Source organism: Flavobacterium cheongpyeongense (assembly GCF_003202435.1).
GTDB classification, from domain to species: domain Bacteria; phylum Bacteroidota; class Bacteroidia; order Flavobacteriales; family Flavobacteriaceae; genus Flavobacterium; species Flavobacterium cheongpyeongense.
The window spans coordinates 115,344-173,014 of the sequence record NZ_QJHK01000001.1 but is presented as its reverse complement, the minus strand read 5'-3'; the positions used below and the strand labels follow the sequence as shown (position 1 = coordinate 173,014).

General features: G+C 33.4%; 51 protein-coding genes (2 of these 51 cut by a window edge). 11 read left to right on the top strand and 40 right to left on the bottom strand.

Annotated features, from left to right (window positions below; translation table 11 throughout):
* Positions 1-498, top strand: the 3' portion of a protein-coding gene (locus DMB65_RS00780) for a glycoside hydrolase 5 family protein (protein ID WP_110304770.1). 801 nt of this gene lie to the left of the window's left edge; 498 of the gene's 1,299 nt are visible here — the last part of the coding sequence; its start codon lies beyond the left edge, outside the window; the stop codon is at positions 496-498.
* A 94-nt stretch (positions 499-592) separates the two neighbouring features.
* Positions 593-2,572, top strand: coding sequence for a glycoside hydrolase family 97 protein (locus DMB65_RS00775; RefSeq protein ID WP_110304769.1), 1,980 nt, complete (start codon positions 593-595; stop codon positions 2,570-2,572).
* A gap of 92 nt (positions 2,573-2,664) precedes the next feature.
* Here DMB65_RS00775 and DMB65_RS00770 read toward each other — a convergent pair whose 3' ends face one another.
* From DMB65_RS00770 to DMB65_RS00755, 4 genes are all read right to left on the bottom strand, one after another.
* Positions 2,665-3,621: an aldo/keto reductase gene (locus tag DMB65_RS00770; protein WP_110304768.1), complete on the bottom strand. Its 957-nt coding sequence runs from the start codon at positions 3,619-3,621 to the stop codon at positions 2,665-2,667.
* A gap of 132 nt (positions 3,622-3,753) precedes the next feature.
* Complete coding sequence (gene bglX / locus DMB65_RS00765) at positions 3,754-6,048, bottom strand: beta-glucosidase BglX (RefSeq protein ID WP_110305042.1); 2,295 nt, start codon at positions 6,046-6,048, stop codon at positions 3,754-3,756.
* Positions 6,049-6,337: 289 nt separating this feature from the next.
* Positions 6,338-7,714, bottom strand: a complete 1,377-nt coding sequence (locus tag DMB65_RS00760) for a sialate O-acetylesterase (RefSeq protein ID WP_110304767.1) — start codon at positions 7,712-7,714, stop codon at positions 6,338-6,340.
* On the bottom strand, positions 7,704-8,798 hold the full coding sequence (locus DMB65_RS00755; protein WP_110304766.1) for an SGNH/GDSL hydrolase family protein: 1,095 nt from the start codon (positions 8,796-8,798) through the stop codon (positions 7,704-7,706). Before DMB65_RS00755 ends, DMB65_RS00760 begins: the two co-directional genes overlap by 11 nt.
* 181 nt (positions 8,799-8,979) lie before the next feature.
* Between DMB65_RS00755 and DMB65_RS00750 the strand changes: the two genes are divergently transcribed.
* On the top strand, positions 8,980-9,492 hold the full coding sequence (locus tag DMB65_RS00750; protein ID WP_110304765.1) for a C40 family peptidase: 513 nt from the start codon (positions 8,980-8,982) through the stop codon (positions 9,490-9,492).
* A 69-nt stretch (positions 9,493-9,561) separates the two neighbouring features.
* Here DMB65_RS00750 and DMB65_RS00745 read toward each other — a convergent pair whose 3' ends face one another.
* Together DMB65_RS00745 and DMB65_RS00740 are read right to left on the bottom strand one after the other, a co-directional pair.
* Positions 9,562-11,139: a L,D-transpeptidase family protein gene (locus DMB65_RS00745; protein ID WP_110304764.1), complete on the bottom strand. Its 1,578-nt coding sequence runs from the start codon at positions 11,137-11,139 to the stop codon at positions 9,562-9,564.
* A gap of 131 nt (positions 11,140-11,270) precedes the next feature.
* Positions 11,271-11,684, bottom strand: a complete 414-nt coding sequence (locus DMB65_RS00740) for a DUF1573 domain-containing protein (protein ID WP_110304763.1) — start codon at positions 11,682-11,684, stop codon at positions 11,271-11,273.
* Between the two features lie 163 nt (positions 11,685-11,847).
* Between DMB65_RS00740 and DMB65_RS00735 the strand changes: the two genes are divergently transcribed.
* The 3 genes from DMB65_RS00735 to DMB65_RS00725 all read left to right on the top strand — a co-directional run bounded on the left by DMB65_RS00735 (position 11,848) and on the right by DMB65_RS00725 (position 14,829).
* A complete protein-coding gene (locus tag DMB65_RS00735; RefSeq protein ID WP_110304762.1) occupies positions 11,848-13,113 on the top strand; it encodes a sensor histidine kinase in 1,266 nt (421 codons plus the stop codon).
* Positions 13,106-13,792 carry a response regulator transcription factor gene (locus tag DMB65_RS00730; protein WP_110304761.1) on the top strand — a complete coding sequence of 229 codons (687 nt, stop codon included), beginning with the start codon at positions 13,106-13,108 and terminating at the stop codon, positions 13,790-13,792. Before DMB65_RS00735 ends, DMB65_RS00730 begins: the two co-directional genes overlap by 8 nt.
* Before the next feature lie 272 nt (positions 13,793-14,064).
* A complete protein-coding gene (locus DMB65_RS00725; RefSeq protein ID WP_110304760.1) occupies positions 14,065-14,829 on the top strand; it encodes an MBL fold metallo-hydrolase in 765 nt (254 codons plus the stop codon).
* Here DMB65_RS00725 and DMB65_RS00720 read toward each other — a convergent pair whose 3' ends face one another.
* On the bottom strand, positions 14,830-17,034 hold the full coding sequence (locus DMB65_RS00720; RefSeq protein WP_110304759.1) for a B12-binding domain-containing radical SAM protein: 2,205 nt from the start codon (positions 17,032-17,034) through the stop codon (positions 14,830-14,832).
* Between the two features lie 123 nt (positions 17,035-17,157).
* On the opposite strand from DMB65_RS00720, the gene DMB65_RS00715 reads away from it, so the two are divergent.
* Complete coding sequence (locus tag DMB65_RS00715; protein ID WP_110304758.1) at positions 17,158-21,225, top strand: DUF7948 domain-containing protein; 4,068 nt, start codon at positions 17,158-17,160, stop codon at positions 21,223-21,225.
* A gap of 43 nt (positions 21,226-21,268) precedes the next feature.
* Here the strand turns inward: DMB65_RS00715 and DMB65_RS00710 are convergent, their stop codons facing one another.
* The 4 genes from DMB65_RS00710 to DMB65_RS00695 form a co-directional block, all read right to left on the bottom strand.
* Entirely contained in the window at positions 21,269-21,793 is a 525-nt protein-coding gene (locus DMB65_RS00710; RefSeq protein ID WP_110304757.1) for a hypothetical protein, read from the bottom strand.
* Between the two features lie 34 nt (positions 21,794-21,827).
* Positions 21,828-22,517 carry a peptide chain release factor H gene (gene prfH / locus DMB65_RS00705; RefSeq protein WP_110304756.1) on the bottom strand — a complete coding sequence of 230 codons (690 nt, stop codon included), beginning with the start codon at positions 22,515-22,517 and terminating at the stop codon, positions 21,828-21,830.
* Between the two features lie 14 nt (positions 22,518-22,531).
* The gene (locus DMB65_RS00700; RefSeq protein WP_110304755.1) at positions 22,532-23,923 is read right to left on the bottom strand and encodes an RtcB family protein; all 1,392 of its coding nucleotides are present in this window, start codon (positions 23,921-23,923) and stop codon (positions 22,532-22,534) included.
* A 585-nt stretch (positions 23,924-24,508) separates the two neighbouring features.
* A complete protein-coding gene (locus DMB65_RS00695) occupies positions 24,509-25,786 on the bottom strand; it encodes an MFS transporter (RefSeq protein ID WP_110304754.1) in 1,278 nt (425 codons plus the stop codon).
* A 262-nt stretch (positions 25,787-26,048) separates the two neighbouring features.
* Between DMB65_RS00695 and bshC the strand changes: the two genes are divergently transcribed.
* Together bshC and DMB65_RS00680 are read left to right on the top strand one after the other, a co-directional pair.
* Positions 26,049-27,638 carry a bacillithiol biosynthesis cysteine-adding enzyme BshC gene (gene bshC / locus DMB65_RS00685; RefSeq protein ID WP_110304752.1) on the top strand — a complete coding sequence of 530 codons (1,590 nt, stop codon included), beginning with the start codon at positions 26,049-26,051 and terminating at the stop codon, positions 27,636-27,638.
* 311 nt (positions 27,639-27,949) lie between these two features.
* Entirely contained in the window at positions 27,950-28,369 is a 420-nt protein-coding gene (locus tag DMB65_RS00680) for a nucleoside-diphosphate kinase (RefSeq protein WP_110304751.1), read from the top strand.
* 116 nt (positions 28,370-28,485) lie between these two features.
* Here the strand turns inward: DMB65_RS00680 and DMB65_RS00675 are convergent, their stop codons facing one another.
* Together DMB65_RS00675 and DMB65_RS00670 are read right to left on the bottom strand one after the other, a co-directional pair.
* Entirely contained in the window at positions 28,486-28,782 is a 297-nt protein-coding gene (locus tag DMB65_RS00675; protein WP_110304750.1) for a DUF721 domain-containing protein, read from the bottom strand.
* Positions 28,763-29,203, bottom strand: coding sequence for a hypothetical protein (locus tag DMB65_RS00670; RefSeq protein WP_110304749.1), 441 nt, complete (start codon positions 29,201-29,203; stop codon positions 28,763-28,765). The genes DMB65_RS00675 and DMB65_RS00670 overlap by 20 nt, the downstream gene beginning before the upstream one ends.
* Positions 29,204-29,434: 231 nt before the next feature.
* Between DMB65_RS00670 and DMB65_RS00665 the strand changes: the two genes are divergently transcribed.
* Positions 29,435-30,505: a serine hydrolase domain-containing protein gene (locus DMB65_RS00665; RefSeq protein ID WP_110304748.1), complete on the top strand. Its 1,071-nt coding sequence runs from the start codon at positions 29,435-29,437 to the stop codon at positions 30,503-30,505.
* Between the two features lie 33 nt (positions 30,506-30,538).
* On the opposite strand, the gene DMB65_RS00660 is transcribed toward DMB65_RS00665, so the two are convergent.
* From DMB65_RS00660 to DMB65_RS00605, 11 genes are all read right to left on the bottom strand, one after another.
* Positions 30,539-31,150 carry a Zn-dependent protease gene (locus tag DMB65_RS00660; RefSeq protein WP_110304747.1) on the bottom strand — a complete coding sequence of 204 codons (612 nt, stop codon included), beginning with the start codon at positions 31,148-31,150 and terminating at the stop codon, positions 30,539-30,541.
* A 228-nt stretch (positions 31,151-31,378) separates the two neighbouring features.
* Positions 31,379-32,332, bottom strand: a complete 954-nt coding sequence (gene ftsY, locus DMB65_RS00650; RefSeq protein ID WP_110304745.1) for a signal recognition particle-docking protein FtsY — start codon at positions 32,330-32,332, stop codon at positions 31,379-31,381.
* Between the two features lie 250 nt (positions 32,333-32,582).
* Positions 32,583-32,735 carry a DUF4295 domain-containing protein gene (locus tag DMB65_RS00645; protein WP_110304744.1) on the bottom strand — a complete coding sequence of 51 codons (153 nt, stop codon included), beginning with the start codon at positions 32,733-32,735 and terminating at the stop codon, positions 32,583-32,585.
* Positions 32,736-32,804: 69 nt separating this feature from the next.
* The gene (rpmG, locus tag DMB65_RS00640) at positions 32,805-32,987 is read right to left on the bottom strand and encodes a 50S ribosomal protein L33 (RefSeq protein ID WP_017495179.1); all 183 of its coding nucleotides are present in this window, start codon (positions 32,985-32,987) and stop codon (positions 32,805-32,807) included.
* A 27-nt stretch (positions 32,988-33,014) separates the two neighbouring features.
* Entirely contained in the window at positions 33,015-33,251 is a 237-nt protein-coding gene (rpmB, locus tag DMB65_RS00635; protein WP_007805815.1) for a 50S ribosomal protein L28, read from the bottom strand.
* Between the two features lie 74 nt (positions 33,252-33,325).
* On the bottom strand, positions 33,326-34,576 hold the full coding sequence (locus DMB65_RS00630; RefSeq protein ID WP_110304743.1) for a competence/damage-inducible protein A: 1,251 nt from the start codon (positions 34,574-34,576) through the stop codon (positions 33,326-33,328).
* Positions 34,577-34,780: 204 nt separating this feature from the next.
* Positions 34,781-35,128, bottom strand: coding sequence for an Hpt domain-containing protein (locus DMB65_RS00625; RefSeq protein WP_110304742.1), 348 nt, complete (start codon positions 35,126-35,128; stop codon positions 34,781-34,783).
* On the bottom strand, positions 35,128-35,739 hold the full coding sequence (locus tag DMB65_RS00620) for a fumarylacetoacetate hydrolase family protein (RefSeq protein WP_110304741.1): 612 nt from the start codon (positions 35,737-35,739) through the stop codon (positions 35,128-35,130). The genes DMB65_RS00625 and DMB65_RS00620 overlap by 1 nt, the downstream gene beginning before the upstream one ends.
* Before the next feature lie 76 nt (positions 35,740-35,815).
* Positions 35,816-36,586: a 3'-5' exonuclease gene (locus tag DMB65_RS00615; RefSeq protein WP_110304740.1), complete on the bottom strand. Its 771-nt coding sequence runs from the start codon at positions 36,584-36,586 to the stop codon at positions 35,816-35,818.
* A gap of 167 nt (positions 36,587-36,753) precedes the next feature.
* Positions 36,754-38,079, bottom strand: a complete 1,326-nt coding sequence (locus tag DMB65_RS00610) for a dihydrolipoamide acetyltransferase family protein (protein WP_110304739.1) — start codon at positions 38,077-38,079, stop codon at positions 36,754-36,756.
* A gap of 83 nt (positions 38,080-38,162) precedes the next feature.
* Positions 38,163-39,326 (bottom strand): glycosyltransferase family 2 protein, encoded by a 1,164-nt coding sequence (locus tag DMB65_RS00605; RefSeq protein ID WP_110304738.1) that lies wholly within the window; start codon positions 39,324-39,326, stop codon positions 38,163-38,165.
* Between the two features lie 282 nt (positions 39,327-39,608).
* Between DMB65_RS00605 and DMB65_RS00600 the strand changes: the two genes are divergently transcribed.
* A complete protein-coding gene (locus DMB65_RS00600; RefSeq protein WP_110305041.1) occupies positions 39,609-40,346 on the top strand; it encodes a tyrosine-protein phosphatase in 738 nt (245 codons plus the stop codon).
* 123 nt (positions 40,347-40,469) lie between these two features.
* On the opposite strand, the gene DMB65_RS00595 is transcribed toward DMB65_RS00600, so the two are convergent.
* The 16 genes from DMB65_RS00595 to DMB65_RS00520 all read right to left on the bottom strand — a co-directional run.
* The gene (locus DMB65_RS00595) at positions 40,470-42,866 is read right to left on the bottom strand and encodes a GumC family protein (protein ID WP_110304737.1); all 2,397 of its coding nucleotides are present in this window, start codon (positions 42,864-42,866) and stop codon (positions 40,470-40,472) included.
* Positions 42,867-42,885: 19 nt separating this feature from the next.
* Positions 42,886-43,587, bottom strand: coding sequence for a polysaccharide biosynthesis/export family protein (locus DMB65_RS00590; RefSeq protein WP_230470567.1), 702 nt, complete (start codon positions 43,585-43,587; stop codon positions 42,886-42,888).
* A gap of 206 nt (positions 43,588-43,793) precedes the next feature.
* Complete coding sequence (locus DMB65_RS00585) at positions 43,794-45,212, bottom strand: undecaprenyl-phosphate glucose phosphotransferase (RefSeq protein ID WP_110304735.1); 1,419 nt, start codon at positions 45,210-45,212, stop codon at positions 43,794-43,796.
* Positions 45,213-45,252: 40 nt separating this feature from the next.
* Positions 45,253-45,999, bottom strand: a complete 747-nt coding sequence (locus DMB65_RS00580) for a glycosyltransferase family 2 protein (RefSeq protein WP_110304734.1) — start codon at positions 45,997-45,999, stop codon at positions 45,253-45,255.
* A 21-nt stretch (positions 46,000-46,020) separates the two neighbouring features.
* Positions 46,021-46,845, bottom strand: a complete 825-nt coding sequence (locus tag DMB65_RS00575; RefSeq protein ID WP_110304733.1) for a glycosyltransferase family 2 protein — start codon at positions 46,843-46,845, stop codon at positions 46,021-46,023.
* A gap of 1 nt (position 46,846) precedes the next feature.
* Positions 46,847-47,461 (bottom strand): LbetaH domain-containing protein, encoded by a 615-nt coding sequence (locus DMB65_RS00570; protein ID WP_110304732.1) that lies wholly within the window; start codon positions 47,459-47,461, stop codon positions 46,847-46,849.
* A complete protein-coding gene (locus tag DMB65_RS00565) occupies positions 47,394-47,942 on the bottom strand; it encodes an LbetaH domain-containing protein (protein ID WP_110305040.1) in 549 nt (182 codons plus the stop codon). Before DMB65_RS00565 ends, DMB65_RS00570 begins: the two co-directional genes overlap by 68 nt.
* A gap of 32 nt (positions 47,943-47,974) precedes the next feature.
* On the bottom strand, positions 47,975-48,547 hold the full coding sequence (locus tag DMB65_RS00560) for a CatB-related O-acetyltransferase (protein WP_110304731.1): 573 nt from the start codon (positions 48,545-48,547) through the stop codon (positions 47,975-47,977).
* Positions 48,544-49,719, bottom strand: coding sequence for a glycosyltransferase family 4 protein (locus tag DMB65_RS00555; protein WP_110304730.1), 1,176 nt, complete (start codon positions 49,717-49,719; stop codon positions 48,544-48,546). Before DMB65_RS00555 ends, DMB65_RS00560 begins: the two co-directional genes overlap by 4 nt.
* An 89-nt stretch (positions 49,720-49,808) precedes the next feature.
* Positions 49,809-51,038: a hypothetical protein gene (locus DMB65_RS00550; RefSeq protein WP_110304729.1), complete on the bottom strand. Its 1,230-nt coding sequence runs from the start codon at positions 51,036-51,038 to the stop codon at positions 49,809-49,811.
* A 135-nt stretch (positions 51,039-51,173) separates the two neighbouring features.
* Positions 51,174-52,184 carry a glycosyltransferase family 4 protein gene (locus tag DMB65_RS00545; protein ID WP_110304728.1) on the bottom strand — a complete coding sequence of 337 codons (1,011 nt, stop codon included), beginning with the start codon at positions 52,182-52,184 and terminating at the stop codon, positions 51,174-51,176.
* 4 nt (positions 52,185-52,188) lie between these two features.
* Positions 52,189-54,069, bottom strand: coding sequence for an acyltransferase family protein (locus tag DMB65_RS00540; protein ID WP_110304727.1), 1,881 nt, complete (start codon positions 54,067-54,069; stop codon positions 52,189-52,191).
* A gap of 53 nt (positions 54,070-54,122) precedes the next feature.
* Positions 54,123-55,040, bottom strand: coding sequence for a glycosyltransferase (locus tag DMB65_RS00535; protein WP_165834813.1), 918 nt, complete (start codon positions 55,038-55,040; stop codon positions 54,123-54,125).
* The gene (locus tag DMB65_RS00530) at positions 55,018-56,175 is read right to left on the bottom strand and encodes a polysaccharide pyruvyl transferase family protein (RefSeq protein WP_110304725.1); all 1,158 of its coding nucleotides are present in this window, start codon (positions 56,173-56,175) and stop codon (positions 55,018-55,020) included. The genes DMB65_RS00535 and DMB65_RS00530 overlap by 23 nt, the downstream gene beginning before the upstream one ends.
* Before the next feature lie 2 nt (positions 56,176-56,177).
* The gene (locus DMB65_RS00525; protein ID WP_110304724.1) at positions 56,178-57,212 is read right to left on the bottom strand and encodes a nitroreductase family protein; all 1,035 of its coding nucleotides are present in this window, start codon (positions 57,210-57,212) and stop codon (positions 56,178-56,180) included.
* A gap of 5 nt (positions 57,213-57,217) precedes the next feature.
* A protein-coding gene (locus DMB65_RS00520) for an MATE family efflux transporter (protein ID WP_110304723.1) crosses the window boundary here: on the bottom strand, positions 57,218-57,671 show its 3' end. It continues 1,082 nt past the right edge of the window; only the last 454 of its 1,536 coding nucleotides appear in the window; its start codon lies off the right edge, out of view — the gene reads right to left on this strand; the stop codon is at positions 57,218-57,220.

Genomic DNA, 57,671 nt, shown 5'->3' with positions numbered 1-57,671 from the left:
TTCGAAAGAACACATCAAAACCCTAATATTGATTATCTGACGATGCACATCTGGCCTAAAAACTGGAACTGGTTTAAAGCGGATAATGCTCAAGCTACTATTTCTGCAACTATTGAAAATGCAGGGAAATATATTGATGCGCACGTCAAAGTCGCCAATAAACTGAAACGACCTATTATCATTGAAGAATTTGGGTTACCACGAGAAAATGAAAATCTAAATGCAGGAGCGCCTTCAAATTATAGAGATCAATTTTATAATTATATTTTTGGAAGGGTTGAAGAAAGCTGTAAAAATAATGGTCCGTTGCAGGCAGCAAATTTCTGGGGTTATGGCGGAGAAGGAAAAGCAGTAAATGCAACCGGAAAATGGAATCCGGGTGAACCGTTGACAACCGACCCACCGCAAGAACCACAAGGACTGAATTCGGTTTTTAATGGTGACAAATCCACTTTGGAAATTGTAAAAAAATACAATAAACGTTTTAAGAAAAACTAATTCTTTATCTTAAACCATATCAGCTATATAAGTTCATTTAAGCAAATCTTTATAGGTTCTTACAACTTATAGTATTAAAAACATACAGCACATTATGAAAAAAATACTTTTTCTTTTTTTCTTATTATTGATCAATCTGACTTTTTCCCAGCAGAAAAAAGACTTTACTTTGGCATCGCCAAACGATAAAATAAAAATAAACATTGAAATTAGCGAAAAAATAACCTGGTCTGTATTGCATGGAAAAGATTTGATTTTGGCACCATCTTCAGTTTCAATGACACTGGATCAAAATGAAGTGTTAGGAAAAAATGATTTGCTTTTGAATTCAAAAAGAGAAAAAGTAAAGCAGACTTTTGAGTCTCCGTTTTACAAAAAAAGTACGGTCAAAAACCAGTACAATCTTTTGGTATTAAATTTCAAAAATGATTTCAGTATTGAATACCGTGCTTTTGATGACGGTGTTGCGTATCGGTTTATAACCAAAAAGAAAAAAAACATTACGGTTAAAGCTGAAGAAGTATCTTTGAATTTCGATCAGGATTACAAAACTTTAATGCCTTATGTCCGTGATTTAAGAAATCCAAAAGATCCCTATATTTCTTCTTTTGAAGCACAATACGAAAACAAAAAAATAAGTGAATTTGCTAAAGATACCTTAGCTTTTTTACCGTTTTTAATAGATTTCAAAAATCATAAAAAAGCGGTTTTCTTAGAAGCCAATCTGCAAGATTACCCAGGATTATTTGTTACGAATAATAAATCGAAGTCCGGTTTTGAAAGTCGTTTTTCTAAATATCCGTTGCAGGAAACCAACGGCGGATTCAACAATATCAACAGACTGATTACGGAGAGAGCTGATTATTTGGTGAAAACCAAAGGAACAAGGACTTTTCCGTGGAGGGCGATTGTTATCTCCGAAAATGATGCCGAATTGACCAACAACGATATGGTCCAAAAATTATCTGACCCAACCAAAATCAAAGACCTTAGCTGGATAAAGCCCGGAAAAGTTGCCTGGGACTGGTGGAACGACTGGAATATTTACAACATCGATTTTAAGGCTGGGATTAACACACAGACGTATAAATACTACATTGATTTTGCTTCTAAAAACAAAGTCGAATACGTCGTCCTGGATGAAGGCTGGAGTCTGGAAGATGATATCATGAAACACAATCCGAATGTCGATCTGGAAGCTTTGATCGCTTACGGAAAAGAGCGCAATGTAAGCATTATTTTATGGAGTTCGTGGATGGCTCTGACCAAAAACACAGCAGGCATTTTTCAGAATTATGCTGACCTGGGAATCAAAGGTTTTAAAGTTGATTTTCTGGATCGCGATGATGCCAAAATGGTAAATTCAGTTTATGATATTGCCCAAAAAGCTACTGAACATAAATTGCTTTTGGATTTCCACGGAATGTACAAACCAACCGGAATTCAGCGTACTTTCCCGAATATTTTAAATTTTGAAGGTGTAAAAGGACTGGAAAACAATAAATGGACACCAAACGATGATGTTCCGTTATATGATTGCTCGATTCCGTTTATCAGAATGATCGCAGGCCCTATGGATTATACGCCTGGTGCAATGCGTAACACTACGAAAAGCGAATTCAAACCTAGTCATTCCAATCCGGTAAGTCAGGGAACGAGATGTCACCAACTGGCACTTTACACGATTTTTGAAGCACCATTGCAAATGATGGCTGATAGTCCGACAGCTTATATGAAGGAGCAGGAAAGCACCAGTTTTATTGCTAAAATTCCAACTACGTTTGATGAAACTCTAGCTTTGGATGGTGAAGTAGGTCAATTTGTTTCTATTGCACGTAAAAAAGCTAACATTTGGTATTTAGGTGCCATTACAAACTGGAATTCCAGAGATATTACAATTGATTTCTCCTTTCTGGAAAAAGGTAAAAAATATGAAGCTGAAATTTTCTCGGATGGATTGAATGCTGATAAAGCGGCTAATGATTATAAAAGAGAAGTTATTACCGTTGATTCAACTACCAAATCAAAATACAGATTGGCTAGCGGTGGTGGAATCGCGATGATTATAAAATAAAAAATGGGACAAATTGTCCCATTTTTTTTATCTACACAAATAAAAGACACACTACTGTGCACCTCTACATTTTACATTTTACAAAATACATTTCACGATAAGATCTTCTCAATCGCATTCAGTTCATCTGGAGTAAATTCCAGATACTGCAGACACTCAATATTATTATTTAATTGTCTTACCGAACTTGCACCAATCAAAACCGATGTAATTCGTTTATCTTTCTGCAACCAGGCCAAAGCCATTTGCGCCAAAGACTGATTACGGTTTTGAGCAATTTCATTTAGCTGAATCAACTTCTGGATTCTTTCAACTGTAACCTCATCTTCTTTTAAATGCCCGTTTGGATTGTGGGCACGTGAATTTTCGGGAATTCCGTTTAGGTATTTATCCGTTAAAAGACCTTGTGCCAAAGGTGAAAAGGCAATACATCCTACTCCTTTCTCTTCCAAAACATCCAGTAATCCTTCTTCTACCCAACGTACCAGCATGGAATATTTAGCCTGATGGATTAAACACGGAGTCCCTAATTGTTTCAAGACATCAACGGCAACTCTGGTCTGCTCTGCAGAGTAATTACTGATTCCAACATATAGTGCTTTTCCACTTCTAACAGCGTAATCGAGTGCCATCATAGTTTCTTCAATTGGCGTTTCAGGATCCGGACGGTGTGAATAAAAAATATCTACATAATCAACTTTCATTCTTTTTAAACTCTGATCTAAACTCGACAGCAAATATTTACGTGAACCCCAATCTCCATAAGGGCCGTCCCACATCGTGTAACCCGCTTTGGTCGAAATGATGATCTCATCACGCAGGTTTCCCTGAAAGTTATGCCATAATATTTTTCCGAAATTAGTCTCCGCAGACCCGGGAACTGGTCCGTAATTGTTTGCCAGATCAAAATGGGTGATTCCTTTATCAAAAGCTTCCACAGCTATACTTTCTGCATTTTCAAAATTATCCACCGATCCGAAATTATGCCATAATCCTAAAGAAATTTCAGGTAACAATAACCCGCTTTTTCCACATCTGTTATATTTCATTATATTAGTTTAATAGTTGAAAGTTTAAATAGGTTTTAAAAATACAAAAAAACTCACGCAGATTTAGCCGATTTAGGAGATAAAAAATCTGCCAAATCTGCTAAATCTGCGTGAAATTATCTTTTAGTATTTCTACTTCAACTCAAAACTGCCTTCCAAACCTTTATCAGAACCTCCTCCTACTTTTAGTTTAAAAGTTCCCGGTTCTACCAGATAATTGCCGTTGTTATCATAAAAACCAAGTTCAGCATCAGTTAAAGTAAAAGTTACTGTTTTAGTTTCTCCTTTTTTTAGATTCACCAATTCAAAACCTTTTAGCTCTTCAACCGGTCTGGCGATACTGGCAAAATCATCATGAATATACAATTGAACCACTTCTTTTCCGTCGTAATTTCCGGAGTTGGTAACGGCAACACTCACCTGTACGGGCTCGCCTTTAGTAAAAGTTGTCTTATTTAGTTTTAAATTTTTATATTCGAAAGAAGTATAACTCAATCCGAAGCCAAAAGAAAACTGAGGCGTTTTTTCTACATCTGAAAAATGCGACCAAAACACGTTTTTATCGACATTTACAGGTCTTCCTGTACTGTAATTGTTGTAATAAATTGGAACCTGACCTACATTTCTAGGGAAAGAGATTGGTAATTTCCCGCTCGGGTTATAATCTCCGTATAAAACCTGTGCTACCGCGTTTCCTGTCTGAGTTCCTAACTGCCAGGCTTCTACAATTGCCGGAACATGTTCTGCTGCCCACGGAATCGTCAGCGGACGTCCATTATTGAGAACTAAAACAATATTTGGATTTACTTTGTAAATTTCTTCCAGTAATTCCTGCTGCAATCCCGGAAGATCCAAATTCGTTCTGCTGCGTCCCTCCCCACTCTGAAAACCATGCTCTCCTAAAACCATTACCACTACATCTGCGTTTTTGGCTGCCGTTTTTGCTGCTTCAAATCCGCTTTTGTCTGTAGTATTAAAAACGACTTCGTCCAAAAAAGTTGCTTTGCCAATAATCAAATCGGCACCTTTTTCAAAAACCAGCTGATTGTCTTTGTATTGCTGCATCCCTTCTAAAACCGAAACCGCCGTATTGTCTTCTGCGGCAATTCTCCAGCTTCCCAACGGACTGTTTTTATCATTTGCTAATGCTCCTATCAAAGCAATCTTTTGTCCGGATTTCTTTAGCGGAAGCAGGTTTTTGTCATTCTTTAATAAAACGATAGCCTTTTTCGCCATATCCAGAACACCATCATTATTGGCTTTATTTCCGATAGTTGCTTTTTCACGTTTTTCATCACAGTATTTGTAGGGATCATCAAACAATCCTAACTCAAATTTCACACGTAAAATCCTTCTCACGGCATCGTCTACTAAAGCTTCTTTTATTTTGCCTTCCTTTACTAATTTCGCTAATTCAGCAACATATAAATGTGATTCCATATCCATATCAGAACCTGCCGTAACCGCTTTTAGTATAGCCTCTTCACCATCTTTTGCAAAACCATGTGAAATCATTTCACGAACCGAAGCCCAGTCTGAAACCACGAAACCGTCAAATTTCCATTTACCTTTTAAAATATCCCGTTGCAAAAAAACATTTCCCGTTGCAGGGATTCCGTTAACCAGATTAAAAGAATTCATGAAGGTTCTCACACCTGCTTTTGTTGCTGCTTCAAAAGGAGGCAAAACGGTATTAAATAATTTAGAGTTGCTAATATCAACCAAATTATAATCACGCCCGGATTCCACATAACCATACGCCGCAAAGTGTTTTGCACAGGCAGCAATGGTGTTTACTTTTGCCAGATCAGCAGTTGTTTCTCCCTGAAATCCTTTTACTCTGGCAACTGCAATTTTACTACCCAGATACGGATCTTCTCCTGCACCTTCCATCACACGTCCCCAGCGGGCATCATTTGTAATATCCACATTTGGCCCAAAAGTCCAGTTAATTCCAGATGCCGAAGCTTCATCTGCCGCAATCGCAGCTGACTTTTTAATGGCCTCCAAATCCCAGCTTGCCGCTTCTGCCAACGGAATCGGACTCAGCGTTTTGTAACCGTGAATGACATCAAAACCAATAATCAGCGGAATCCCAAGTCGGGTTTCTTCCACCGCAATTTTCTGTACCGCACGAACTTCTTTCACACCGCGCACGGTGAGCATACTTCCTACCCATCCCTTTCGTAAATGTTCGTATTTCAACTCGGCATTTCCACCTTTTGGAGCAGGACCTGTCACATCCCAAAACCCGTTATATTGGTTCATCTGACCTACTTTTTCCTCTAAAGTCATTAGTGGCAGAAGCAAATCAATTCGTTGTTCAATAGTTTTATTTTTATCCAGATACGGTTTCTTCTGTGCATTCATATTTCCAGCAGTAAACAGGGCAAAAAACCCAATAATTAGTATTTTTTTATTTTTCATAGTCGTTAATAGTTTCATAATCTGGGCGTGTCCTTTGCCCGAAAAAAGGCAAGTGTCGGGCTTTCGGCTATATCTTTTGTTCCGTTTCTCTTCACAAAAGGATACCGCCTCAAATGCATTCACTGAACTCCGCTTTAAAATATAATCTAGTGAAGTAATCCCTCACGCGATTTATGGTAAACGAGAAATTTTTTATTTATAAAGTCAAAAACTTCCACAATCTTGCGTCAAAATGACAAAAAAACTACAGTTCAAAATCTTTCTTCTATGTTCTATGTTCTATGTTCCCTCATTCCGAAATAAAACAGGAAGCCGGCAAATTCGCTTTATTAAACAAATCAGACTGAATCGTATTTCCCCATGCAAATCTCACTTTGACAGGGTTCTCTACTTTTTTACTTTTTACAATTACCTGATTCTTTTTTATCGAAGCCTCTGCCGGATAAAAAGTTCCGTCGGCACCGGCTATTTCAAACTGATTTGAAGTTTTATTTTTAAAATACAATCCGTCAGCATAATCAAAAGAAATGACTGCCTGATTTTTATCAATCTTTAAATTACTAAAAAGCGGACCGTTAACCAAATTAGTATTGGTTTTATACGTATTTGTCAAAGCTAAATTTGCAAGCCGGATTCCAACTGATTTTTTATCTTTTGGATGAATATCAATCGTATCTGAAACGTCGCTAATGACAACCATCCCGGTATTGTTGACTTCTTTAAGTAATTTTCTCTGGGAATCCCTTACAATAACATTTGAAAAATTATTGCTGCCGTTTTTAAAAGGTGCAATCTGTACAAAATAAAACGGAAAATCATCCTGCCAGACTTTTCGCCATGAAGTAATCAAAGCTCCTAACGTCTTATCGTAAACCAATGAACCAACATTTGATTCGCCCTGATACCAGAGAGTTCCTGCGATTTTAAATCCGGCAAAAGGAGAAATCATAGCGTTATACGCGCGCCCCGGTTGTCTTGGTCCATATTCCTGTTCGTTTAGTTTTTTAGCATTTTCTAATAAAACAGGATCGTTTTGCACGACTTCTTCCGGCATCCAGATTTCAGCTGGTGTTCCGCCCCAATTGGATGAAATTAATCCGATGGGAACATTTTTTAAATCTTCGCGTAAACGTTTGGCAAAGAAGTATCCAACGGCACTAAAATATTTCATGGTTTCCGGAGTCGATTCAGTCCAGTTGCCTAATAAATTATTCTGTGGTGCCTTAGCAGTTAACTTTGGAACCGTAAAAAACCGAATGTTAGGATTTGCAGCATTTTTAGCTTCTTCTTCCCCATTCTCGATTCCCCAGCTTACAGACATTTCCATATTAGATTGACCGGAACAAACCCAGACTTCGCCAATCAGAATATTTTTCAGGATCACCTCATTATATCCTTTTATGGAAATCGTATAAGGGCCTCCAGCTTCGGGCGTTTTGATTTTGAGTTCCCATTGCGCCTGATTGTTTGTGGTAACTTTATATTCCTGATTGTTCCAGCTGGAAACTAATTTGATTTCCTCTTTTGGATTCGCCCAGCCCCAGATTTTGACCTCAGCATTGCGCTGCAATACCATATTATCGCCAAAAATATTCGGAAGAGAAACGTTTGCCATCATCGTACCTGAAATCAGAGAAAAAACAAACTTAAAAATATTATTTTTCATTTAGCAGCTTTTTTAAAAACGAACCATATTCGGCAGCCATAATTTTGTGCTCTTCAATATTCGGATGTCCGGAACATCCGCTTGGTGTCATAGGCTTAAATTTGAAAATCAGAATTGGTTTGTGTGATTTATCAGCATCAAATTCGGCTTTTATTTTATTCAGGCAATCTTCAAAAATCACCGCTTTTTCGCCACTTACCATTGGACTGTTGGTCAGAACCAACTGCGCATTTGGATTATGCTGATACAGCATTTTTATAAAATTAATGTAGTTTGCAACGTACTTTTCAGGATTAAAAGGCAGTCGCTCTTTTTTACTGTCACCATTCGAAAAATCATTAGTTCCTATGGCAATACTTATAATGTCCGGCTGAAAAGCAAAATCATATTTAGGTTTGGAACTGTCTTTTTTGAGATAAAGATTTTCATAAACTGCAGGCATAATGGGCACTTCAGGACCTTCATCGTTCCAGTTACGGTAAATCCCGATTCCGGAAACCGAACTCAGCAAATAATCCACACCTATATTTCTGGAAAGAATTGGGCCGTAAGCATAAAACCCGTTGTGATGATCAAAATATTCGCCCTGCTCACACGGAATTTCTGACGGATCATTTGCAGCCCCGCTGGTAATTGAGTCTCCGATAAACTCGATTTTCTTTTTCTTTTTGGATGTAATCGAAGTCAGCTTTGCCGTAGTCCCCAGAAAAACAACATTTCCCATAGAGGCTTCAGTACCTTTATAAATCTTCAGATTATGCACTTTTTTAGCAGAAGTTATTTTTATCGGAAAAGACTGCGGAACTCCTTTCTGAACGGTATATTTTCTAATGTATTTTCCATCCAGTTCAAAAACAACATAATTATGATGTTCCCAGGAATCGATACTTTGAAGAGAAACCGTACATTCATTTCCGGTAAAATTAAATGAAACAGAAGCTGCGGTGCCAATTAACACTGCTTTATTATCTTCCAGCACATCTACTCTTCCGGCATATAAAAAGTTTCTTTCTTTAGTTTGTGAAATCGACATTACCGAAATCAGTAAAAACAAAATTAAAAGTGGTTTTTTTTTGATAAACATAATTTATTCGTTAAAATATAAATACATTTCACAAATATATCCGATTTACCTTTTACAAAAAGATACTAAAATATCAAAAAGCAATAAAAAAACACCAAAAACGTTTTTCAGCTTCAATCCTCTTTTGATATTCTGAACAAACGCTTTACCTTTACAAACTTATGTTTTATCCGCCCATCAAATGAAAACTACTTACCCTGTTCTGATTTTTTTGTTTACCATTTTGTTTTCTTCTTTTACTTTGAAAAAAGAGAACAAAACCCAATCAGATCCTGTTAAAAAAATACAGTCTGCAATTGAGCGGGATTCTGTTATTTCTTATGCAAAACAATATTTAGGGACACGATATTTATATGCCAGCAGCAATCCCAATAAAGGATTTGACTGTTCCGGATTTGTCTATTATGTTTTTCATAATTTTGGATTAACCTTACCAAGAAGTTCAAGCGGCTATAAAAATGTAGGCAAGGCCCTAAAACCCGAAGATTTTAAGGTGGGAGATGTTTTGGTTTTTTATGGTTACAAAGACCGAAATATAATAGGACACGTTGGGATCATCTGCGAAGCAAACGGAATGAATTCAAAATTCATACATGCCTCATCCGGAAAAGCACAAAAAGTCACCATCACAGCACTTGACGAAGAGCATTATACAAAACGTTTTTATAAATGTGTTGATATTTTGTCTGAATAAGTCTTTATTTTGAATGTCAATTCAATTCTGGATTTATTATAAATCATTTAGATTGGAATTTCTAAAAGTTTATTCTTCTGTCAATAATTTTATCAGACTTTCATCTTTCTTGTAAATATCTTTATAAAAATTTAGCTGCCCCTCCCGATCAACCCAGGCAGTAAAATAACCAATATAAACCGGGACTTTTTTCTTCAAAGTATACCAGCTTTCTTTTCCTGAATGCATGGCTTTATCAATTTTAGCAGGTGTCCATTTCGGATCTGCTTTCAACAACTCTATAGCCAGTTCACGTGGTTTTGCTACACGAACACAACCGTGGCTAAAAGCCCTGCTTTCTCTTTCGAACAAACTTTTTGCAGGCGTATCATGCAAATAGATGTTACTGGAATTTGGAAATAAAAATTTGACCAGCCCCAGTGAATTATTCTTTCCCGGAAGTTGTCGGACTGCTCCGTTATTCCATTCCAGATTTTTCTTTGCCAGGTAGTTTTTATCTTTGTCCATTCCGGGTTTAATTTCACTTTTGATGATACTTGGCGGAACATTCCAATACGGACTAAAAACAATATTATTCATCATTCCGCTGAAGACAACTGTTTTAGTCATCGCTTTCCCTACAACCACAGGCGACACAAAAGCAATTTTACCATCTTCTATAATGTACAATTTAAATTCAGGAATATTAACTTCAATATATTTTTTGCCTTTTTCGAGTTCAGGATCAATCCATCGGCAACGCTCCATATTGGCAATTATGGTTTTAATCCTTTCAGAAACCGGAATATTCAAATCATTAATATGCTCTAATAAAATAGCATTCTTTGGTGCATAACCATGACGCAATTCATAGTTTTTAACCGCTTTCATCAAAACCGAATCACAAACAGCACTTTTATTATCTTTTTTAATGTCTCCTGTTACAAAAAGCCTTTCCCTGATTTGACCAATTATTGCAGAAGAATCTCCTAATTTTAGATCTTTATAATCTTCTCCAGCTTCAATGGTCTTCCAGCCTCCATTTTTTTCAATGTCTCTATATTGATGAAGCGCATCACGAAGTTTGTAATACTGACTGAACATTTTACTCTTTCTGTCATCACTTATCGTTGATTTTTCAAAAATAGAATCAGATAAAACCTGATAATTGAGTTTTTTTCGCGGAAGCAGCCATTCTAATGAAATCGAGGTTTTTTCGTCAAAACCTCTGTAAACTTTCTCTGCATAATAGAAATACAAATTGGTAATCATTAAATCTGTATTAATTTTTGAAAGTTTGTTGACCGTATTGTTCTCAAAGATGTGATTGATCTCCTTGTACGGGAAATTGGCTTTCAGACCTTCGTTTTCGAGACCTTTATATTTGTCATACAATGTATTTCCAAATTCCACCACCCCCTTATTGTCAAGCCATAATTGTGTAGATTGTCTTTTAAGGTATAAAGAAAAAACCTCATCCTGAAAATTTTTCAATTTGGGATACGTTTTGTAAAACCCGGCAATCGCCAGACTGTCAATCGAAAGTTTTAATTCCGGAATGACAACCTCGACTTTTTTTGGGCTTTCTTCTTTTTTATCACCTTTAGAATTACAGGAAACAACAATAAAAAGAAATATAATAACAGCAAAACGGTACCAAATTTTCATAATCAATTTTTGAATAAAATTAGAAAAGTTTTGGTAAAAACAAATTCATTACAAAAACAAACTTGAAGAAAAAAAAACTCCGGACACATGACACGTCCGGAGTTTTCCACCTTTATATAATCAACTTTATTTTAAATAACAGTTCCTTTTAAAGTAAGGATTTTTGGAGTCGTTTCGGCACTTGTTGTAACCGTAACAGTTTTTGTAAAAGCGCCTTTATTTGCTGCATTGTACGTTGCTGTTACCTTTGCAGATTTTCCGGGAAGAATTGGTTCTTTAGTATAATCTGTGGCCGTACATCCGCAGGAGCCTTGTACATTTGTAATTATGACAGCTGTTTTTCCCGTATTTTTAAATTCGTAAACAATCGCTTTTGGCGTTCCTTGTGGAATTTGACCTACATCAATTGTTTCCGCTTTCCACACAATTGCAGAAGCGTCAAGCTTAGTTTCTACTTTTGATGCAATTACTTTTAAAGGTGTAATCGCTGAAAAAGACATTAATCCTAAGGCTAAAGCCAGCATAGCTATCTTGATATTTTTCATCGTTATTATTTTTAAATGGTTTATAGTTAAATTTTATATTTCAAAAGTACTTTACCTTAAATCAATTTGCTGTTAAGCGGTTTCAAATGTTTGTTAATGACTTGTTAAGTGCTGTTTTTAATTCTAAATTTGATTAATATTACATTGCTAAAACCCTGTTTTCTTGAAAATAAACAAACTCAACAGCATCATTATTTTAGGATTAATTGCCATAATCGGCATATTGGTAGCACAATTGCTGTGGACAAAAGAAGCCTTTGCCCTGGAACAAAAAAAGCTGAGCCAAAAAACGCATATCGCTTTATTGGAGGTGGCAAAAAAATTATACGAAGGCACCAATCATGAACTGCCAGCGCAGAATCCGGTGCAAAAAATTGCCAATGATTATTATATTGTCAACATCGATAACGATTTTGAACCTGATATTCTGGAGTTTTATTTGAAAAATGAATTCAGAAAAATGAATATCACCACCGATTTTGAATATGCAATGTACAATTGCCAGAGCGATGAAATGATTTACGGAAATTATATTTCATTATCAGATAAAGGAAAAGCAAAACAATCGGTTTATTTTCCCAAACATAAAAACCTGATCTATTATTTTGCCGTTCGTTTCCCACACGAAACTACCTATTTGTTCAGTTCCATGCGGTTTTGGTTTGTACTGTCAATCGTTTTGATTTTTATTTTATTGATTTATGTCTATTCGATTCTAACACTTTTGCAACAAAAAAAATATTCGGAGTTGCAGCGTGATTTCATCAATAATATGACACATGAATTTAAAACACCTTTGTCTTCGATTTTAATTGCTTCAAAATATTTAATCGGACAGGATAAAATAAAAGAAGATAAAAAACTTCATACTTATACTGATATTATCATCAACCAAGGTCACAAATTAAACAATCACATTGAGCAAATTTTAACTATTGCCAAATCTGATTATACACCATTAGAATTAAAAAAAGAAACTATTTTTATTATCCCTGTAATTGAGGAAACAATTGAAAACATTCAGTTAAAATATCCGGAAGCTTCGATTAAAATCAAAACCGGTTATGAGAATTATCAAATAGAAACTGATGCTTTTCATTTTGCAAATCTGGTTTATAATTTACTGGACAATGGGGTAAAATACTGCAATGAAAAGCCTGAAATTACGATTCGTATTTTTACAGAAAACCAACTTTTAAAATTGGCTTTTGAAGACAACGGAATCGGAATTTCATCTAAAAATATTTCCTTTATTTTTGATAAATTTTACCGGATCCAAAACGAAAAAAGCAATGAAGTAAACGGTTTTGGATTAGGCCTGTATTATGTAAAAAATATTTGCAACCTGCAGCACTGGAAGATTTCGGCAACCCAAAATCCTGAAAAAGGTATCACTATAACTTTGTCAATACCATACCCAAATGAGTAATTTTAAAATTCTTTACACCGAAGACGATGAAACACTGGCTTTTTTAACCAAAGATAATCTGGAGCAAAACAACTATGAGGTACTTCATTGCCCTGATGGAAAATCAGGTTTGGAAAGCTTTAAAAATAATGATTTTGATATTTGTATTTTTGACATAATGATGCCTAAAATGGATGGCTTTGAATTGGCAACAGAAATTAGAAAACTCAATACTGATATTCCGATTATTTTTCTTTCGGCCAAAACTTTAAAAGAAGACCGGATTAAAGGATTGCGTTTAGGTGCCGACGATTATCTGGTAAAGCCCTTTAGTATTGAGGAATTGATCCTGAAAATTGAGGTTTTTCTAAAACGCTCACAGAAAAACAGCAAACCCCAAAAATCAATTTACGAAATAGGCAAATATCAGTTTGATGCCAAAAATTTTATTCTTTTTAATGATACAGAAAAGATTGGACTCACCCAACGTGAAGCCGAATTATTGAAATTGTTTCTGGAAAATAAAAATTCTGTCCTGAAAAGAGAGCAGATTTTAACCGCACTTTGGGGCACTGACGATTATTTTATGGGAAGAAGTTTAGATGTCTTTATTTCGCGTCTACGTAAAATCCTAGCAAATGAAAAAGGAATTTCGATAGAAAATTTACACGGAATCGGATTTCGATTTGTGATTGAATAGCTTACAAACATCGTTTTATCAATTCAGACAGATGAGGAATCTCTGCAATACTATTCCGTACAACAAGAAACTTCAACAAATCTTTATCAAGCTTCTTACAGAAATTCCTCATTCTTCGGAATAACAAACTACTCTTTAAGTCGAATAATTAAGTGTGAAAATTTCTTTAAAATTGATAATTTAAAATAACAATTCAATTAAAAACAAAGAATATTCTGTAAATATAATTTGAAAAAATCATTGTACTTTTAAATTCTAATTTATGTCAGATTATGAAACTGCATCATTTGCGAAACGCAACATTAGTCATTGAAACAGAAAAGCATGTTATTTTAATTGACCCCATGTTAGGGAAAAGGAAAACTATAGCTCCTTTTACTCTTTTTCGCTATAATCCAAAAAGAAATCCGCTTACTGCACTTCCAAAAAACAGCAGGGAAATTTTAAGTAAAGTCACACATTGTCTGATAACGCATTTGCATCCGGATCATCTGGACAAAGCCGCTGAAGTTTTTCTAAAAAGAAAATCAATTCCGGTAATCTGCAGCATAAAAGATGAAAAAAAGATTACACAGCGTGGTTTAACTGTCGTACAAACTTTGGATTACTGGCAGCCTCAAAATTTTCTGGACGGAAAAATCACGGGTATTCCTGCTGTACACGGATATGGCTTTATCGCCAAATTAATGGGAAATGTAATGGGCTTTTTTATTGAGTTACTTAACGAAAAAACAGTTTACATCAGCGCTGATACTATTTTCACAAAAGATACCGAAAAAGTCCTGACCGAATTCAAACCTGACATTGCAACTGTTGCCTGCGGTACAGCAAGATTAGATTTTGGGCAGCCTTTACTGATGAGAATGAATGACATTCTGAAATTTACTGCCCTGGCACCCGGAAAAGTTTTTGCCAATCATCTTGAAGCTCTAAATCATTGCCCGACGAAAAGGGAAGAGTTAAAAAAAGCTTTAGCCGAAAATAATCTCTTATCAAAAACTACTGTTCCTAATGATGGGGAATGTGTGGAGTATTGATCATAAAACTAGTAAACCAAATTCACGTAGTGTATTGACAGGTTTAGAATACCAAAACAATTCAAAATCTTCTAAAGAAGTCTCGAAATCAGTTTTTACTTCTTGAAAAGTGTAATTTTTAGTTTCTGAAACCGAAATTTTATTCAGAATTGAAATTAGCCAATTGCCTTCATCTTTACTCGTCTGAATAGTAAAACTTTCTTTTTTATCATGAAAAGTCAGCGACATCATTTCCCAGCTTTTTCCTTTTTTTGATTTTGTAAAGGTTTCTGCCAAAGGTTTTCCGCCTAACCAGACTACTTTTGCGTTTGGTTTGGTATTGAAATCGCTTTGTTCTTCTAAAGCATTAAAAATAAAATCAGGATGGATTTTTGTCTTCGGAATTTTAAAGTCAAACCAATCCTGCAATTCGTAATCAAAACAGATTCCGTGCATGAAATTGAAAAGTGATTTTTTTAATCCAAAACTAAATTTATCATGATTAATTCCTGTTGAATCGGTATAATCAATGTCGTTATTGGCAAAAGTTCCGATAATCTCTGTTTTTTTGGTCACGCCAAATTGCTCCGGATATAACCCAACGGGACTATGAGCCGTAAGCGCAAACTGGTGCCAAAATCCGGATTGCAAAACTCCGGCTTCAAACAACTGACGTACCATTTCCAGACTATCAACCGTTTCCTGAATCGTTTGTGTTGGATATCCGTACATTAAATAGGCATGCACCATGATTCCGGCTTCCGTAAAATTTCGGGTTACTTTGGCAACTTGTTCTACCGTTACTCCTTTATCAATCAGTTTCAGTAATCGGTCTGAAGCCACTTCCAAACCTCCTGAAACGGCAATACAGCCTGAAGCCTTCAATAATAAACATAAATCTTTTGAAAAGCTTTTTTCGAATCGAATGTTTGTCCACCACGTTACAGCCAGTTTTCTTTTTAAGATTTCAAGCGCCAAAGCACGCATCAAGGCTGGCGGAGCCGCTTCATCAACAAAATGAAAGCCATTCTGACCCGTTTGCAACATCATATCTTCCATTCGATCGCAAAGCAAATTGGCTGCAACCGGTTCGTAAACCTTTATATAATCTAACGAAATATCACAAAATGTACATTTTCCCCAATAACAGCCATGAGCCATAGTGAGTTTGTTCCAGCGTCCGTCGCTCCACATTCGGTGCATTGGATTTACGATTTCTATAACCGAAATGTATTTATCCAAAGGTAGATCTGAATAATCTGGTGTCCCAACCTGAGATTGTTTATAATCGTGTTTTAAAGAATTATTTTTATAGACCACTTCTCCATTTTCTAATAAAAATGTTCTTTTGTATGAATTGTAATCCGGATTTTCAATACTCGCAATCAATTCTTCAATTGGAACTTCGCCATCATCCAAAGTAATGAAATCGAAAAATTCAAAAACACGCTTATCTGACAGAGATCTTAATTCGGTATTTGGGAAACCGCCTCCCATCGAAATTTTAATTTCAGGATGGTTTTGTTTTACCCATTGCGCGCATCGAAACGCGCTGTATAAATTCCCCGGAAAAGGAACAGAAATTAAAAAAAATGTCGGTTTTACAGCTTCAATTTTAGCTTTTAAAAGTAAAATTAAAATCGAATCAATATAAGTCGGTTCTTTTTGTAAAGCTTCGTATAATTCATCAAAAGAATTGGCGCTTCTTCCTAACCGCTCTGCATATCGGCTAAAGCCAAAATTTTCATCCACACATTCCACGATAAAATCCGAAATATCTTCGAGATACAAAGTCGCCAGGTGTTTCGCTTTATCCTGAGTTCCCATAGTTCCAAAAGCCCAATCGAGTTCTTCCAGCTGTGCAAAACGAGAGGCCTCGGGAAGAAAATCTTCCTGACAAATTTGTAACGCCAATGTTGGATTTTTTCCTTGTAAAAACTGAATAACAGCATCTATGGTTTTGATGTATTCGTCCTGTAAAGCAAAAATGCGTTTAGAATTATCTGAAACTTCTTGATTAGAAACTTCAAACCTGAAACTTGAAACTTCAAACAAATCAATTAGCCCTTTTTTCGAAAACAGTTCTAAAATCACATCAATACCCAAATCTGCCTGAACAGATTCTATATTTTTCGTATTCAGGAAACCTTTTATATAAGCGGTTGCCGGATACGGTGTATTCAGTTGGGTAAAGGGTGGTGTGATTAGAAAGAGTTTGGTTTTCAAAAGGAATTATTTTTCTGCAAAAATACGGGATATTTATTTTGTTTTCAGGAAAAGATTCAACAGCTTGTTTTGGTTTTATTTTGTAGATATTTAATTACATTTGCGACGATTCAAATTATCGGGATGAAACATACGCTACTTTTATTTTTCTTTATAAGCACTTTTACATTATTTTCTCAAAACAAAAATCAGTCTATTGGATTTAAAGAAAATAAAGGTCAGATTATTGATCAAAAAGGAAAACCAAATACTGCCGTAAAATATTTATTGAACTCTAACGGATTAAATGTTCAGTTAAAGAAAAACGGATTTTCTTATGACATTTATGAAGTAAAAAAGATTCCTGTTTCTCCTTCAAAAACATCGAAAACACTTCCATATCAGATTCCGGAAAAAGATAAAGACAAAGAACCTGAATATAGTCTGGAATATAAATTTCACAGAGTTGACATTGACTTTGTTAATTCAAATTCTAAAGTTGCGTTAATTACAGATCAGGAATCAAAAGATTTTGACAACTACTATAATGTTCCAAACAAACCGGAGGGGATTGTTGGCGTTCATCAATACAAACAGATAACTTACAAAAATATTTATCCAAATATTGATATTGTTTTTACAGTTCCTGACGATCCTCAAAAAACAGTTGAATATAATTTTGTAATTCATCCAAAAGGAAAAATTTCAGATATTCAATTAAAATTTAATGGTACCGAAACGGCTTTGGTTGATAATAAAATCCAGATGAATGTTTGTTTTGGAAAAATGGAAGAAATACTTCCTGCAAGCTGGATTGAAGATGGGACTTGTAAAAAAGAAGTTCCGATCCGGTATAGGAAAATTAAAAAAGGTGTTTATGGGTTTAATAGTCCAGAAACAGCTTCTGATAAAACTATAATAATTGATCCAGTACCCGTTCGTCTTTGGGGAACTTATTATGGAGGGGGAAAACATGATTTCGCTAACTATGTTTTTTATAAAGACAATTGTGTTTACTTAACCGGGGACACATACAGCTCCACTAATATTGCTACAACAGGAAATACTATTAATCATCAAAATGAATACGAACTTGACAGTTATATTGTCAAATTTAATAAAGATGGTATACGATTATGGGGTACTTATTTTGGAGGAGACAAGCAAGAACATGTTTATCAGATTAAAGTTTCTGATAATCAAAATGTATATGTAGTGGGTGAAACGGGAAGTGATAATAACATTTCTACTTCTGGAAGTTATCAACCAGATATGGGGCCACTTCCACAACAACGAGGCTCATTCTATCTCGGTTATTTTATAAAATTCGACTCTAATGGACAACGTAAATGGGGAACCTACTATTGGGGAACTGTTAATAGTTTAACTATTGATTCTTCTGAAAAAATATACATTTCCGGTGTGACTTCTGCACATGATAAAATTGCAACTCCAGGTTCATATCAACCTAATTTTGATGTTTCAGGTTATGTCCCAGATTATGGAGACAAATCAGATGGGTTCATTGCGAAATTTGATTCGGAAGGAAATAGAAATTGGGCAACCTATTATGGAGGCTCAGGAAATGATTGGATACAAGACTGTAAGATAGATTCAAATGGATTTATTTATTTTTTAGGAACGACAGAAAGTATGAATAATATTTCTTCCATTAATTTAACAGATTTACCAACCTACGCAAATGCTAGTAGTTTTTTAGTGAAATTTGACTCTAATGGTAATAGAATTTGGGGAACATATTTTGGAGGAGAAAAGCCTGATTATTCATTTAATTTGGGAATTGATTCCAATAACAATCTCTATACCTTTGGTTGGACGCAAAGCCTCACGAACATTTCTACTGTTGGAGCTTATCAAGAAATGTATGATAATCATTCCTTTTGGGCAACTCAAAATAATGGTTTTATCTTTAAGTTTGACTCTAATGGGAATAAAATTTGGGGAACTTACTTTTTTCCTCAAACTTTAGGGGGCTCAGTGTCTAAAAACGGTGATATTTATTTTGCCGGTACAACCTCAGCTGTTGATACTTCGATATCAACTCCCAATGCTTTTATGGAAAATTACAGCTTAGATAATCAGGCGTATTTAGTAAAATTTGATACAAATGGAAAAAGAAAATGGGGAACATATCATCAAGGAATTGCATTTGTAACTGAAACAGATAATAATGGCAATGTATATTTAGCAGGCCTGGGAGGTAATGAAAACAACATTGCAACACCTGGTACACATCAACCATATCCTTATGATATTTCAAAACCTTCATATGATGCTTTTTTAGTAAAATTTAAAGATTGTGAATCAAGTGCTTTAACATCAAGTAACTCTCCGGTCTGCATCGGTAAAACTTTAGAGCTTAAAGCTTCGGGAGGAACAAACTATTCCTGGACTGGGCCAAACGGTTTTACATCCACAGATCAAAACCCAACAATTCCAAATACAACAACAGCTAATAGCGGAGAATATAGCTGTTTAATTACAGGAACGGGCGGTTGTGATGATACTAAAAAAATTATTGTAGTTATTGGTGATGTCCAACCTCCATTTCCTAACATTGCAACTCTTCCTACAATAACAGGCGATTGTCATACTACTATAAATACTATTCCAACTGCTACAGATGCCTGTTCAGGAATAATTATTGGAATAACTACAGATCCTTTATCGTATACAATACCCGGCAATTATACTATTGTTTGGAATTACAATGATGCCAACGGGAATGTTTCACTTCAAAATCAAACTGTTACTATTACAAACCAACCTCTTCCAGTTGCTAATAGTCCACAAACTTTCTGTATGCTAAAAAATGCTACCTTAGCTGATATCGCAATTACAGGGCAAAACATCAAATGGTACAATAATTTAACTACAGGAATATTTTTACCACAAACAACTACATTGCAAAATGGACTGATCTATTATGCTTCTCAAACTATTAATGGTTGTGAAAGCGCAAGGACTCCGGTTACAATAAATATTCAAAATACTCTTCTGCCAACAGGAAATTCAAATCAGTCTTTTTGCACAGCACAAAATCCAACAATTGCAGATATTCAAATTACTGGACAGAATATAAAATGGTATGATGCAGTAAGTAACGGATCTTTATTAGCAGAAACCACAAATCTTGTTAACGGACGAACTTATTATGCTTCGCAAACAGAAAATAATTGTGAAGGTCAAAGATTAGGAATTACTGTTTCAATTGTAAACACACCTCCTGCTCCAACTGGAAATGGGACTCAATCATTTTGTAAAAACGAAAATGCCACTTTAAGCAGCATTCAAATTTCTGGACAAGATATAAAATGGTACAACACAAATTTCTCTGCTGCTAGTTTACCAAATTCAACTTTACTGGAAAACAACAGAACTTATTACGCTTCGCAAACTGTAGGATGCGAAAGTGACAGAACAGCTGTTTTAGTTAAAGTTTACGATACATCATTACCAACGGGAAATCGTAACCAACAATTTTGTATCGATCAAAATGCAACCATCGCTAATCTTGACGTTACAGGAACATCTCTAAAATGGTACGATTCTGCATCGAATGGAAATATTTTATCGCCAACAACTTTGCTTCAAAACAGTCTATATTACGTTACCCAAACATTAAACGACTGTGAAAGCGAAAGATTAACTGTGAATGTAAAAATTCAGGATACACAAAGTCCCATTGCTGATTCGCCACAAACATTCTGCATCCAAAAAAAAGCAAAAATTAGTAATATTGATATAGAGGGACAAAATATACAATGGTTTGAAAGTATTTCGTCTTCTGTTTCTTTATCTGAATCAACTTTACTCGAAAACGGAATTACCTATTATGCTTCCCAAACCGTAAATAATTGCGAAAGCGAAAGAATACCTGTTTTAATAAATATTCTTGGAGCTACAACAGCTGACTGTATCAATTTTATAAAGGAACTTCCCTACCCTAAATTTTTCACTCCAAACAACGATTATCAAAATGATACCTGGACAATTGATTTTGCTTATTTAAAACCCAATACAGGAATCCGGATTTTTGACAGATATGGCAAATTCCTGAAAGAAATAAGACCAAACAGCGAATGGGACGGAACTTATACAGGGCAGGATATGCCCGCTTCTGACTACTGGTTTACGGTTACAAGATTAAATGGAACAGAATACAGAGGCCATTTCAGCCTTAAACGATAAAAATAGAAAGCAAAAAAGGATGTCAGTTGACATCCTTTTTTATTTACTTATTCTTCTTTTTCTTTTTGGCTGACTTCTCTTTTTTCGAATCTCCGTTCAATTTTTTATTCAGCCTTTTTTCAGATTCTTCAATTGTATAATCATAACATGCATTGATTGTGGTAAGTTTTGCTTTTTTAATCACTTTCAAGGCTTTCTTAAATTCCTGCTGACGTTCTAAAAGCATTACTCTCTTCAAAAGAATCTCCGTTTTATTGATTCCTTTAACTGTCAATGCAAAATCAATCAGTTTCATTGCTTCTTCGTAATCTTCATTCAAAATTAAAGTATGAAGGTAAAAAGGATACACCTCTAAAGCATGGATATTAATTGAAAGTGCTTTTTGAAAATATTCTTTGGCTTCTTCATATTTTAACAACTGATCTGAAAAAACCTGACCGTATAAACACAAGGCCATGGTATTTTTATCATCGTAAGACAAAGCATAATCCAATGATTCGATGGTTTCTTCCAGTGAATACGGATAATTGTCTAATGCCTGAAAAAGATATTTATCTACTGTTTTCATAATTTTTTCTATTCGGAATGCAAAGATTTTATCCTTATTCGCGGTCTAGATAATCTTCCCGTTTTAATCTTTGCCGTTCCTGTTTGTAATTTTTTACTTGTTTTTGTTTCTTAAAATCGGATCCTTCAAAAATCCGAATCGGATTCCCACGCTGAATCTGCAATTGGTTCATCCACTGTGCCTGAAATTCGGCTTTGCATTGTTTTACAGTTTCGTCCTTAAACTTCTGAAGCAATCTTTCGGTTGCCAGTTTTTTATTCTGGTGCTGAGATCGAGAATCCATAGCCACTACGCTAATTCCTGTTGGAATATGAGTCGCCCGTACTGCCGAACTTACTTTGTTTACATGTTGTCCGCCGGCACCGGAACTGCGCATCGCCTGATACTGAATATCTTTTTCATCAATTTCAGTAGTTGCCGTTTTATCAACTTCAAAAATTCCGATAAACCAGTTTTTACGTTTATGAAATTTTCTAAACTGACTCTGCCCAATCCACTGAATGGTTCCTTTCCATGAATTAACAAACGCATTCAGATTATCACTTTCGAGTAAAATTGTTGCCGTTTCTACCGTTCCGTTTTCGATGCCTTTTTCCCGCTGAAGCAAGGTTGTTTTAATTTTATTCTCATTTGCTTCTTCCAGAAAAGTTTTCAGCACTTGGGCTACAACCCAACTGCATTCAGCCGGACCGCGACCTGAAGTTATTTGAATTATTTTTTCCATAATCTCTATTTTTTTTAGCGATCCATTCTAACGATTTTTGGTGTAAATGTTCCTAACACATCCACCAGTTCTGTTTGGTTTGCCATTACTTTATTAATGTCTTTGTAAGCCATAGGAGCCTCATCAATATTACCTCCAATCAAAGTCACATCATTTGCTTTGAGCACTTTTTTAATTTCGCTTTGCGTAAAAGTTTCTTTGCATTTTTTTCTCGAAAACAATCTTCCTGCACCATGAGATGCCGAATTTAAACTCGCTACATTTCCTTTTCCCTGAACTATAAATCCGGGTGCTGCCATCGAACCGGGAATAATTCCCAATTCACCTTTATTTGCCGGAGTTGCTCCTTTACGATGCACAATAACCTCTTTGCCGTTTACGATTTCCTTCCATGCAAAATTGTGATGGTTTTCAATGGTTACCACAACCCTTTTACCAATCGCTTTTGCAATTCGACGGTGAATATTATCATGACAGGCCTTGGCATAATCACCGGCTAAATTCATAGCCAGCCAGTATTCCTGACCGTCGTGTGTATTTAGATCCAACCATGCCAGATGCTGTACATTTTTAGGTAGTGGACATTGTTTGGTTGCCAGATACGTATAATGTTTTGCTATATTAGCACCCAAACCTCTTGAACCACTATGCGAAAGAACCGCAAAATAGTCTCCAACTCCAATCTTCCATTCGTTGAGCGGATCGGTGATTTTTGCAATTCCAAATTCTACAAAATGATTTCCTCCTCCCGAGGTTCCCAGTTGTTTGTAAGCTTTGCTTAAAAGGTTTTTTAAAAGCGGAATATCCTGAAATTCACTTCGGCTAAACACTTCATGATCTGTGCGAATGGTGTGGGTTTCATACATTCCAAATTTGGTATTGTCTTTCAAAATTGCCTCTAGCTGATGTTCTTTGCCTTTAAAGAAAGAAGCCGGAATATCAAAAATTGACAAACTCATTCGACAGCCGATGTCAACTCCAACACCATACGGAATTACGGCATTATCTGTTGCCAAAACTCCGCCAATTGGTAATCCGTAACCGGAATGCGCATCGGGCATTAAAGCTCCAGCCACTGAAATTGGCAATTTTAAGGCATCATACAATTGATATTTCGCCTGCTCATCAATTTCATTTTCTCCAAAAATAGAAAAAGGCGCTCTCGTATTATTAAGCTGATGCATTCTCACCTGTACCGGATTCACTAATCCTTCAGCAACTTTTCCCCAGGTTCCGTGTCCGGTAAATTTTTCCGGAAACAGTAAAACTTCTTTGGCTTCGGTTAATATGCTCTCTTTTTTTTCTCGTTTTCTGTATCGGTTGATTTGCCCTAAAGCAATATTGATACTATTATTTTTTGGAAAGCCTATTTTAATCAGGTCTTTTCCGGATAATTTATTTCCCATTTGATTTTTATTATTAAAATTTCCAAAATCAATATTGACTGTTTCTTTTTTACAAAATGAAATGCTTTACATCAAACAATTATGATATAAAAATATGTGCAAAACATGATGCAAAATCAGAGCAATAGATTTTGATAAACATTTTATCTGAAACAGATAAATTCAGTTCTTAGTAATCGGGAATTTTTGAAGTGTCTAGAATAAAAAAAGCCCGAAAGTTATTTTCCTTCGGGCTTGTTCATATCTTAAAATGATTTGCTATGATTGAGAAAAGCCACGAAGATACATGCCAACAGAATCTGATCCTGATGCGATGTTTTGAGAGGTAAGGTTTAATACAAACATTGTCTTCGTTTATTAATAGTTAATTATTTATTTTCTGATGCAAATTTTGTGAATTATTTTTTTAATAAACAAATTAAATCATAAAATTTTCTTAAAAAAATTTTCGATAAATTAAAAATCAAACACTTACATATTTGAAACAAATTCCATAAAGCATAAAAAATCAAGGTTTTTTTAAGATTATTCCAAAAAAAAGGTAACGAATAACTCGTTACCTCGGTATAGTTAGTTTCAGAAATATTAAAACTGATGTACTTTTTTAGAAATCACTAAAAAGGAAACTAACGAAATAATAGCTGCAATAATCAGGTAAAAACCAACATAATTCAAACCATACGTACTTGCCAGCCAGATCGCAATCATGGGCGCAAATGCAGCTCCTAAAATTCCGGCCAGATTAAAGGTTAAAGATGCACCTGAATAACGAACAGTGGTAGGAAATAACTCTGATAAAAATGTTCCCAGAGGCCCATAAGTAAAGCCCATGAGAGACATTCCGATACAAACAAAAGCCGTTACTAAAAACGGACTTCCGGAATTAAGGAATAACGAAAAGAAAAATCCAAAAGCAGCAATAGCAATTGTAGTGAAAATTAATATTTTACGACGGCCAATTTTATCGGCAACCAAAGCTGAAATGGGAATAAAAAGAGCGAAAAACAATACCGAAAACAATTGGATCAATAAAGCATCTCTTTTGACATAACCTAAATCAGAAGTGACCCAGCTGAGGGTAAATACAGTCATAAGATAAAACACCAAAAATGTTGTAACTGCTGCAAGTGTACCAAAAATCAATTGATTTTTATAGGATTTAACCAATGTTAAAAACGGAACTTTTACTTCTTCGGCTTCTTTTTTAGAATTTTCAAATGATGGCGTCTCAGTAATTTTTGTTCTGATATAAAAACCTACTATTACCAAAAGTGAACTCGCAATAAAAGGAATTCTCCAGCCATAATTCATAAAATCTTCATTACTCATAGAGTCTGTCAACAATAAAAAAGTTCCTCCTGACAGCAGCAATCCGATTGGAGCTCCCAATTGCGGAAACATTCCATACCAGGCACGTTTATGTGGTGGGGCATTTTCAATCGCCAGTAAAACGGCTCCTCCCCACTCTCCTCCTAAACCAACACCTTGCCCGAATCGGCAAAGCATCAATAATAACGGAGCTGCAACACCAATACTCGCATAACCAGGTAAAAATCCTATTGTAACGGTAGAAATTCCCATAGTTAATAACGCGGCAACTAAAGTAAATTTTCGACCGATTTTATCTCCATAATGCCCAAAAAAAGCAGAACCCAACGGACGTGATAAAAAGGCAATTGAAAAAGTGGCCAATGATTCTAAAGTTGCCATGGTAGCATCTGAACCGGGAAAAAATAATTGAGGAAAAACCAATACGGCTGCATTGGCATAAATATAAAAATCAAAAAATTCAATTGTGGTGCCAATAAGGCTTCCAAACAGAACATGCTTTAAGGAGTTCTTTTGATTTGGGTTATTTTTCATACAGCTGTGATATAACTTTTTTACCTGCAAAAATAAAGTTTCATTATCAATAATTCAGTTTTAGAAAAATTAGTTTCATAACACTCACGTTTTTTAACAAATTTTATAAATTTTCAATGTTACACAACTTCTCAAAAACTAAAAACCTGATTACAAAGTTTTTAAACCAAAAATCAAAAATCAAATCATAAGCAATCGTTAAAACCATTTTTAACTGCATATTTTCATTAAATTTACAGCTGTCAAAAATAAATTCAAAATTATGCCAACCGACTGTATCAGCTATCAAAACTCAGGGTATTTCTCTAAATTGATGCAAGACTATTTAGATCAGAAACCAGAATTAAAACCGCTGTACAATCATTTTCCAACACTTGAAAATTTCGAAAAACAAATCGTCGAAAAGCAATCAAATTTTGATAATGCAAACCGTGTTCTGCTAGTGAATACGCTAAAAAAGCAATATAAAAATATCGAAATCTCAGATTCGACTAAACAAAATATTGAACTTTTAGCGCTCGAAAATACATTTACAATTACCACAGGACATCAGCTAAATTTATTCAGCGGTCCTTTGTATTTTTTATATAAAATCATCTCGACAATTAACCTTACCAAAGAATTAAAGTCGAAATACCCATCGAATAATTTTATTCCGATTTACTGGATGGCAACTGAAGATCATGACTTTGAAGAGATCAATTATTTCAATTTCAAAGGAAAAAAATTCCGTTGGAACAAAGAAAGTACAGGGCCTGTTGGGAGACTTTCAACTGAAGGTTTAACCGAATTCCTTGAAATTTATGCCCTCGAATTGGGATCAAGTACCAACGCAAAGACGCTAAAAAAGCTCTTTGAAGATACTTATTTAAAACACGACAATCTTGCTGATGCAACCCGTTTTTTAGCCAATAGTTTATTTGCTTCACAAGGCTTGGTTATCATTGATGCAGATGATGCCGACTTAAAACGTGCTTTTATTCCGTATGCAAAAGAGGAACTGGTACAACAAACCTCGTTTAAAAAGGTTCAGAAAACAATAGAAAAACTGGCAGATTATACCGTTCAGGTAAATCCACGTGAGATTAATTTGTTTTATATTGAAGACAACTTACGCGAAAGAATCATTTTAGAAAACGATAAATACTTCGTTAACAATACAAAAACATCATTTTCTGAAGAAGAAATTTTATCTGAACTAGAAGAAAATCCAGAAAAGTTTAGTCCTAATGTCATCATGCGACCGTTGTATCAGGAAATTATTTTACCCAATTTATGCTATATTGGCGGAGGCGGGGAAATTGCATACTGGCTGGAATTGAAGTCGTTTTTTGATGCCGTTGACATTACCTTTCCGATGGTGTTAGTCCGTAATTCGGTGCTTTTAGCAACAGAAAAGCAGGTCAAAAAAGCAGAACAGTTACATTTAAACTGGAAAGACCTATTTACAAAACAAGAAGTTTTATTAAACGCTGTAACACACAAAATATCAGCTTTCCCAATTGATTTATCTGCCCAAAAAGAAATTCTGAAAACCCAGTTTCGATATCTTTATGAATTGGCTGAACAAACCGATAAATCTTTTTCGGGTGCAGTAAAAGCACAGGAGGTTAAACAGATGAGAGGCTTGGAAAATCTGGAAAAACGTTTGTTAAAAGCTCAAAAAAGAAAATTGCACGATCAATTAGAAAGAGTTACTGATTTGCAGTGTGAATTGTTCCCAAATAACAGTTTGCAGGAACGTCAGGCAAATTTTTCTGAATTTTATTTAGAAAAAGGAGAGCAATTAATTCCATTATTAACTCAAAAACTAAAACCTTTAGAGACTATTTTTTCAATTATCACCCTATAATCACATACAAAATACTGAAATAATTCAGGATAAAACAATCACTCTGTTCTAAATTATTTTTTCAAACCAAATAGCGGTTTATTTTGTGGATATTCTACAGAAATAAATTAATATTTAAAGTTTAAAATACATTTGCAATTTATAGATACGCAAAAATGTAGAGACAATAGTAGAGGCATACAGCAGTGCGTCTTTTTTTATACTAAATTTTATTATTCAAAACACCATTCAAACCTATTTTAATTATGAATTTATTAAAATCAATTCACAAAAAAGTTCTATTTTTGCACCAAATTTAAAAAACACAAAAAATGGCTACAAATAGAACTTTTACAATGATTAAACCGGATGCTGTTGCAAACGGACACATTGGGAATATCCTTGCAATGATTACAAATGGCGGTTTCAAAATCGTTTCTTTAAAATTAACGCAATTAACTGTTGCTGATGCAAAAGCATTTTATGCAGTCCATGCAGAAAGACCTTTTTACGGAGAATTAGTTGAATTCATGTCACGGGGACCAATTGTTGCTGCTATTTTAGAAAAAGACAACGCTGTAGAAGATTTCAGAACTTTAATTGGAGCTACAAATCCTGCTGAAGCTGCAGAAGGAACTATCCGTAAAGCATACGCAACTTCTATCGGAGAAAATGCTGTTCACGGATCTGATAGCGACGAAAATGCTGCGATCGAAAGCGCATTCCATTTTTCAGGAAGAGAGCAGTTTTAGTACTCAGAGTTCAGCTTTTAGCTGTCAGGAATTTACTTAGCAATAATAAAAATGCCGATTCAAAATTTGAATCGGCATTTTTTACAAACAAAATACTGATACTGAATACTATATTCCTATCTCAAAACCACATCCTTCACCACATCACGACCTAATTCTTCATTAATCATTTTAACGATTTTAGATTTTCCGTGACTTAATTCCTCTCTTAAAACCGCAGATCCCAGTTCAACATAAAGTGTACTCCCTTTCAGGATCACATTCTTAGTATAGGTATTAACTCCGCTTCCCATCAATTCCTTCCACGCATCGCGTACATCAATCTGATCCATTCCTGACTGTAACTTATTTACCTCAATAATCTGTTGCAAAACAGCCCCAATCGTACTTTCGTTATTTAGTCTTTTTGCCATCGTTTAATAAATTTACTGGTCCTGATTTTTTATAATGATATTCTTTATTCTGATTGTTTTTTACCACAAAAGTTGCATCCGAAATCGAAATCAATTCCTCACTCCACTTTGCATAATTCGTTTTATAGTCCAGAAAAGTGCCTTTGTCTGTAAACCGAACTGTAACATTTTCAAACGTATTAGTCGTTAGGAAAGTCCCGTCAAGCTGGGCCATAACTTTAGTTCGGGTTCCTTTTTTACCTTTAATTTTAAAGAAATCAAAATTCTCATTCATTCCGTATATTTTCTCATCACCTTTATCAAAAACCACTTTTTCAATTTCCCAATAACCGTTGAGTTTTGCAATATCTTCAGGTTTTATTTCCTCTTTGCAGCCTACAAACAAAAGCAATAGAACCAAAATCATAAAAGTATTTTTCATATCATGTTATTTACAAGAAGCAATTCCTGCTGTACGCTATATCTTTTACCTGCTGACAGCAGCAGGTAAAAGGATGTCGCTTCCATCAGGGCTAGGGCTCCGGTTTTCAAAAGCAATTTATCGAACTACAAAGATAACCTTATAAGCTGAAAAAGAAATTAAAATCAGCAAAACCCATTAAACTATTTTGCTTATTTTTGGTCAAACCACGAAACCAAAAAAAATAAAACCATGACCAAAACATTTTTTAAAATCCTGATCCTGCTATTCTTTGTAAGTTGCAGTAAAGACGACAACACTTCGGATACCACCCCAACACAAACTATGTACTTTCCTCCCGCAAGCGGAACCACTTGGGAAACAACATCAATTTCAGACCTAAAATGGAACCAAAATGCGGTACAGCCACTTTTGGATTACCTGGAACTTAAACACTCAAAATCATTTATAGTTTTAGTAAATGGAAGAATCGTTTTAGAAAATTACTTCAACGGTCATTCAGCAACGACAAATTGGTATTGGGCAAGTGCCGGAAAAACATTGACCTCAACAGTCACAGGAATTGCACAACAAGAAGGTCTTATTAACATCAATAATAAGGTTTCGGACTATATCGGTCAGGGCTGGACAAGCGAAACGATTGCTCAGGAAAACCTAATTACCTGCAAAAATTTACTAAACATGACATCAGGACTAGATGAGAGCACAGACGCTGTTGATCCTGCCAGTCTAAATTACAAAGCCAATGCAGGAACACGCTGGGCATATCACAATGTATATGTAAAGTTACAGGATGTAGTTGCACAGGCAAGTAAACAAACCTGGCAAAATTATTTCAACGCCAAATTAAGGGATAAAATTGGAATGAATGGTACTTGGGTACAAATTGATAATAATAGCGTTTATGCAAGTACATCAAGAAGCATGGCCCGCTTTGGACTTTTGATGCTCAATAAAGGTAAATGGGACAACACTACTATTTTAAACGAAGCCTTTTTTAATGAAGCAACAACTACATCACAAAATATCAATTTGGGATACGGTTATTTATGGTGGCTTAACGGAAAAGCCAGTTATCATTTACCGCAATCTCAACTACAATTTAATGGAAGTTTAATTCCTACCGGTCCAAACGACATGTTTATGGCTTTAGGCAAAAATGACCAAAAAATATACGTGATTCCAAGCAAAAAAATGGTAGTCATTAGAATGGGAGATGTTGCAAATCCTGAAAATCCAACTTTTGCCTTATCCGGTTTTGATGAAGAATTATGGACAAAAATTAGTGCTTTATACCAATAAGTTAAAACACTTAATTTATAAAATCAATAGTTTTTAGATCAATTGCCAGCCTTTACTTTTCAAAAAGCTTTTGCATTCCCTGCAGAAGCTTTTTTCCTGATCTAAAGGATTACGACCCTCAGCATCCCGCATCAGACAAGTTTTAACCTTACAATGAGGCAATCCAGCTGTATGACCTAATTCATGCAGAATTAATTTATAAAACTGTTGATTTTTATTTTTGACTGACAATCTAAAATCTGAAACAACACAGGCTCTTCCCGGTCTATACCCCAAGCCCATTACACCCCAATCTTTAATACCGCTTTTAGTTGTACTGATATCAAAATGTGACAATCCAACAATTACTGAATCTTTACCGATACTCTTTTTAAGGTTTTTAATAATACTGTCGGCACGATATCTGTTTCTGGGGTCATAAAAGGAATTTGATGGAAAAGAAATATTTTGTCTTAGAACCACATTAGAGTTAATCGTCTTAATTTGCTTAAAAACTTTTTCAGCCTGATTTAATTTAAAATTACCTAAAGGCTGAACAACAATTACCTTTTGTTGTTCTGTCTGAAATCCTTTTGCATCTTTTTCATCTTTCTTGTTTGTGCAGGAAAGATGAATAAAGAGCAAGAGGATACTATAATATTTCATGAAATTAAACAGAAAAGACAGACAATAACAACACTATCGCTTTGTGCGGATTCTTTTTAACATTCCTGCAAAAAAGAAGGCAAGACCTAAAACCAATAAAATATAGTAAAAAGACAAACTTTTATCCTTTAATACATTTGCTAAAACAAAACTTAGAACGCTTGCAAAATAAAACGCAACAGGAGATATATTTTTAAAAGAATAAAAACCCATTTTATTGTAAAAAATTTATTTAAAGAAACTATCTACGAATTCATATTTATTGAAGACCTGTAAATCTTCAATTCCTTCGCCTACACCAATATATTTTACAGGAATCTGAAACTGATCTGAAATACCAATTACAACCCCGCCTTTTGCAGTTCCGTCTAATTTTGTAACAGCCAGAGAAGTTACTTCTGTCGCTGCCGTAAATTGTTTAGCCTGTTCAAAAGCATTTTGCCCCGTAGAACCATCTAAGACCAAAAGTACATCATGAGGCGCATCAGCAACTACTTTCTGCATGACACGTTTTACTTTTGAAAGTTCATTCATTAAGTTGATTTTGTTGTGCAAACGTCCAGCAGTATCAATTATAACCACATCTGCATTTTGAGCTACGGCTGACTGCAAAGTATCAAAAGCTACAGAAGCAGGGTCACTTCCCATATTCTGCCTTACTATTGGAACATCAACACGATCAGCCCAAATTTGCAATTGATCAATAGCAGCAGCACGAAACGTATCGGCTGCTCCCAAGACTACTTTATAACCAGCCTTTTTAAACTGATAAGCCAGTTTACCAATAGTAGTAGTTTTGCCTACACCATTCACACCAACTACCATTAAAACATAAGGCTTTTTATCTTTTGGGATTTCAAATTCGGTTGCTTCACCCCTGTTTGTTTCAGATAATAAGGCCCCTATTTCATCACGAAGAATTTGGTTTAACTCGTCTGTTCCTAAATACTTATCTTCAGCGACACGTTTTTCAATTCTTTCAATAATTTTCAAAGTGGTATTTACACCAACATCAGAGGCTACCAAAATTTCTTCCAGATTATCTAAAACATCATCATCGACTTTAGATTTTCCTGCTACAGCTTTGCTTAGCTTGGAGAAAAAAGTTGTTTTTGTTTTTTCAAGACCTTTGTCTAAAGTCTCTTTTTTCTCGGCTGAGAATAATTTTTTAAAAAAACTCATTTTTTTTGTAGGTTTTTAGAATTGTTGGGACTTCAGTATTTTTTTTTAAAATCTGAAAGCCAAATATTTAAAGAAAGCCAATTGTTTTTATTTAGCCCCGACAGAAACGCATCCTTTGTCTGCCTTCTTTAGGCGGGAAAACATATAAAAAAACGGACTAATGTCAGGCTTCTCTAAATTTAAGACAAATATAAAAATAAAAAAGCTACTTTCGGAGTGAAAGTAGCTTTTCTATATACTGTGATTGTAATTATTTCTTTTTCAAGAAAGTATCAACTTCTTCAGGAGCCATAATAGATTCTACGAATGTATATGCACCAGTTTTTGGAGATCTTACCATTTTGATGGCTTTTGATAATCTCTTAGAAGCTGTTTGTAACGATGCTACGGTTTTCTTTGCCATGATTCAAATGTTATTGAAATTAATAAAAAAACAAAGACTGGATTTGAAATTTTATTAAACCTCTAATTATTACTTAATTTCTTTGTGAACTGTTACTCTTTTCAGGATTGGATTAAATTTTTTAATCTCTAATCTGTCTGGAGTGTTTTTTTTGTTCTTTGTTGTAATGTATCTTGAAGTTCCTGCAACACCAGAAGTCTTGTGCTCAGTACATTCTAAAATTACCTGGATTCTATTACCTTTCTTTGCCATCTTGCTATATATTTATTTAGGAAAAGATTATTTTATAAATCCTTCTGACTGCGCTTTTTTCAAAACAGCAGAAATTCCATTTTTATTAATTGTTTTTATCGTAGATGCTGCTACTCTAAGAGTAATCCATCTATCTTCTTCTGGAAGATAAAAACGCTTTTTAACTAAGTTTACAGAAAACTTTCTCTTAGTTTTGTTCATAGCGTGAGAAACGTTATTTCCTACCATCGCTCTTTTACCTGTAAGGTCACAAACTCTTGACATTATACTTATCTTTTATCGTTATTCAAAATCAGGGTGCAAAGAAAAGAAAAATAAACCATTGTAGCAAAAATTTATTACACAATTTTTAAAATTTCTTTTTGTAATATTTCCAGACTCTTAATACTAGCCCTATCAATCACTTTTTCACGAGGTTGTCCAAAGTTAAATTCTTCCACAATTACACCATTTGGGGTAGCTAAAGCAATAAAAACTGTTCCAATTTCAGCATCAGAATCGCCTTTTGAAGGCCCGGCATTGCCTGTTGTTGCGATCGCATAGTCGGTTTTTAGTAAGTTTTTTACATTTAAAGCCATAGCCTGGGCGACTTCTGCACTAACGACAGAATATTGTTCTATTAAATCCTGCTGAATACCCAGAACATTCACTTTGGTTTCGGTTGCATACGAAACAACACTTCCTTTAAAATAAGCTGACGAACCCGGAACAGCAGACAACAGAGAAGCGATTCTTCCTCCTGTACAACTTTCTGCCATTGAAATGGTTTTATTTTGTTTTGAAAGCAGCTGGCCAATTACGGTCTCAATTGTTTCATTCTCTTCGTACCCCACTATTATATCGTGAATTATTGCGTCTAAAGATTTTACTTTTTCTTCAATTGCTTTTTCCAATTGTTGTCTATCGGTTCCTCTAGCTGTTAGACGTAAACGTACCCGTCCGGGATTTGGCAGATACGCCAATTTTATAAAATCAGGCAAATTATTCTCCCAATCCTCAATACGTTCTGCAACTAAACTTTCACCCTGCCCATAAGTTAAGATGGTTTTATGAATAATGTAAGGACGCTTATATTCACGAACTATCCTGGGAATCACCTCTTCTTCAACGAGATATTTCATTTCGTAAGGCACACCTGGCAACGAAATAAAAACAGTTTCTTCCTTTTTCATCCACATACCCGGAGCCGTCCCAACCTGATTATGCAGTATCGTACAAGTTGAGGGCACTAAAGCCTGATCTTTATTCATTTGGGTGATGGGACGTTTAAAATACCCTTCGATCAATTGTGTTACATGTGCCAAAACCTCAGGATTTACAACCAGCTTATCATCAAAATAGTCACAAAAAGTTTTTTTGGTCACATCGTCTTTCGTAGGACCTAATCCTCCTGTAACCATAACCAGATCAACCGTATTTTGTAACTTTTCAAAAGTGCTTAAAATATGCTTTTTATTATCGCTGATAGAAAGCATCTCGGTAATTTCGACTCCAATTCTATCTAGTGATTTTGCAATAAACCCCGAGTTTGTATCTACAATCTGACCAATTAAAATTTCATCACCAATTGTTATGATAGCTGCCTTCATATTTATAGAATTTTTTACTTACAAAACAGCAAGTTATTATTAAAAAGTAGGTTATCGCAACCATTTGCGTGAGGGGTAGAAACGGCATCCTTTTGTGACAAAAAGAAATATCCTGTTTTTCGGAAATTTCAGGAACAAAAGATATAGTGGATAACCCGACCCCATTTTTGACCTTTTTATTTTGGTCAAAAATGGGGTCACGCCCTAATTCAGATCAAAGTCTTTTTTTATTTCTTTGATAGCATCATTTACCTGCTTTTTGATACTTTTAAAAGTTTCGATGATATCTTTCTTTTTACCTTCGGCCTTTGTCCATGCTTCTACTTGTAAAATCTCTTCAAAGGCAACATTTAACCCCATTAAATCAAGGGTAGGTTTTATTTTATGCGCATAAGAATAGGCATGTTTGTGATCTTTTTTCTTAATACCCTCTTTTATTTCCTTTAAATCTTCCGGTACTTCAGTAACAAACAACTTTAGAATCTCGTTTACAAATTCCGAATCATTGTCTGAAAGCGCATACACTTTTGATAAATTGTATTTTAATGCCATTATTTTACTTGTATTCTGAATAATTTTTTATCTTCTAAAAAGCCTTCTAAAACATCATTTGGCTTAACTGCCGCAACTCCTGAAGGCGTTCCTGTAAATATAACATCACCTATTTTTAATGTAAAATACTGTGACACATACGAAATAAGTTCATCTATTTTCCAAAGCATAAGCCTTGTATTGCCTTTTTGAACTGTCTTCGAATTATTTGTTAATTCAAAATTAATATTTTCAACGGAACTAAAAAGTGTCTTTGGTAAAAAATCCCCAATTACAGCAGAACCATCAAAAGCCTTTGCTTTTTCCCATGGCAATCCTTTCTCCTTTAGTGTTGCCTGTAAATCACGAGCTGTAAAATCAATACCTACACTTATTTCTTCGTAATATTTATGTGCAAATTTGGGCTCTATATACTTTCCTACTTTGTTAATCTTCACAATAATCTCAATTTCATGATGAATATCTTCTGAAAATTCAGGGATCACAAAAGGATGCTGTTTTAACAAAACTGCCGAATCGGGTTTCATGAAAATTACGGGTTCCGCAGGTCTTTCATTTTTCAATTCTTCAATATGACTGGTATAATTCCTACCGATACAGATTATTTTCATTTTTTAAATACTGGGGTTTCTGAGATACTGAAAGGTTAAAGACCTTACAACTTTAAATCATTAGTTTTTTTAAACCTTATTTAGTATTTAGTTTCCTTAACTTTATTGCTGTTAAAACTTTTTTGGTATATAAAGGAAAATCAGCATTTTGAATCCAACTGTAATATCCGGGTTCAGATTCTAACACTTTTTCAACTTTCGCTCCTTTGTGTTTTCCGAAGGTAAAAATCTCTTCATTGTCTTTATCAAAAGCAATCATTCCTGCAAAATCAGCAATTTTTTTTCGTGTAGTAAATTCAGATAATGATTTCATGTCATTTTCCAGTTCAGGATAACGATCTAATTGTGCTTTTAAAATTTCATAAGTTGCCATTGTATCAGCTTCGGCAGAATGTGCATTTTCGAGACTTTTTCCGCAATAAAATTTTAATGCCGCACTTAAGGTACGTTCTTCCATTTTATGAAAAATAGTCTGAACATCTACAGAAACTTTATTTTTCATATCAAAATCAACACCTGCGCGAAGTAATTCTTCAGCTAGTAAGGGAATATCAAAACGATCAGAATTAAAACCTCCCAAATCACTATCTTTAATCATATTGTATACTTGTGGCGCCAGGTCACTAAATGTTGGCTCATTGGCCACCCTTTCATCTGTAATACCATGTACCGCTGTTGTGTGTGGCGGAATAGGAATTGTTGGATTCACTAACCATGTTTTACTTTCTTTATTTCCGTTTGGAAAAACTTTAAATATTGAAATTTCTACAATCCTGTCTTTCCCGATATCAATTCCAGTGGTTTCTAAATCGAAAAAGCAGATTGGTCTGGTAAGTTTGAGTTCCATTTTTTTATTTTTGAATATTTACAAATGTAATTTTTAAAGATAATTATCACAAATTTATTGTTTCAAACAACTGTTAAAATTATTTTTAATAAGTTCTTATACATCAAAACAAAAAATCCGGTAAAATTCAAAATTCTACCGGATTTGATATGATATATGTATAAATTTTAAAAATCCCTCTCGACATCAAACGCTTCGAGGTACTCTGCTACACGCTTTACAAAGCTTCCTCCTAGTGCCCCATCGACAACTCTGTGGTCATAAGAGTGCGACAAAAACATTTTTTGACGAATCCCAATAAAATCACCTTCTGGCGTTTCTATAACTGCAGGAACTTTACGAATTGCCCCTAAAGCGAGGATTCCAACTTGTGGCTGATTGATAATTGGAGTACCAAAAACACTACCAAAAGTACCAACGTTTGTAACGGTATAGGTTCCTCCCTGAGTGTCATCCGGCTTGAGTTTTCCGGTTCTAGCACGGTTTGCAAGATCATTTACAGCTTTTGCCATTCCGACAAGGTTTAACTGATCTGCATTTTTAATTACAGGAACAATCAGGTTTCCGTTTGACAAAGCAGCTGCCATTCCTAAATTTATATGCTTCTTTTTAATAATATAATCCCCTTCAACTGAAATATTGATTCCTGGAAAATCTTTTATTGCTTTCGCAACAGCTTCCATAAAAATAGGTGTATAAGTAAGTTTTTCACCTTCTCGTTTTTCAAAAGAGGCTTTGACTTTGTCTCTCCACTTTACAATATTTGTTACATCAACTTCTATAAAAGACTGAACGTGTGCAGAAGTCTGCAATGAAGCCACCATGTATCCCGAAATCAGCTTCCGCATTCTGTCCATTTCAACAATTTCATTTTCTCCATTTACAGAAACCGGAACGGCTTGAGTTTTTTGAGGTGCTGCTTCTGGAGATTTTGGCAAAGGTTCAAGTTTTGGCAAAAGTTCAACTTTTACTTCTTCACTGTCAGATTTACGGTTCTCAATATATTTTAAAATATCTTCTTTTGTAACCCGGCCGTCTTTGCCTGAACCCGGAATGTTTTCTAATTCTGAAAAAGAAACACCTTCTTCTTTGGCTATATTTTTTACTAACGGTGAATAGAATTTATCTGAATTAGAGAAATCCTGAGGTACAGAAACCACTTCTCTGGCAATTTCAATTGTTTTTTCAATTTCAATTACTTCCTTAGGTATTGCATTTTCTTCAACAGACTTTGTTTCAGACAGGCTTTCTTCTTCTGTTTCGATAATCCCTATAACTTGCCCAACCTGAACCAGATCATCCTTGCTAAATAATTGTTCGGTCAAAATTCCTGACACTTCACTTGGCACTTCACTATCAACTTTATCTGTTGCAATTTCCAGTACTGCTTCATCAGCTTCAATTTTGTCTCCCACTTGTTTCAACCAGTTTGTAATGGTAGCTTCGGCTACACTTTCTCCCATTTTTGGAAGCCTCAATTCAAATCTTGCCATATTATTAACCTAAAAGGTGATTTTGATTTCCAGATTGCGAAATTACTAAATATTTCAAATATAAATTACACAAAATATAATTTTTACCTAATTTCTATCATTTCGCCCTGTTCGTTTTTAGAATTACTCCCAATAATAAAATTGGCATTTTTGGGTAAAATTTTAAAAGTAATTCCTTTCTGCTGAAGAGTTTCTAAGATTTCGATACATTTTTTAAAAGAAACATATTGATTATCCAAAATAATTTCAACCCTTTTACCCTTTGAAACGAGCCACGAATTTACCATTTTTTCCTTTTTGAAATCCAAAAAAGTGACTTTATTTTTTAAAACTAAAGACAATCGACTGCACAAAATTTCATTTGAAGACAAAAAAACATAGCTTTCCGGTAGTGGATTTGACTTAGGCTTTCCCTGAAACATTTTTGCTAACGAAAAAAGAAAAATCCCAATTTTAATAAAAACCAAAAAAAATAAAGATTTTCTAAAATGTTTTTGATAAAAAAATCCCATTGCTTCCTGAAACCTCATCATATACTGCTCATCTTTTACCGTACTTTCGCCTTTGTAATGAATAACAGATGTCTCATGGAAATAATAATTGTTTTTTTTCTTTTGCAAAACAGAATACGACAAATCTATATCATCGGCGTACATAAAGCAATTTTCATCAAAGCCTCCTACTTCTAAATACAATTCCCGTTTCATTATCATGAAGGCACCCACCAAAATATCCACTTTTCCTGTTTGATTTTCTGATAAATATTGCGCGTAATACTGATTAAAAATCTTTTGATTGGGGAAAATTTTATACAACCCTAAAATTTTTGTAAAAGCTACCCAGGGTGTTGGAATTCCACGTTTGCTTTCTGGCAGAAATTTCCCTGTTCCGTCAATAAGTTTACATCCTATTATTCCTAAGTTATTTTGCTTTTCGGCGAAAGCTATAATTTTAACAAACGTATCTTCTGCAACTACTGTATCGGGATTAAGAATACAGATATATTTCCCTTTGGCCTGCCTTACTCCAATATTATTTCCTTTTGGGAATCCTGAATTCTCTTCATTTTCAATCAGTGTAATTTCGGGAAACCTGTTTTTAATCATCTGGCAACTGTCATCAGTAGAATTGTTATCTACTACAATAATTTCCCCATCAATTGCAGAAAGTGCTGCCTGAACACTTAATAGACATTGCTCCAGGAAATAACAAACATTATAATTAAGAATTATGACCGATAATTGCATTAAAAAATTGAGTTGAAATATTTGGGGAAGTTAAAAATTTTCAACCAAACCTACGAATACACAAGTCGGTTTTTACTTATCCGAAAACCAATACAAGGATTACTGTTGTTTTTCATATGCATAAAGGAGAAAATCGATTGTAATAGTTCCATTGCTATTAATAAAATAAAGATAATCATTCGGGGAGAATCTTTAATGATTCGATTTTTTGCCATATCCAGGAGTTACAAACTTTTGGATGTTGTTAACTATAATTACGTGTTTTTTTCTATTTTTGCCGTTATGCTATCATTCTTCAAACAAAAACCATACTTAAAAGATCTTTTATCGGGCGATTATATTGATATTCATTCGCATTTATTACCGGGGATAGACGACGGAGCTAAAACATTGTCTGACACTGTGAGATTAATAGGATCACTCGAAAAGATTGGAGTTTCACAATTCATAACCACTCCTCATATTAGCCATTATATTTGGAATAATTCTCCTAAGAAAATTCAGGATAATCATACCGAAACAAGCAAACTATTGACCGGGGAGAATATTACAAAACCTTTCCTGGCTGCAGCAGAATACTTCATGGATGATTGGTTTGAAAAGCATTTTAAAAATGAAAAACTTCTTACTTTAAAAGACAATTATGTATTGGTAGAGATGTCCTACATGAATGCTCCGATACAATTGTATCAAATTTTATTTGATTTACAGGTAGCGGGATATAAACCTGTTTTGGCACATCCTGAACGTTATTTGTTTTATCACAAAAACTTTATCGAATATGAGAGATTAAAAAAAGCTGGTTGTTTGTTTCAATTAAATTTATTGGCTGTGGCAGGTTATTACGGTGAAGAGATCGCTAAAATTTCTGAACAGTTACTAAAAAACGGAATGTATGATTTTACCGGTACTGATGTGCATCACGACAATCATATAGCTGCATTTGAACAGAGAGTAAAAATAAATTCAACGGAGGAATTAAAAAAAATTATATCGAATAACCAGTTTTTTAAATTCTAATACTGATTATGTATTCAACAGCCTAATAAAATTCGCTTGTTTTTTATACCGGCATACCAATAAACAAAAAAAAGGTTCAAAAAAATTTGAACCTTTTTTTGTTTAAAGAAACGGATTTAAATTTTAACTTATATCTTTTTTGATTTTATTAAAGCTAAACCATGGTTTTTTATCAACTTTAACTCCATATCCATACCCATAACCATACCCTTTGGTTGAATCAGTATCATTAAGTACTATACACATATTTGGTAATTTTTTCTCCTTGTAAAAAGTATTTGCAATAGACAGCATACGCTTTTCTAAAACATTGGCACGCATCACATATACAAAAGTATCCGCATTTTTGGCGACCAGCAAGGTATCTGCTACTAGGCTTACCGGAGCTGTATCCACAATGATATAATCGTATTCTTTTTTTAATATATCAAAAAGCTTATCTACATTTTTACCCATCAATAACTCTACAGGATTAGGAGGAATCACACCCGAAGGCAATATATAGAAATTGTCGTAATCATTGTGTTTGATGATATACTTGTTTACATCTGTGTCGTTTGAGGACAGATAATTTGTTAATCCAAAATTTGGCATCGCAAAATAATCCATAAATTTAGGATTTCTGATGTCCATTCCTACCAATAAAACTTTTCTTCCAGACAATGCAAATGTAGCAGCTAGGTTTACAGAAACAAGAGTTTTACCCTCTGCAGGAAAAGTAGAGGTTACAAAAATAGTTTTCGCCATACCCTCAGGGACTTTTGTCAGCATAAACTCAAGATTTGTCCTGACGATCCTTACAGCCTCAGCAGAGCTTGTCCTGCTATCTGCCTTGATTAATTCATAAGTATCATCAGAAGTAGGAATATCACCAATAAAAGGTATTGGTGTTTTACCTTCCAAATCCAATCTGCTTTTGATCTTGGTATCCAATAAATCATGACCGTATATGATTCCAAAAGGGATTAAAAGACCTATTAACAATCCGGCAAGATAAACAATTTTTTTCTTTGGGCTTACAGGAACTTTATTCGCCTTTGCAACATCTATAACTCTCGCATTGGGTTCTGTAGCAGCCAATGAAATAGCTGTTTCTTCACGCTTTTGTAATAAATACAAATACAATTCTTCTTTTACTTTCTGTTGTCTCGCAATCACTCTGAACTGACGTTCCTGTACCGGAATTTTACCAATTTTACTATTCAGGATGCTTTCCTGACTTTTTAAATCACGATTTTGAATTTGTAAATTCGACTGCATTCTCCTTAAACTTGTGGCAACATTTGCTTTCAGTGATGAAATTTGCGTATCTAATTTTATTACCGAAGGATTTTCAGTCGTCGCCGACTTTAAAATCCGGTTACGCTCTAAAACCAGTTGATTATAAGAAGAAATTAAGCCTCCTGCACCGTTATCTGTTATAATATTAGTAGGCAGTAAATCAGCATTGGTACTTTTTTTTATAAAATCAAGCAAAGACGAAACTACATTCAATTGAATTTCAGTTTCAACCCCTTTTTTATCATAGTCGTTTGATCCTTGAATAAAAAGCTTTGCCTCAGACTCTATATCTGTTAGTCTATTGGCCTTCTTAAAAGTTTCTACATCCTGTTCTACACCACCTAATTCCTCTGTAATTAAGGCCAGACGTTCTGAAATAAATTTAGAGGTGTTTTCAGAGATAAAATTTTTATCTTCAGCAGCATCTGCATTGTAAATCTGAATCATAGTGTCCAGAAAATCTTCTGCTTTTTCCTGAACCGGATCGGTTATAGAGACATTTACTACGCTGCTGGTTTTACTAATAGGCTCGACACTTAATTTATTTCTAAAACTGGCAGTCACACTTTCTAATGGGCTAATTATAATTCGTATTGGCTTATCTTTTCCAATGTAATTTTGTTTGTAAAACGCAGTCTTACTAATAATTAATACGCCTATACTCGTAGGGATTTTTTCACCAAATTTAAATTGCTTTTTAGATGACAAAATAACGTTTTCTACCTCATCTTCATCAACTTTTGCATTTTCTAAAGCGAAACCATCATCCGATAACAGATCCAGTTTTAAAGTTACATTTGCCTCATCAAACAGCTCTGTTTTATTAAGAAAATAAATACTAATAGGGCTATCCCCATAAATATCCCGATCTACTACATTTCCTTCAACCTGAAGGGAGATATTTAAATTGAGCCTTTTTACCGTTGACTCTACTAAGGTCCTGGATTTTAGAATTTCAATCTCGTTATCCACGTTATTAACAGAACCTCCTCCTAATCCTAAGTCTGAAAACGCAGATAATTCTGAGAGCATCCCTCCTTTTTTTTCGTCTTTTACGAGTATGGAAGTACTGGCCTCGTAGCTTGGAGCCGTATATCTTAAATACAAAAACGCAAAAACCAAACACAGGAAAACACTTAGAACAAACCATTTCCAGTGCACTACATATTTATCAAGCTGCTCCCTAAGATTTACGTCATTGATTTCTCCTTCAACTTCATCATTATAAAAATCTTGCATTTGTCTTTGTTTATCAGTTTTATTTAAAAAGGATTACCGAAAGTGATATTAAAATAGAAATCGCAGAAATGATTACCGAAGTATTAGGCCCTACTGCAGATGCATTTACTCTTACGTTATTAGGTTCTACGTAAATGACATCGTTTTGTGCCAGATAATAAAAGGGAGAATTGATGAAATCTGCTTTTGTAATATCTACCCTATTATAAGATTTAATCCCGTTAATTTCCCTAATAACCAAAATGTTGTTTCTCCTGCCATAAATAGTTAAATCTTTTGCCATACTTAAAGCTTCAATTAGCGTAACCCTCTCTGAAGCTACAGAATAGGTTCCCGGTATCCCCACCTCTCCCTGTAACGAAATTTTAAAATTCACGATTCGCAGGTTAATAATTGGATTTTTAATATACACTCCTATCCTTTCTTTTAAGAGTTGCATTACTTCCGATCTGGTTAAACCTCCAATCTGTAACTTGCCTAAAACAGGGAATTCAATGTTTCCATTTCTATCCACCAAATAAGACTGAATGGTTTGCTGACCTGTTGCTAAATCAGGTTTACCTAAACCCGAAACGGCAACTGTTGTCAAGTTAAAAGGAATGGCTATTTCCGGATCCTCAGCAGAAACTATTATCGTTAATAAATCATCTGGCTGAATTTTTACTTCATAGGAAGCACTATTTTGTGAGGTATCAATACCTTGAATATTTTGATAATACACAATATTTTTTTTAGATGCACAGGAAAAAAATAATGAGATTAGCAAAAGAAATGTACTTTTCTGGATAAAATTTAAAAAATAATGGTTCATTAGAAGTAAGGTTTTATGCGGCAAATATAAGCATACCAGTTAAGTTTTCTACTATTGGATTATTCATCTGTCAATTAAAATGTTAAATTAATTAGTAAATACAAGCTTTTTTTATTTTAATACGCATTCTCTTCTCCTTTAAATATATTGACAACCGTCTTAATAACAATTTTTATATCCAATAAAATACTCCAGTTTTCAATATACCAAATATCATATTCTACCCTGTTTTGCATATCAATTAATTCTCTTGTTTCACCACGATAACCGTTAACCTGAGCCCAGCCCGTAATGCCCGGTTTGGTATATTGTCTCACCAGATAATTCCCTATTAAATCTGTATATTGTTTTGTATGATTGACCATGTGTGGTCGGGGCCCCACTACTGACATATCCCCCAAAAAAACGTTAAAAAACTGAGGCAACTCATCTATGCTCGTTTTTCGCATAAAAGCCCCAAATCTTGTAATACGCGCATCCCCTTTTCCTGCCTGCAATTTATCAGCCAGCTTGTTAACCCGCATGCTTCTGAATTTCCAGCAAAAAAAAGATTCATTGTCACGCCCTGAGCGCTCCTGCTTAAAAAAGACCGGACCAGGCGATTCAATTTTAATCAGAATCGTTATGATCGGAAACAGCCACGGAAAAATCAAAAGTATTACCCCAAGAGAAAACACAATATCAAATGCCTTTTTTAACAATCTATTCACAGTGTATTCCAGAGGCTCTGTTCGAAACATTAATACAGGTGTGTTGTCATAAAAGGAAATTTCAACTTTACTCGATTTTGTATACAACTGAAAATCGGGTATAAATTTAATCCGAACCATGTGGTGTTCACATATTTTTATCAGATTGCTTATGACATTAACATTATCAATATGTAATGCAACATACATTTCGTCAACCTCATTGTTTATCAAATACTTTTCTACATCGCTAAATCCACCCAATACCGGTGAAGAGATGAAGGCGAAAGGATCTACTTTTTCATCAAAAAAACCTAAAAAACGGTAACCATAAGTCAAGTCTCTGGATAAAGTTCTGCGAATTCGTTCACCCGCATCATTTGCCCCAACAATAATAACATTTTTAAAATTATACCCTTTAGAACGAATATATTTTAAAAGTTCCATCGATAAAAAGCGAGAAAACATTAACAGTACAAAGAAAAGAGTATAAAAGTACACTAAACGAAGCCTGGAAATTTGCGAATATTTCAAAAAAAGGACAAAAAAAGCAATTAAGGCAATGTGAAATATGAACTTTTTTGTTGTACGCTTTATAATAGATTCTAAAGGTTCAATTCGTACAATACGATAGGCATCATTACGCAATAACAAAGCTATCCAGATTAAATTGGATAGAAAAGAAACCGTTTGTACCTCCTTAAGAAAAAGTTTCTCCAGATTCCCAAATCGCAGCCATGCTGATAATACAATGGCAAAATTTAAAAGAATTACATCCCATACTACAAATAAAAGTTTAAAATAGCGGGAAAAGCGATGACGTGATAATGCATCTAAAATCTTCATAAATCTCCAAAAATAATTTTATTTTTCCTTACTAACATTCTTACTTTTTTATATACTGCATAACTGCGATCATTTTTTTCTGAAAAACTACCGACAGGGGAGCTAAATTATGATACTTATAAATCCTGTAATCTTCTTTCAGTACCTCAAGGGCTCTTTTATAACTCGTACTCATTCCTCCCATCCTCATTTTTACAATGTAAGTATTAAGATACAAAATATTTATTTTATATTTGAACAAATACCGTAATAAAAATTCAGTATCGGAAGCAATCTTGAAATTAAGATCATAATTCCCCAGTCTGTTTATAGTTGCTTTCCTGATGTATACCGTTGGGTGTAACGGCAGCCAGCCTTTTTTCAGTTTTTTATAATCGTATGCACCTCCAATACGGTTTCTGACTATTTTTTCATCCTGATCGTTCGTTACATAGATTCCATCTCCATAAATAGCATCAGTGTCCGGATTATTTTTAAAAGCTTCTACAATTTTGGAAACTACGCAGTTATCATAAAAAACATCATCAGAGTGCATAAGGCCAACCACCTCTCCTGTCGCTAAGGCAAATCCTTTATTGATTGCATCGTACATGCCTTTGTCTGGTTCAGATATATATGTAGTGATTTTATCTCCAAAAGACTGAATAATATCCTGAGTACCGTCTGTAGAATTCCCATCAATAACAATATATTCTATATCAGTATAATCCTGAGCTAAAACACTTTTTACTGACTGTCCGATAGTTGCTTTTCGATTGTAACAGATTGTGATAACGGAGACTTTCATAGATTAAAATTAAATGAAATATTATTTTCTTTTTGCCAGAAGCTCATTGCTCTTCAGCACAATAAAGTACTCATAAATAGATTGTAAGGTTGCATAAGTAACACCAGTACTTCCGTCTAAGAATGCTCTCCTTATAATAACCATATAAAACCACTTTATAAAAGGACGTCCCGGTAGTTTGTAAAACAACCCCTTTTGATGGTATCTTTTTTCTGTAAAATCCTTGCTGAACAAGGCTTTTTTTAAAGAAAAATCAATACCTGAATCCAAATCTTTTACCCTTGTTAGTGCTTCCATATCTGCATAGCTTAAATGTCGCTGAATCCAGAATCGGAATCCTTTACTAAAAGGATAATGATCCAAGAAACCTTCAATTTTACTAATAGGACCATCCGGAATAGAAACCGGATTAACTAATCTTTCATAGCGCATTTTGTCAGGACGGAACAGTCTTAAATAAAAAGGAGACATTTGGGCATGTTTTAGCCATTTTCCATTCCATGCAAAATCCCTTCTTCTAAGTTCATAGGCAACAAATTTAGTGTCCATATCTGGCTTGAGAGCCATTATTGCATTTAACAAAGATTCTGAAACCCGTTCATCTGCATCTATATAAAGTACCCATGGGTATTTAAATTTTATATTTGCCAAACCCCAGTTTTGATGTGCTGACCAGTTATCAAAAACACGCTGTGTGATAATCGCCCCGGCATCCTGAGCAATTTCAACAGTTCGGTCATCACTAAAAGAATCAAATACATGAATGTCATCGCTCCAGGTTACTGATGCTAAACAGCCCGGTAAATCTTGTTCTTCGTTTTTAGTGAGGATTAATATTGAGATCATTCTATTTTATATTTTTAAATTCTCTTTTTTTTATAAATCTGGCTGGATTTCCAGCTACAACATCAAATTCTTCTGTGTTTTTAATCACAATTGATTTTGCTCCTATCACAGAAAACCTTTCTAATATAACACCAGCAAGAACATAACTTCCAGTTGCTATCCAGCATCCATCATTAATTATTATCGGCTTTGTAGTCATATTAAAATTTACAGATTCAATTGAATGACTACCCGTAATTAAGTATACGTCTTTACCTATGCAACATTTTTGACCAATTTCGATTTTATCTAAACAATATATCCAAGAATTTTCTCCCAAACTAGAAAGGTGTCCCATTTTTAAATTCCAAGGTAATTCTATATTTGATTTTCTATTAATATTTACTGTTTCCGCTAATTTAGCACCAAATAAACGTAATAAAAAAATTCTTGGTTTTTTAATTTGATTTGGAAAAATTCTAAATATAGTTTTATTTATCAATTTCCAAAGATGAATTTTGATTTTTGTCTTTTTATCAAAAGGTGTTGTTTGTACAGGAATAAAATCATCACTTATCATAAACAATTCTTTTTTTAATAAATTTAGCAGGGTTTCCTCCAATAATTGTCCAATCATCTACATCTTTAAAAACAGCAGATCTAGCTCCTACAATTGCTCCTTCTCCAATTGTAACATTTGTCATTATAAATGCTTCGGCTGCAACCCAAGCAAAATCATTTATGACTATAGTACCTGACACAAAAGGTGTATTTATTGATGTAGTTTCATGTGTAGCACTACATAAGTATGTCCTTTGGGAAACAGTAACCTTGTTTCCAATAATAGTTTTTCCAAAATGAAACTTAACACCAGGACCTAAGGCTGAGAACGACCCTAGCTTTAAATTTTTAGGAGATGGTAAATCAATTGAAGCATGAATAACACAATTTTTTCCAATACTCGCCCCAAAAATTCTCAACAAAAAAATTCGCCAGCCATTAAAAAAAGGTAACGAAAAGGGTTTAAACAAAAACAAGGAAGTGATACGCCAAATTAACCTATAAACTTTATCAGATTTTGGAATTGTATCAATATATTTTGGAATTTGATATTTCATAGATTTATATTTGTCCATTATATATTAATTAATCAATCAATTCTTATTGGTTTATTACGTATATTTTTTAATGTTTTTCCATTTAGCATATCCAAATGCAATAATTCATCATCAATAGAGCTAAAACGTTTTCTTATAAAACTAGCTGGAACACCACCCACTATGATAAATGAATCTATATTTTTAGTAACGACTGAACCTGCAGCAATAATGCTTCCATCTCCAATTTTTATTCCAGCCATAATAATACTATTAGCACCGATCCATACGTCCCTACCAATTATAGTCTTTTTTAAATTTGGTCTACCTGAAAAAGTCGTTGGCAAACCTGGTATATTATAATTATGATCTGCTCCAATTATCTGCACATTTTGCGCCAACATAGTATATCTTCCTATTGAAACTCCAGGATAAATCAAACAATTATTCCCGACATAAGAATATTCACCCGCCTCAAAATCTTTACTTATTTTACATTTCCCACCAACATTAAATGTTTTATGCACTCTTTTTAAACCATATACATATTTAATAAAGAGTCTTTTAAAAAACCTATATATTAAGGCTAATTCATTACTTTGTTTTAATTTAAAAATAATATTCATTTATATATTTTTAGATTACACAAGACTGATTCAAAAATTTTTAACTGGTAATCTGGATTATAATAATCATCAATTACCTTATAACAATTAGAGACTAGTGATTGGTCTTTAATAGGTTTTATTAACAACCAATTTTCAATCACATTTGCCAAATCTTCTAAATTACTATACTTATATAAGTCTCCATTTACTCCTCTACTAATAGACTCTACTTCTGGCATTTGTAAATTTAGATTGTCATGAGAAATAACAGGAGTACCATATGCTAAACTATGAATAGCTGTTAAGCCAATTTCTCCAGGAGTAACACAAAGATCTGCATACATCAAAGCTTCACTATTAATTTCTTCGTCATATATAGCTCCTAAAAAAGAGACATTTTTTCTTAAATCATTTTGATCTACCAGCATTTCAAGTCTTTGTCTTTCTTCACCATCGCCAATTATAAGAGTATTAAAAAAGTTTTTATTGTGTTTTAATTTAAGATAACTCTGTGCTTCAATTATCATGTCTAAGCGCTTAATAGAATTTAATCTTCCTATAAAAACAATTACTGGAGTATCTTTATCATTAAAATATTTAAGTCTGTAATCACAAATATCTTTTTCAGTAATAAGTTTTCTAAATTCAAGACTCTTTTCATAATCCAACGAATTATAGATTATATGAATATCCTCTTTAGGCTTAACTTTATACTTATTTAATACATTGTACGCTCGTCTTCCATATAAAAAAAAACCATTAGCTATTTTATAAAAAACAAATAATTTGAAGTAATCAACAAAAGTAATTTTATCCTTATAGACTCCGTGCATCCAATAGAATACTCTTTTTCTTCTTAATCTTGCCACTATAGCAGCAAACCATGTAGAAATATGATATGGCGATCCTAAAAAAATGACAGAATCATAATCTCCTTTAATTGCTAAATTTATTAATCCGGACTGCCAAAGTATTTTATTTTTTAGAAACCATCTATTCTTTAAAAAAAACCAACGCAATCCCCCATCATTTATTTTTTTTAAAGAATAATCTGTTTCTATTTTTTTTATTTCAATATCACTAGTATTGCCGGAGTAAAGAGTAAACTCTATTTTATCTGACTTCATAAGTTCATTGAATATAGGCAGTCGATAAGAAGCTAAGTAATGATAAATAATTATTGTTTTCATTCAATTTATATATTAAATTCAAAAAGAAACTATATTTCTAAAAAACTGAGCTTTGATAGTCCCTTATAATAATATTTTATTTTCTCTATTTAAAGCCTTACTGAAGATTTTCTATTGTTTTTCCTCTCTAAATTCACTGTAAAAGCTAAAAAAACTACGGGAATATGTTTTATATATGCATATGGATTCCCTGAACTTATAGATGCCATAAAATTATATACACAAAGTAAAATTGCAAAAAGTACAATGGTAGAATTTCCTTTAATATAAGATTTTATAGGATAAATCAATATTAACAATATATAAAAAAGTAAACCAAAAAGTCCCATATCTAAATAAGATTGTAAAAGAGGATTGTCAATCCAACGAGTCATATATCCCGCACCAAAAATATAATTTAAAAAGCTAAAATTATTTTCAATATACTCATATGTCCATTTCCTAGAATTATATCGAGCAATTGCTGAACCTGTAGTATCACGTACATCTGTATTACCAAGTATATTTAAGACCCCATTATAAAAATTATAGAAAAAATTATCAACTAATTTTTGAAAGAAATCAACATTTATATAAAAAGATACTGCTAAAATGGCGAGCAACATAAAAATCTTAAAGTATCGCAATAGTAACTTATTATTTATTCCTCCAGTTTTGTACGAATATATAATTAAAATTATTAGACTTACAAATACAGGGGTTCTTTTTCCTGATCTAAAAATTATATAGGCATCCAGAGCAATAAAAAGCCAGACAATCAATTTCAACTTAATGTTCTTTACTTGCCAACATAATGCACAAATAAAATTGGTAATTGCGCCAACTACAACAGTAAATTGTTCTAAAGCATATTCTTCGTTATCTTGTCTTAATTCCCATGCCTTTTCTCCGGTAACTAGACCACTCCACAAAAAAAAAGCCCCCAATAAACTACAAATTGCAGAAATATAAAATGTAGTTACTATAACATTCTTGTATGAGTATCTCAATTCATTAGTCGAATAAGCTACTAGCAACGATAATATATAAATATGAAAACTTAAATATTGGGTCGTCAATTTAGTAGAGAAAATACCATAAAAAATCATCAACAACTGATATATAAAAATAATTATAAACATTTTATTGAACGAAGGAAATCTTCCTAAAAATAGATTCTTAGATGAAATTATAAATAAAAATGAAAAAAACATGAAGATAGGTGACCATTTAACAAATGGAAATAAATAGTTAAAATACATCCCTAATGGCACTCCAACAAGTGCTAATGCTACTCCAATATTGGTAAACAGCCCAGAGTTTATATCTCTTCTAAGCATTGTACTAATTTTAAATATTTTAATTCAATCAATATAGAAAACTGATACTGGGATTTGTAAAAAAACCAAGCACAAAATGTACTTATACCATCTGAAGTTAAACAAACTGAGATCGATTTATTTTTAACATCTTTATTAATCATAAATATTTTTTAAAAATGAATAGACCCTATCTCTAGAAAAGTTTCTTAACATGTGTTCATAAAGGATTTTATCATTCTTTTCTTTCAGAAGTTTTACGATATTTTCTCCAATACTATCAATACTATATGGATCTAAAATAGCCACCGTTTTATAATGGGGATAATATTCCTTAGGCCCCTCTATGTTTGTAATTGCAATATTACATCCATAAACAGCTGCATCCATTGCCACAATACCAACACCTTCGCTTATGCTAGGAAGAGCAAAGACTTTAGCTCTAGCATACAATTCTTTCAACTCTTCATCAGAAATATATCCTAAAACAGTTATGTTTTCAGAATCTCCAATAGTTTGCCGAATTTTTAAAAAATCATCTTCATTCCCTGTACTTCCAGCAAGTACAAGTTTAAATCCATATTTTTTGGCTGCTAATACAAGTCTCAAAACATTTTTTCGTTCTTGATAAAGAGAACTTAAATGAAAACAAAATTCTTCTTTATTTTGTAAAACTTCATCGATATTAGATGGATTTTCTATACCATATGAAAGTGGTACATTGAATACCTTTTCGGAATTCATTCCAAAAGATTCTTTGTAATACCTTCCTTCGTGCTCGCTACGAGCTAAGACCCCTTTAACTATTCTCAATGCTTTACGAAGAGAATAATTATTACTATATAGTCTTAATTTTTCAAAGCCATTATATGTCGCCCATTTATAGACATTAAATGGTTTTGTAGAATCAATAATCGGCGACAAATAAATATTTGGATTTTTCTCTGATAGAAATTTTACAAATGTATAAATAGCAACATCATAACCATAAATATGAATTGCGTCAAAGGATTTCCAATCATAATTTCCCCATCCGTTTATTAAAATACATTCATTACCATATTCATTTAGTATGTCACATGAAGTCATTGCTTGACTCCTAACACCATTCGATCTTCCAGAAATCATACCAATCTGATATAAAATATAGGCTATTTTTTTTTTCATCGGTTCAAAAAATTTTTTTTTTAAGAAATAAATCTACTATCTGATTAGCACCATATAATGTCATATGATCATCATCGAACATATATGGTACTTTATTTTTAGAATCATAATGTTGAATTTCACTACTTAAAAATATATTAAAATAGTTTTTTGATGGTATGATTTTTTTTAAGTCATTATTTAATTCTGCTGACTCACGATTTACATAATTTTTTCGCCTATTTCCTTGAAAATTAAACGCTAATACCCTAGGATATTCAATATTATATTCCTCTCCTTGACCTATAACAAGAACTCTTATCCCTAATTTTTCAAACATTTTTATTGTAGCATTAATTGCTTCACCTAATTCTCTGTTTGATTTATAACCACCTGAAGTAGGATAGTTCATCCAATTACATGATAGTAATATTAAATTTATATTATTTTTATTTCCAGTAATAAATTTGTCCATAAGACTTTTAAACTGTCTTGTAGAATTTTGTTCACCTTTCGCATTTATAAGCGGAAAAGAACCTACAACAGTGTGCTCCATAAAATTAAATTTTGTTGAATCTAATTTTGTTCTCAACGACAATGAAAACTGACCTGCATGACTATCTCCCAGTAATAAAATATTTTTCTTTTTAGTATTTAAACATAGGCATTGTTTATATTTTATTTTAGTAACATTATGGCATACACCAGAATTAAATTGTTTTTTTCTAGTTTGTTCATAATTAGATTTAAACTCAGTCACATCTATTGCCTCTTTAGAAAACATCTTTTTATTAATAGAAAAAAAAGAACCTATTACAGAGGCAAAAATCAGAATGAATGTTGCTCTAATGAGAGTCTTTGTTTTTATGTTTTTTGATCTTTTTTCAATAAATTCATAAGATAAAGATGATAATAAAAAAGACAAAACAATAAGAAAAACAGTCACCCAAACCCCTTTAAAATCAAAGTATTTAGAGATAACATATATGGGCCAGTGCCATAAATACCATGAATAAGATATATTCCCAATATATTGAACAATTGAGTTTTTGTAAAAACCGAATTCCTGATGCGTTGCAATTATTACAAAAGAACTTAAAACTGGAATCAAAGTAAAAGAAGATGGCCATATATCTTTCTCATTAAAATAAACAACACTAAAACCAATGAAAATTAATGCTAAAAGATTTAAAATTCTTTTTAAGACATTTGATATCTTGTTGTCAAAAAAATCTTTATATAAAAATGCCATTCCACCAACCATCATTTCCCATGCTCTGTGAGTAAACGAAAAAAAACTTATCTTAGAAAAAGATGATGGAAGAAAGTTATTAAATACAATCATTAACAAAAAAGAAAGTAATGCCAATACCAAAAATATATTATTGAATTTCTTTCTTCGTTTAGTGTATATATTTTTAACAAATAACAAAAAAAGAGGATAAATAATGTAAAATTGCCATTCAACAGAAAGTGACCAAGTGTGTAATAAAATATTAGATTGCGAAGATGGATCAAAATAACCCGAATTAAAAAGATAATAATAATTTGAAAGAAATAAGGTAGAATAAAAACAATATAACGATACCTGTTTAAAATCAATAGGAAAATAAATAAAATATGTTAGTATTAAAATACAAAGCGTCATACCGATCAATGCAGGAGCAATTCTTACAAAACGGCGATTATAAAATTCATTAAGTGAAAATGACTTATGTAAAAAGCCTTTTAAAATAATACTTGTCATCAGAAATCCGCTTATAACAAAAAAAACATCAACCCCCACAAAACCACCTTGAAACAATGGTATTTGATAGTGAAAAAAAATTACAACTAATACAGCAATTGCCCTAAGAATTCCAATATCATATCTAAAATTCATTTTAACCATATCTTTTCTAATCATCCATTTGTGTTTTTAAAACAATTTTTGAATATAACGCTGTCTTTATTTAAAATCTATTTAATAATGTATTTGCTATTTTTCTCTCTATTCATTTTTATATTTAGAAAGGTCTTAGCTGATCGGAAAGGATGAAAATTATAAAAGAAACTATCCTTGTAATAAAACATTAATTTAAGAGATTCAAAAAAATCAATAAAACCAAACTTGAGTGAATTAAAAATAAAAGGTCTTATTGAATTTTGAAAACTATTATATTGATTTTTTCTTAAATATTCATTATACTTAAGCATGACAATATATCTACTTCTATTATTTTGTGCAGTAAGAGTATTACTTATGCTTCCTCTGTTCATTGTAACACAATATACTTCTTGTTGTATTACAGTGATTTTTTTTGCTAAAAAACCTGTTTTGACTCCAAACATAATATCATTACTTGCTGGGACTTCATCAAACCTAATTGAATTACGTCGTACAAATTCTGAAGAAAAGACTTTTCCCCACGGCACAATGTGCTTAAGTCTTAATTTAGCTTCATCTGTTAAAAAATGATCAACTAAGGTATTGACTCCTTTATCCCTTGTTGCACGTTCTAAAGTATCTGAAAAAACACTGCTAACTCTAAAATAATAAATATCAATCTCTTGATTTACCAATGTTTTTTCAAAAACGACAAAGGCATCTTTAAGAAAAAAATCATCTGCATCTGCAAAAATCATCCATTTATTACTTACATGGTCTAAACCAATATTCCTGGCACCACCAGCAGTAATATCTGTTTCACTAAAAATTACTTTTGTATCCTTTCTGTTTACTCCAGGAAAAATCTCCTTATTCACATTTGAACTATTGTCATCAATTATAATAATTTCAATATTATCAGATTCAGGAATAGAATCTAAGCACCGCTGTAAGAGGTTTTGCGAATTTTTATGCGGAATTATTATACTAAGATCCATAAGATTGCTCATAATCATCAAAAATTACTTTCCACATATTATTAATCTGATCTACAAGTTCAGGCTTTCTGTTACTTAGTTCTGTTTGTATTGCATCATAATTTTCATAGATAGACTCTATTCTCTCTAAATTATCTTCAATTTTATTATTTGCATTTAAGACACAATCTTTTTGATCAAAATTTTTAAAAAGCATTTCATATTTATGATTCCAACTTGTGGCAAGACAAGGTACACCTTGACTTAAAGAGCTTGCAACTCCATGAAACCTTGAAGAAATGACCATCTTTGAAACTCCTATAACACCTTTAATTTCTTTAGCTGTTATCCCTGAAACAATTTCAAGATCATTATCAAGATGAGAATTAATCAATTGACAAATTTTATAATCCCCCATTGATTCATGATTTAACAAGAAAACATTTTCTTCCTTTTCTTTAAAGAACTTTATAATTTTTAAAAATAGATTTAAATAATCTTCAGATTTATTTCCTCCATGAGTAATCATTTTTTTATTTGGGATTATTGCAATAGAACCTTTTAAATGCTTCCAGCGTGAAGGAATTGCACCTGAAACTTTTAGTGTAAAATCACAAGAAACCATAAGTTTATTTGGATCAGCCTTTGCCTCAATTGCATAATTGTAAGAAGCTTCTTCCCTTGCAAAAATCAAATCACTATATTTGCTAATCATTTGAATTGACCTCTTTCCACTCTCTGACTTAAATGGCCCTAAAGCCTGAGTTAGAAAATATACTTTTGTCCCATTTTTCTTAGCAATACTATAATAATTTTCTTTCATTTCTAGCCAATTATCTGACCTATTCCATTGATCAGAATATTTAAACCCGCTTGCATCAAGTATAAAATCAACATTCTTAGGTGCATAATTTTCTTTGAAATAGGAAAATGGATTATCAATATGTACTCTAAAACACAGCCCATTTATATAACGCCCTAATTTTAAACCTAACCTTTTTTTTACATTAAGATTATATTTTGGCAGAAGTCTTTGATCAAGAACACTGTCAGGGTTTAAATAAACAGTTGCGTTAGGATATTTTTTATCCAACTCTTCAAGAATTGCGACAAGCATAAGTTCTGCACCTTTATTAAGGGTATTAATCCCGTCAATTTGAATAATCATAATTAATTGTATTTTCTTATTAATTCAATATCTCTTTTTTCTGAATAAGCAACCATTCCTTCTGGATCAGGATACCCAACTGCTATGCACATTATTGGTCTTTGATGCTTTTCAAGTGATAATACCTTTTCCATTTTCAATTCAAGATCCTCTATATCAGGCCAATTAACCGCACAAGAACTTAATCCAAGCGTTTCAAGTGCAAATATAAAGCTCATATTTGCTAATGAAGCATCTACATAAATAACATGTCTATCCCTTTCATCAAAGTATGCATCAAGGTTACCTACAACAACTATCATCACTGGAATATTATGTTCATATCCTTTTAACCCCATTGGAATTTTTCTTACTACTTCCAAGAGTTCAGGATCATCAATTATTCTATATTCATAAGGCTGTCTATTACATGCTGTAGGTGCTTGATTTGCAGCTAAAACCGCTTTATCTAATAGTTCATGTGGAACTTTTTTATTAAGAAACCACCGAACAGATCTTCTATATTTTGTAAGTTTATAAAATTCTTCGTAGGAAATAGATGGTCTGTCTGATTCAATTCTTTTATATGGTATTGAAGTAGGAATCGTCTTTTCATTTAAAACAGTAATCTTTTTAAACCTTTCCCTTTGAACGTCCAAAACAGGATTACTTCCTGTTATACTAAAATATTCACTTAGCACATCATACGTCCATTTAATTTGTGAATTAGGAATACAATTCGATGGCACGTAAAGAGTTTCAAAGTTATTGATTGTTTCAACTATAAAATCCAACCCGAAAATATCTTTTCTTGGACGCATTAATAATCCCTTTTCGATACGATGAACATTTCGTATAAGAGTATACATATTCGCCTTTTCATTGTTTGTTTCTTTTATGTGCTTGATTCTTCCGGCTAATACTGCACGCTCTTCTCTTTTAAATTTTGATGAAAATAAAAGATAATAAAGTGAACTCATGAAGGGTGAGCCAATAAAATAACTGGGAAGAATATTTTTATAAAAAAATTTGAACTTATGGTAAAATTTTCTAATCATTTTAATTACATCTTTGTTACAAACTTATTTTTTAAACTACTAAATATTTGCATTAGCATTTGTTTATCATTATATGTCAATCCAATATAATAAATACTTAATAGATAGGATATACTTGAAATTATTCCTAAAACAATAAATCCAACAAAACCATCCACAAGCCAAATACGAACAAAATAAACCAACAATACCGAAGGGAGTAAACTAAGAAATGAATTTAAAATTACTTTCTTAAAATATTCTACTGCACGATATCCTGTTAAATACTGAAAATAAAATATTCTGAAAACAGTTGAAATCGTTTCTAAAACAAACGAAACTAGAACTATAGAATAGGGCTGATATCCTAATTTAAGAAAAACAAATCCTATTGGAATGGTTAATAGCTGTATGCCGCCAGCAACCATTTGATAAACCTTAATTTTGCCTATTGCCTGTACCGCAGTCATCAACCCCATA

What these genes read in the sequence shown, in the direction of transcription:
- DMB65_RS00665 (WP_110304748.1), top strand. Translation starts at nt 29,435, where the DNA reads ATGACCAAAACATTTTTTAAAATCCTGATCCTGCTATTCTTTGTAAGT.
- DMB65_RS00535 (WP_165834813.1), bottom strand. Translation starts at nt 55,040, where the DNA reads ATGAGCAATCTTATGGATCTTAGTATAATAATTCCGCATAAAAATTCG.
- bglX (WP_110305042.1), bottom strand. Translation starts at nt 6,048, where the DNA reads ATGAAAAATAAAAAAATACTAATTATTGGGTTTTTTGCCCTGTTTACT.
- DMB65_RS00540 (WP_110304727.1), bottom strand. Translation starts at nt 54,069, where the DNA reads ATGATTAGAAAAGATATGGTTAAAATGAATTTTAGATATGATATTGGA.
- DMB65_RS00550 (WP_110304729.1), bottom strand. Translation starts at nt 51,038, where the DNA reads ATGCTTAGAAGAGATATAAACTCTGGGCTGTTTACCAATATTGGAGTA.
- DMB65_RS00725 (WP_110304760.1), top strand. Translation starts at nt 14,065, where the DNA reads ATGAAACTGCATCATTTGCGAAACGCAACATTAGTCATTGAAACAGAA.
- DMB65_RS00730 (WP_110304761.1), top strand. Translation starts at nt 13,106, where the DNA reads ATGAGTAATTTTAAAATTCTTTACACCGAAGACGATGAAACACTGGCT.
- DMB65_RS00660 (WP_110304747.1), bottom strand. Translation starts at nt 31,150, where the DNA reads ATGAAATATTATAGTATCCTCTTGCTCTTTATTCATCTTTCCTGCACA.
- DMB65_RS00715 (WP_110304758.1), top strand. Translation starts at nt 17,158, where the DNA reads ATGAAACATACGCTACTTTTATTTTTCTTTATAAGCACTTTTACATTA.
- DMB65_RS00610 (WP_110304739.1), bottom strand. Translation starts at nt 38,079, where the DNA reads ATGGCAAGATTTGAATTGAGGCTTCCAAAAATGGGAGAAAGTGTAGCC.
- DMB65_RS00740 (WP_110304763.1), bottom strand. Translation starts at nt 11,684, where the DNA reads ATGAAAAATATCAAGATAGCTATGCTGGCTTTAGCCTTAGGATTAATG.
- DMB65_RS00670 (WP_110304749.1), bottom strand. Translation starts at nt 29,203, where the DNA reads ATGAAAAATACTTTTATGATTTTGGTTCTATTGCTTTTGTTTGTAGGC.
- DMB65_RS00710 (WP_110304757.1), bottom strand. Translation starts at nt 21,793, where the DNA reads ATGAAAACAGTAGATAAATATCTTTTTCAGGCATTAGACAATTATCCG.
- DMB65_RS00595 (WP_110304737.1), bottom strand. Translation starts at nt 42,866, where the DNA reads ATGCAAGATTTTTATAATGATGAAGTTGAAGGAGAAATCAATGACGTA.
- DMB65_RS00695 (WP_110304754.1), bottom strand. Translation starts at nt 25,786, where the DNA reads ATGAAAAATAACCCAAATCAAAAGAACTCCTTAAAGCATGTTCTGTTT.
- DMB65_RS00600 (WP_110305041.1), top strand. Translation starts at nt 39,609, where the DNA reads ATGCTATCATTCTTCAAACAAAAACCATACTTAAAAGATCTTTTATCG.
- DMB65_RS00755 (WP_110304766.1), bottom strand. Translation starts at nt 8,798, where the DNA reads ATGTTTATCAAAAAAAAACCACTTTTAATTTTGTTTTTACTGATTTCG.
- DMB65_RS00700 (WP_110304755.1), bottom strand. Translation starts at nt 23,923, where the DNA reads ATGGGAAATAAATTATCCGGAAAAGACCTGATTAAAATAGGCTTTCCA.
- DMB65_RS00680 (WP_110304751.1), top strand. Translation starts at nt 27,950, where the DNA reads ATGGCTACAAATAGAACTTTTACAATGATTAAACCGGATGCTGTTGCA.
- DMB65_RS00570 (WP_110304732.1), bottom strand. Translation starts at nt 47,461, where the DNA reads ATGATTGGACAATTATTGGAGGAAACCCTGCTAAATTTATTAAAAAAA.
- DMB65_RS00560 (WP_110304731.1), bottom strand. Translation starts at nt 48,547, where the DNA reads ATGAATATTATTTTTAAATTAAAACAAAGTAATGAATTAGCCTTAATA.
- DMB65_RS00770 (WP_110304768.1), bottom strand. Translation starts at nt 3,621, where the DNA reads ATGAAATATAACAGATGTGGAAAAAGCGGGTTATTGTTACCTGAAATT.
- DMB65_RS00575 (WP_110304733.1), bottom strand. Translation starts at nt 46,845, where the DNA reads ATGATCTCAATATTAATCCTCACTAAAAACGAAGAACAAGATTTACCG.
- DMB65_RS00630 (WP_110304743.1), bottom strand. Translation starts at nt 34,576, where the DNA reads ATGAAGGCAGCTATCATAACAATTGGTGATGAAATTTTAATTGGTCAG.
- DMB65_RS00530 (WP_110304725.1), bottom strand. Translation starts at nt 56,175, where the DNA reads ATGATTATTCAAATTGACGGGATTAATACCCTTAATAAAGGTGCAGAA.
- rpmB (WP_007805815.1), bottom strand. Translation starts at nt 33,251, where the DNA reads ATGTCAAGAGTTTGTGACCTTACAGGTAAAAGAGCGATGGTAGGAAAT.
- DMB65_RS00565 (WP_110305040.1), bottom strand. Translation starts at nt 47,942, where the DNA reads ATGAAATATCAAATTCCAAAATATATTGATACAATTCCAAAATCTGAT.
- DMB65_RS00775 (WP_110304769.1), top strand. Translation starts at nt 593, where the DNA reads ATGAAAAAAATACTTTTTCTTTTTTTCTTATTATTGATCAATCTGACT.
- DMB65_RS00760 (WP_110304767.1), bottom strand. Translation starts at nt 7,714, where the DNA reads ATGAAAAATAATATTTTTAAGTTTGTTTTTTCTCTGATTTCAGGTACG.
- DMB65_RS00625 (WP_110304742.1), bottom strand. Translation starts at nt 35,128, where the DNA reads ATGGCATTAAAATACAATTTATCAAAAGTGTATGCGCTTTCAGACAAT.
- DMB65_RS00605 (WP_110304738.1), bottom strand. Translation starts at nt 39,326, where the DNA reads ATGCAATTATCGGTCATAATTCTTAATTATAATGTTTGTTATTTCCTG.
- DMB65_RS00585 (WP_110304735.1), bottom strand. Translation starts at nt 45,212, where the DNA reads ATGAAGATTTTAGATGCATTATCACGTCATCGCTTTTCCCGCTATTTT.
- bshC (WP_110304752.1), top strand. Translation starts at nt 26,049, where the DNA reads ATGCCAACCGACTGTATCAGCTATCAAAACTCAGGGTATTTCTCTAAA.
- DMB65_RS00580 (WP_110304734.1), bottom strand. Translation starts at nt 45,999, where the DNA reads ATGAAAGTCTCCGTTATCACAATCTGTTACAATCGAAAAGCAACTATC.
- DMB65_RS00555 (WP_110304730.1), bottom strand. Translation starts at nt 49,719, where the DNA reads ATGAAAACAATAATTATTTATCATTACTTAGCTTCTTATCGACTGCCT.
- DMB65_RS00615 (WP_110304740.1), bottom strand. Translation starts at nt 36,586, where the DNA reads ATGGAACTCAAACTTACCAGACCAATCTGCTTTTTCGATTTAGAAACC.
- DMB65_RS00525 (WP_110304724.1), bottom strand. Translation starts at nt 57,212, where the DNA reads ATGATTAGAAAATTTTACCATAAGTTCAAATTTTTTTATAAAAATATT.
- DMB65_RS00750 (WP_110304765.1), top strand. Translation starts at nt 8,980, where the DNA reads ATGAAAACTACTTACCCTGTTCTGATTTTTTTGTTTACCATTTTGTTT.
- ftsY (WP_110304745.1), bottom strand. Translation starts at nt 32,332, where the DNA reads ATGAGTTTTTTTAAAAAATTATTCTCAGCCGAGAAAAAAGAGACTTTA.
- prfH (WP_110304756.1), bottom strand. Translation starts at nt 22,517, where the DNA reads ATGGAAAAAATAATTCAAATAACTTCAGGTCGCGGTCCGGCTGAATGC.
- DMB65_RS00675 (WP_110304750.1), bottom strand. Translation starts at nt 28,782, where the DNA reads ATGGCAAAAAGACTAAATAACGAAAGTACGATTGGGGCTGTTTTGCAA.
- DMB65_RS00745 (WP_110304764.1), bottom strand. Translation starts at nt 11,139, where the DNA reads ATGAAAATTTGGTACCGTTTTGCTGTTATTATATTTCTTTTTATTGTT.
- rpmG (WP_017495179.1), bottom strand. Translation starts at nt 32,987, where the DNA reads ATGGCAAAGAAAGGTAATAGAATCCAGGTAATTTTAGAATGTACTGAG.
- DMB65_RS00545 (WP_110304728.1), bottom strand. Translation starts at nt 52,184, where the DNA reads ATGAAAAAAAAAATAGCCTATATTTTATATCAGATTGGTATGATTTCT.
- DMB65_RS00620 (WP_110304741.1), bottom strand. Translation starts at nt 35,739, where the DNA reads ATGAAAATAATCTGTATCGGTAGGAATTATACCAGTCATATTGAAGAA.
- DMB65_RS00645 (WP_110304744.1), bottom strand. Translation starts at nt 32,735, where the DNA reads ATGGCAAAGAAAACCGTAGCATCGTTACAAACAGCTTCTAAGAGATTA.